A 57,671-nucleotide genomic window follows, 5' to 3' on the forward strand; every position below is an offset into this window, starting at 1 on the left:
CCGCGACGCCGTTGAGCGTCGCGGCCCTTTTTCGTTGAAGTCAGCACAGGCCTTGGCGAGTCGCCTCGTTCATCGCCTGCACACGGTTGTTGACTTCCAATTTGCCGTAGATGTTGCGCAAGTGAAATTTGACCGTGGCTTCGGAAGTGGCACGAATCTGACTGATTTCCCAGACGGTCTTGCCCTCCGAGGCCCAGCGCAAGATCTCCAGTTCCGCAGGGGTCAGCGGCTTGCCGGACAAACTCAGGCGTCTCCTGACGGCATTGGGCACGAAATACGACGACTGAGACGGCTCCTCTGGGCCATTCATTACATCTCTCCTATTTATTGGCTGATGCCCAATCACCTCTCGGATTCCTCCTATTGACAGGTGATACAGCTGGTGCCGCAAAGAGTTACATAACGAACGGTTACAGTGCGCATGGGTCGCGATAAACAGCCAAACCCTACAAGCAACTAAGCTTCTTCCCACAACAACTTCCAACTTGCCGGGGTTGAAGATTCCAGTTGCCTGGTTTCAATCGTCCAAACCAGGGAAACGGCTGGCAATATCGTCGCCGGTGAATGCCGGCACCGCCCCTTGCGCGCAGTTAAACAAGTGCAGTGTGACCAAGTGGGGGTTCTCGCCCATATCAAACCAGTGCGCCATACCGGCCGGGATCACCAGCAGGTCGTTTTTCTCACAGCGCACGGCGTAGACGTAGTCGCCGATGTGCAGGGTGAACAGGCCTTGGCCGGCGATGAAAAAACGTACTTCATCTTCACTGTAACGGCGCTCATGGAGGAACCGGGCACGCAATTCGTCCTTCTGCGGATGGTCGCTCGTGACACTGAACACCGCCACCGCACCGTAGCCCAGCGCATCGATCTGCAGCTTATAGGCCGCAATCATTTGCGCCTCGCTGGCACCCTTCTCGATCAGGGCGGGCTGCCAGCGCTCGAACCGCACGCCATGCTCGGCCAGCGTCGCGGCGATGTCGTCGGTGTGGGTCAGGACCTTGTTCGGGGTGTCCGGCGTAGCAACGTGGTAGACAGCGACATAACTCATTGAAGGGTTCCTTGGTTCTGCTCGTGCAATCGAAGGCCAATGATAACGGCCGCAGCCAGGGCGGCGACGCTGGCAATACTAAAGGTGAAGCTCGGCCCCAGCAGGTTCCAGCTATAGCCGGAGTACAGCGCGCCCAGCGCACCGCCGGTGCCCGCCAACGCGGCGTACAGCGCCTGGCCCTGGCCTTGTTGCTTGTCGCCAAAGCTGCGTTGCACAAAGACAATCGCCGCCGCGTGGAAGCTGCCGAAGGTTGCGGCGTGCATCACCTGTGCCAGCAGCAGTACCCAGAGGAATTCGGCAAACGAGCCCAACAGCAACCAGCGCAGCGCCGCCAACAGGAAACTGGCGAGCAGCACGCGGCGTACCGAGAAGCGCGTGAGGATGCGGCTCATGGCCAGGAACATCAGCACTTCTGCCACCACCCCGAGGGCCCACAGCATGCCGATCACGCCACGGCTGTAACCCAAGTGCTCCAGGTGCAAGGTGAGAAAGGTGTAATACGGCCCATGGCTCATCTGCATCAACGCGACGCACGCGTAAAATGCCAGTACGCCGGGGCTGCGCAACTGCTTGAGGAAACCATCACCGGCCAGGCGATTGCCCTGGGTGGCAGGCAGCGCATTCGGCACCCACAGGCTGGCGCCGATGATCCCGGCCATGATCACCACGACCACCACCGGGTAGATATCCAGGCTCAGCCAGTCGAATAGCCGGCCCATGATCACCACGGTGAGGATAAACCCGATGGAGCCCCACAACCGAACCTGGCTATAGCGCGACGTCTGTTTTTGCAGGTGCGCCAGGGTGATCACTTCAAACTGTGGCAGCACCGCGTGCCAGAAAAACGCGTGCAGCGCCATCACCAGAGCCAGCCAGGCGTAAGTCTTGCTGACGAAAATCAGCGAAAAGCTGATCAGGGTGCACACTGCGCCAAAGCGCACGATGGCCAGGCGGCGACCGGTATAGTCGCCCAGCCAGCCCCACAGGTTGGGGGCCACGCAGCGCATCAGCATGGGGATGGCCACCAGCTCGCCGATGCGCGCGCTGGAGAAGCCCAAGTGATCGAAGTACAACGCCAGGAAAGGTGCCGTCGCCCCCAGCAGGGCGAAGTAGAACAGGTAGAAGCTGGAGAGGCGCCAGTATGGAAGAGGAGTCATGCAGGGGGCTGCTTCGCAGCCCGGCGCGAGCAAGCTCGCTCACCACAACAAGCTCGCCCGCCACACATCGTCACAGTTGGCCCAGTACCGGGGTGTCCACCTGTACATCAGCATTTTGCCCGCGGTTGCGCAGCAAGTGGTCCATCAACACGATGGCCATCATTGCCTCGGCAATTGGCGTGGCACGGATGCCGACGCACGGATCGTGGCGGCCCTTGGTAATCACGTCCACCGAGTTGCCGTTGACGTCAATCGAGCGGCCTGGGGTAGTGATGCTCGACGTGGCCTTGAGCGCCAGGTGCGCAACGATGGGCTGCCCGGAGGAAATGCCGCCAAGGATGCCGCCGGCGTTATTGCTGAGGAAGCCTTGTGGGGTCATCTCGTCACGGTGCTCGGTGCCGCGCTGGGATACGCACGCGAAGCCTGCGCCGATTTCCACGCCTTTGACGGCGTTGATGCTCATCAGCGCATGAGCCAGTTCGGCGTCCAGGCGGTCGAAGATCGGCTCGCCCAGGCCTGGCTTGACGCCCTCGGCGACCACGGTGATCTTGGCTCCGACGGAATCCTGGTCACGGCGCAACTGATCCATGTAGGCCTCCAGCTCAGGCACTTTGTCCGGGTCAGGACTGAAGAAAGCGTTGTCATCCACGCTGTCCCAGGTCTTGAACGGGATTTCAATCGGGCCCAACTGGCTCATGTAGCCACGGACCACGATGCCCTGGGTGGCCAGGTACTTCTTGGCGATGGCACCGGCGGCCACGCGCATGGCGGTTTCGCGCGCCGAACTGCGGCCACCGCCACGGTAGTCGCGCTCGCCGTATTTATGGTGATAGGTGTAGTCGGCGTGGGCCGGGCGGAACAGGTCCTTGATCGCCGAGTAGTCCTTGGACTTCTGGTCGGTGTTGCGGATCAGCAGGCCGATGGCGCAACCGGTGGTGCGACCTTCGAAGACACCGGAGAGGATCTCGACTTCGTCGGGTTCCTGGCGTTGGGTGGTGTGGCGGCTGGTGCCAGGCTTGCGGCGGTCGAGGTCGCGCTGCAGGTCCTCCAGGGACAGTTCCAGGCCGGGCGGGCAGCCGTCGACAATGGCGACCAACGCCGGGCCATGGCTTTCGCCCGCGGTGGTGACAGTGAACAGCTTGCCGAAGGTATTGCCGGACATGCAGGGCGCTCCGTGAAATCAGTTGAATCAAGTCAACCGTAATAACTTAAGGCGGCCAGTATACGCAGGCTAACCGACTAGTTCATCCTCGAAACCTTACCGGTCGACATGGGTCCAACCGGCACTCCCCGGATAATGGCACGATAATGCTGCGAGCTTTGCTGTTCACCCTCACCCTGTTCACCGCCCTGGCTCATGCCGCGTCCCCTGTCGTACTGCAACGGCCCATCAGCCTGGACACCGGCAGCGGCGAACTGTTTGGTTCGCTGCTGCTGCCCCAGTCCGACAAACCCGTGCCCGTGGTGCTGATCATCGCGGGCTCCGGCCCCACCGACCGCAACGGCAACAGTGCCGACGGCGCGCGCAACGACAGCCTCAAGCGCCTGGCGTGGGTGCTGGCCCGGCACAACATCGCCAGCGTGCGCTACGACAAGCGCGGTGTGGCCGCGAGCCTCGCCGCTACACCGGACGAACGCAACCTGACCCTCGACGCCTATGTGGCCGACGCGGTGGCATGGGGCAACATGCTCAAGGCCGACAAACGCCTGGGCCCGCTGATTGTGCTGGGCCACAGCGAAGGTGCGCTGGTCGCCGCCCTCGCCGCCCCGCAACTCGACCCGGCGGGCGTGATTTCCCTGTCCGGCAGCGCCCGCCCGGTGGACCAGGTGATCCGCCAGCAACTGGCCGATCACCTGCCCCCTGCCCTGCTGCTGCGCAGCAATGAAATCCTCGATCACCTCAAGGCCGGCCAAGTGGATGCCGATGTACCTGGCCCGCTGGAGGCTATTTTCCGACCCAGTGTGCAGCCTTATCTGATCAGTCTGTTTCGCGCTGATCCGTCGGCAGCCTTTGCCAAACTGCGCATGCCCGCCTTGATCGTCCAGGGCACCAACGATATTCAGGTCGGTGTCGGCGACGCCCAGCAACTGAAGAGGGCCAAGCCCGATGCCGAGTTGACCGTGATCGAAGGCATGAACCACGTCATGCGCATCGTGCCCAACAACGTGAAGCAGCAACTGGCCTCCTACAATGACCCGCAATTACCCCTCGCCGCCGAGCTGGGCAACCGCGTGGTGCGCTTTATCGACGGACTTCAACCCCGTTAAGCGACAATTTGCCTCCAGTCCTGGGAAAACCGGCCGATAAGCCCAGTGTCGACAGCAAAAAAGACTGTCGGCTCGCTGGGCATGGACAGGATCGCGCCGCATGACAACCACTGAAGAAACACCCGAACAGACCGCCGACACCCCGGCTGAAAATACCGAGGCCGTCGACGCGGCGTCGTTGCCGTGGGCGGATGTCCAGGCCGAACACTTCAAGATGCTGCGCCTGGCGCCCCTGGCCATCGACCGCGCCACCGGCGTGCGGCCGTTGCGGTTTGTGCAGTTCGGCTATGCCGAGCGCAATGACAAACACCACAGTCTGTTGCGCATGGTCATTCAATTGCCCGGCCAGCGTGTACGGCGCGAGCAAAACCATCTGGATATCTGGGTCGACCACGACACCCATCGCGTGCATTTCGGTCCGGGCAACAGCCTGGAAATCGAACCGGCCAACCGGGGCATCGGCCGTTTCCTGGTGGCTCAAGGCGCGGCCTGGGCGAAAAAGAAGTGGTCACACTACCGCGTTGACGGCGTCGACCTGGCCAACAAGGACGCGCTCAACGAAGCCACGCGCCTGCGCCGCGATCACTTCCTGCGCGTGCAGGGCTTTGATGTGGCCTACGCCGACGTGCAGCACCTCAAAGGCAACGTACAGCCGGGCAAGGTCAGCGATGTGCTGGACAGTTGGAACACTGAGAAGGTGCAGTTCGTCGAGATCCTCGAAGCCGCACAGATGCTGCAACAGGCCGATCAAAACCTGTTGGAGCAGGAAGTGAAGCTGCGCAAGGAAGAGGAAAAGGTCACCAAATTCAAGCGGGAGGACAGCGGCTTGCGCTTTACCATCACGTGTCTGGTGGCGTTTACCGTGTTTCAGGCGGGGTTGTTGATCTGGATTGCCACGCACCGCTGATGGGTTGTAATGCAATAAAAATGTGGGAGGGGGCAAGCCCCTCCCACACTCACCGTGTTTCTTCAGTCAGATCCTGGCGGCGAAGACTGCCTGATGTTCCCGGCACTGCTCGGCCGTGAGCATGAATACACCATGCCCACCGCGCCGGAATTCCAGCCAGGCAAAGTCCACTTCCGGGTACAGCGCCTCGACGTGAACTTGGCTATTGCCCACTTCAACGATCAGCAAACCCTTTTCGGTCAGGTGATCCGCCGCTTCGGCGAGCATCCGGCGCACCAGGTTCAAGCCGTCGTCGCCACAGGCAAGGCCCAGTTCCGGTTCGTGTTGGTATTCGTCCGGCATGTCGGCGAAGTCTTCGGCGTCCACATACGGAGGATTTGACACGATCAGATCGAAACGCTGGCCCGGCAGGCCGTCGAAGCCATCACCCTGCACGGTGTAGACGCGCTCGTCGGCGCCATGGCGCTCGATGTTCTGGTTGGCCACTTCCAATGCTTCGAAGGACAAATCGCCCAGCACCACTTCGGCGTCCTGGAACTCGTAGGCACAGGCAATGCCGATGCAACCGGAACCGGTGCACAGGTCGAGAATGCGCGCCGGGGGTTGGGCCAGCCACGGTTCGAAGCGGTTTTCGATCAGTTCGCCAATGGGGGAGCGCGGGATCAACACGCGCTCGTCGACGATAAACGACATGCCGCAGAACCACGCCTCGCCCAACAGGTAGGCGGTCGGTACACGCTCATGGATACGGCGGTGAAGCAGGCGCTGCACATGGGAGATTTCCTCTTCTTCCAGGTTGCAGTCCAGGTAGCTATCAGCAATTTCCCATGGCAGGTTCACGGCGCCGAGCACCAATTGCCGGGCTTCGTCCCAGGCATTGTCGGTGCCATGGCCGAAAAACAGGTCTTCCCCATGGAAACGGCTGACAGCCCAACGGATGTGGTCGCGCAAGGTGCGCAGGCGGGAAGTGATCACGGGGGCAGACTCCTGGAAAAAACGACTGGCGATTCTAACAGCCTTCACCTGCACCGACGATCAACGAAAACCTGGCACCGCACGTCGGATTTTGTCCAAATCGCCATCATTCGGTTAAATACGCGGCCCTCTTGACAGAGCTGCACGCCAGCAACGGCGTACCTTACGATAGTAGCGATTCACAGAACCGCTCAGCCAGTGGACAATGTCGCAAAAGCCCCCCTCACAGGAGCCCCAGAATGTCCGTTCCAAAGACGATGTTTCAACTCAGCGGTCGCGGTTACGCAGCAGCCAACCTGAATCATGCGACCCTCGTGATCATCGACGCCCAGAAGGAATACCTCAGCGGTCCACTCGCCCTCTCTGGCATGGACGCGGCGGTTGACCATATCAAGCAGTTGGTTGATGCGGCCCGCAACGCTGGCCGTCCGATCGTGCATGTGCGCCACCTGGGTACCGTCGGTGGCCTGTTCGACCCGCAGGGCGAACGCGGTGAGTTCATTCCTGGCCTTGAGCCGGAAGGCGACGAAACCATTATCGGCAAGCTGCTGCCCAGCGCCTTCCACGGCACCGGCCTGGAAAAACACCTGCAAGACCTCGGCTCCCTGGACCTGATCGTCTGCGGTTTCATGAGCCATTCCAGCGTCAGCACCACGGTGCGCGCAGCCAAGAACCTGGGCTTTCGCTGCACCCTCGTGGAAGACGCCTGCGCCACACGCGATCTGCCTTACAAGGGCGGCGTCCTGAGTGCCGACCATGTACAGCAGACAGAAATGGCCATCATGGCTGACAACTTCGCCACCCTTGCGCTGACCAAAGATCTGATCTGATCTGATCGCCCTTCTGATGAGCGGCGCGGCACTGTTTATTGCCCCGCTCATCCGCTAAGCCCTCTCATTTGGCGCATTTACCTCGGGTACAGGAACAACCTGTGTATCTTCCGGTCGAAGGGCCGATACCCTGGAGGAAAGGTCGGAATGAAGATATCCGATGGTTTTGACGCTCGTCGCTTGCGCCCCAAGGGCCCGAGCAACTGGCGTCTGCGCCTGGTGGCGTGCATTGCCGCGCTGCTGGCGATGGTTGGTTTATTGTTGGCCGGTGCTGGTGGCGCCGGTTTGTTTGGCCATTCGCCGGCCCTTGGCGAACTGAATGCCAGCCCCGGTGGCTCTGCTCTTCTGCTGGGCATCGGCCTGCTGGTGTTGTGGTTGGGCGTGTGGTTGTGGCGTCGTAGCCGTCGCAAAATGCGTCAGCCGTTGTCACTGAATATTGCTGCGCACCTGATGAAAAAACACGACTGATGGCGCTTGGATAGCGTTTCCTGCGCCCGGCTGCCGCGAATTAGGTAAACTGCCCGCCCTTCGCGGAGGCCGACATGCAAGACGACGATTTTTCCCTGTTCAAAAACGAGCTGCGCGGCGTCAAGCCGATCAAGCACGACCGCGCCGACACCGGCAAACCCAAGGCTGACCGGGCGCAAATCGCCAAACTGCGCCAGGCCGCGACCGTGCGCACCGACGCCACCACGGTGGATGGCCTGTCGGACCAGTTCGTCATCGACGTAGGCCCCGAAGACGAACTGATGTGGGCCCGAGATGGCGTGCAGGAAAGCCAGATGCGCAAGCTCAAGGTCGGCCAGATCCCCTTCGAAGGCAGCCTCGACCTGCACGGCATGACCGTGGAGAAAGCCCGGGAAACCCTGTGGGCCTTTCTCGCCGAAGCGACCAAATTCGAAATCCGCTGCGTACGCGTCACCCACGGCAAGGCCGTGCGGCTGGACGGCAAGCGGCCGATGATCAAAAGTCACGTCAACACCTGGCTGCGCCAGCATGCCCAGGTGCTCGGTTTTACCTCCTGCCAGGCCCGCCACGGCGGCGCTGGGGCGGTGTATGTGATGCTCAAGCGCACCATGATGGAAGGGCGCGACGAGTAACAAGGCCATCGTCAGGCTTGCAGCGATGTGTCCGCCACCGTAACCTTGCGCTTTGCGAAAATCCCACAGGTAGTTTCATGTCCCTGGAACAGAATTATACGGCGATCCTCGGCCAACTCGGCGAGGACGTCTCCCGCGAGGGCCTGCTCGACACGCCAAAGCGTGCCGCCAAGGCGATGCAGTACCTCTGCCGCGGCTATGAGCAGACACTCGAAGAAGTCACCAACGGTGCCTTGTTCAGCTCCGACAACAGCGAAATGGTGCTGGTCAAGGACATCGAGTTGTACTCGCTGTGCGAACACCACCTGCTGCCGTTTATCGGCAAGGCCCACGTCGCGTATATCCCGAGCGGCAAAGTGCTGGGCCTGTCGAAGGTCGCGCGGATTGTCGACATGTATGCGCGCCGCCTGCAGATCCAGGAAAACCTCAGCCGCCAGATCGCCGATGCAGTGATGCAAGTGACCGGCGCCCTGGGCGTGGCCGTAGTGATCGAGGCCAAGCACATGTGCATGATGATGCGCGGTGTGGAGAAACAGAATTCGTCGATGATCACTTCGGTGATGCTCGGTGAGTTCCGCGAAAACGCGGCCACCCGCAGCGAATTCCTCAGTCTGATCAAGTAACCGGCTGAGCAGGAAAAAACCGGCGTTCATCGCCGGTTTTTTTTCGCCCGCAGAAATCAGGTAAGCTGCGCCCCCTCAGTTATGGGCAAGAGGTATCAGCCATGTTCGTCAAAGCACTTCGAGTGGGCCTCGGCCACGTCATCATCGCGGGCGACTTCCTGACCCGCCCACGTAAAAAGCAGCGCCCTGCCGAGCAACAGGCCAAGGTGAACGAGGCGGCCAAGGCGTTGACCCTGTATCAATTCCACGCCTGCCCGTTCTGCGTGAAGACCCGCCGCACCCTGCACCGTCTGAATGTGCCGGTGGCGTTGAAGGACGCGAAGAACAACGAGCAGGACCGCCAGACCCTGCTGGAGCAAGGTGGCAAGATCAAGGTGCCGTGCCTGCGTATCGAAGAGAATGGCCAGACCACGTGGATGTACGACTCCAAGGTCATCATCGATTACCTGGACAAGCGCTTCGCCGCGATCTGAATGTGGAAGGGGGCAAGCCCCCTCCCCCATTTTTTGACCGCGGTGATCAGTCGAGCATGGCCACATGCTTGGGATGGCTCGCCACGCGCTGCAACCAGGTTTGCACGGCCGGGTACGGCGCTAAATCAAAACCACCTTCGTGGGCCACATGGGTGTAGGCATACAGCGCGATGTCGGCAATCGAATACCGCTCGCCCACCAGGTACGGCGTGGTTTGCAACTGGCGCTCCATCACCTTCAATGCCTTGTAACCGCCCTTGTGGGTGGTCTTGTATTCCTCAAGGCGATCCTCGGGCATGTTCAGGTAAAACTGAATAAACCGCGCGACCGCGATATACGGCTCGTGGCTGTATTGCTCGAAGAACTGCCACTGCAACACTTGCGTGCGCAAACGCGGCTCGGTCGGCAGGAATTCGCTGCCATCGGCCAGGAAGTTGAGAATCGCGTTTGACTCCCACAGGCACGTGCCGTCTTCCAGTTCCAGCACCGGGATTTTGCCATTGGGGTTCTTGGCCAGGAACTCGGGAGTTTCGGTGCCGCCGTTGAGAATGTCGACATCCACCCACTGGTACTGGATATCCAGCAGGTTGAGCATCAATTTGATCTTGTAGCAGTTGCCCGACTTGTAATCGCCATAAACCTTGTACATGGGGCTCTCCTTATGCCGCTTGCGCGTGCTGTGCGTGACGGACCACCGCGGCCAGACGCTTGAGACCTTCGTCCAGACGGGCCGGGTCGATATGGCTGAAATTGAGGCGCAACGAGCCCAGATGTTGGTCCGGCTCGGCAAAGAACGGTTCACCGGGCATGAACGCGACGTTCTGCTCCAGCGCTTGGGCCAATAAGGTGCGGGTGTCCAGCGGCTGTTTCAAGGTCAGCCAGAAGAATAATCCGCCCTGGGGCACTTGCCAGTCGGCCAGCTCGCCGAAATGACGCTCAAGCGCGACCTGGAATGCATCGCGGCGCTGGCGGTAAAAACGGCGCAGTTCCACCAGGTGTTGCTGGTATTTTTCGCTGCCAATCCATTGCATCGCCTGCCATTGGCCGACACGGTTGGTGTGCAGGTCCGCCGATTGCTTGAGCTTGAGCAGGTGTGGGAACAGGTCCGGGCTGGCGATCAGGTAACCCACGCGCAGGCCAGGTAACAAGGTCTTGGACACGGTACCGGTGTAGATCCAGCTGGCCTTTTTCAAGCGACCGGCGATGGGTTTGGCGCTGCCGCCATCAAAAGTAAGCTCGCGGTAGGGTTCGTCTTCGATCAGCGTCACGCCGAACTCATCAAGCAAGGCTGCGACGGCCTCACGCTTGGCCTCGCTGTAGCGCACCGCCGACGGATTCTGGAACGTGGGAATCAGATAGATGAACGCCGGGCGATGGCGTTCGAGGTTGGCGCGCAGCGCGGCGAGGTTCGGTCCATCGGCTTCCAGCTGGACCGTGAGGCACTCGGCACCGAACAGTTGGAAGATCTGTAAGGCCGCCAGGTAGGTCGGGCCTTCCAGCAGGATCTGCGTGCCTTTGTCGATATACAACTTGGCCGCCAAATCCAGGGTCTGCTGGGAACCGCTGACCACCAACACCTGGCTGGCCCCGCACGGCAAGCCCAGTGCCCGCGCCTCGGCGGCAAGCAATTCACGCAATTGCGGCTCGCCTTCGCTCATGCCGTATTGGCCAATGTTCAGCGGCATGTCATCCCAGTACAGCGCAGGCAGCATGGCTTCGGCCGGCAGGCCTCCGGCGAAGGACATCATCTCGGGACGCTGGGCCGCCGCGAGGATTTCACGGATCAAGGAGCTTTTGAGGCGCGTAACACGTTCAGAGAAGGCCATGGAGGTCACCGCTAGCGAAGGCTGTGGGAAATACGTCAAACTGGTTGACCGAAATTACGACAGCTTGAGTGGATACGTCAACATGCTTGACCTTAAAAACCAAAGCAGCCAGCAACAGGCCATGGAAGCGTTCTTCTTCGGCTACCAGGCGTTTACCGCCAAGGCTGACGAGATGCTTGAACGCCGAGGCCTGAGTCGGGTGCACCAGCGCATCGTGTTTTTTATCGCGCGTTACCCGGCGCTGAGCGTTAAGGAGTTGCTGGAATTGCTCGGGGTCAGCAAGCAGGCGCTGAACATGCCGCTGCGCCAATTGCAGGAAATGCATCTGGTGGACAGCGTGGCGTCCGAAGCCGACAAGCGCAAACGCCTGCTGCAACTGACCGAAGAAGGCCTGCGTTTCGAGCAGTCGCTGCGCCGTGAACAAGTGAAACTGTTGCAGCGCGCGTTCAGTGAAGCCGGGGAAGAAGCAGTGATGGGCTGGCTGGCGGTCAACCAGGCACTGAGTGCCGGGAATTAGCCTTTCATCCCCTTTCGCACAGTTAATCGAAAACATTATTTGCTTTCTTTGTATACAAAAGCATAATTCGCTTCGTGCGAGTTTCTGACCTATTGGTCAACAAAACCCGCCTGTACCTCAAAGCGCTGTTGCCCACTCATGTGACCGGCGCTGGAAATAACAATAAAACTCTTGAGGAGTACTCGCTGTGGATAGCCGCAAATCCGAAGCACCAACGCTGGATCTCTCCCCCTCGCAGGGTGGCTGGCTGGAACGCCTGTTCAAACTGCGCCTGCATGGCACCACAGTGAAGACCGAGCTGATCGCCGGCCTCACCACCTTTATCACCATGGCCTACATCATCTTCGTCAATCCCAACATCATGGCCGACGCCGGCATCGATCACGGCGCGGCGTTCGTCGCCACCTGCATCGCCGCCGCGCTGGGTTGCCTATTGATGGGCCTGTACGCCAACTGGCCGGTGGGCCTGGCGCCGGGCATGGGGCTGAATGCGTTTTTCACCTACACCGTGGTCGGCACCATGGGCTACCACTGGGAAACCGCGCTGGGTGCGGTGTTCATTTCCGGAGTGCTGTTCATGGGCCTCACGCTGTCGCGGGTGCGTGAATGGTTGCTCAACAGCATTCCGGTAAGCCTGCGCCATGCCATGGGCGCGGGGGTCGGTTTATTCCTCGGGGTGATCGGCCTGAAAACCGCCGGCATCATCGTCGACAGCCCGGCCACGCTGATCAAACTCGGCTCACTGCATGAACCGGCACCCCTGCTGGCGGCCGTGTGCTTTTTGCTGATTGCGATCCTCAGCTACCACCGTGTGTTCGGCGCGATCCTCATCAGCATCATCGCTGTGACGCTGGCCGGTTGGGGCCTGGGCCTGGTGCACTACAACGGCATCCTCTCCACGCCGCCGAGCCTGGCGCCGACCTGGATGGCGATGGACGTAAAAGGTGTATTCAATATCAGCATGATCAGCGTGGTATTTGCGTTTCTTTTTGTGCACATGTTCGATACCGCCGGTACACTCATGGGCGTTGCACAGCGCGCCGGGTTGGTGAATGCCGATGGCAAGATCGATAACCTGTCCCGCGCGTTGAAGGCCGACAGTGCTTCCAGCGTGTTTGGCGCCATGGTCGGCGTGCCGCCGGTGACCAGCTACGTGGAAAGCGCCGCCGGTGTTGCTGCAGGTGGTCGCACCGGCCTTACCGCCGTGACCGTGGGCATTCTGTTTGTGGCGGCGATGTTTTTTGCCCCGCTGGCCGGCATGATTCCGGCCTACGCCACCGCCGGCGCCTTGATCTACGTGGCGATGCTGATGATGGCAAGCATGGCCCACATCAATTGGGATGAGGCCACCGACAGCATTCCGGCGATCGTCACGGCGATCATGATGCCGTTGACCTTCTCGGTCGCCGACGGCATCGCGCTGGGTTTTATCACCTACGTGGCGCTCAAGGCCGGCACCGGCAAGTACCGCGAGATTTCCGTGAGCCTGTGGGTGCTGTGCGTGATCTTTATCGCCAAGTTCGTCTTTCTATAACAAAAGGAGCAAGCAATGAGTCTGGAAACCTGGCTGCTGTTCAGCGGCGCTGCACTGGTGGTGATCCTGATCCCGGGGCCGCTGTCGTTGCTGATGATCAGCAACAGCCTGAACTACGGACTGCGCCGCTCGTACCCGGCGTTTCTCGGCGGGGTGATCGCCTCGATCTGCCTGCTGAGCGCGTCGGCCCTGGGCCTGGGCGCATTGCTGCTCGCTTCCGAACAACTGTTCAGCGCGCTGAAAATCGTCGGCGCGTTGTACCTGTTCTACCTCGCCTGGCAAAGCTGGCAACAGTCGCGGCAACCAGCCCAGGGTGCAACCGTGCCGCAGGCTGCGCCAGTGCCACGCTTTCGCGCACTGTTCGGCCGCGCCTTTGTGCTGGGCGCCAGCAACCCGAAAGACATCCTGTTTTTTGCCGCGTTCCTGCCGCAGTTTCTCAGCACTGAGCAGGCGTTCCTGCCGCAATTGCTGATCATGATCGCCACCTGGGCCGCCCTCGACCTGCTGTGCAAGTTGGCGTACGGCCTGGGTGCCCACGGCGCTGCACGGTATCTGCGCAGCGGTGCCGGCCAGAGCTGGTTCAACCGCGTCAGCGCCGCACTGTTTTCAGGCGCTGGCGTCTTGTCGCTGATCCACGTCAGGACCGGCTCACTTTGACGAAATAGACGCTCGCAGGGACCGTGCCCGTAGTAGGCCACTGAATGCCTGCCACAATCCGAACCAGGCGATTGTGTTCCATCGCCTGCTGGACCTGCGCAAGTGGTGCCAACGTTGGATGACTGCTGGGCCGTGAATTGGTTGACGTTGATCGACAACGAAGGCCACGTCATAAGCCGCAACGCGCGGTATCTTCTTCAAGGAAAACACCCGCCTATGCAGCGCAAACGCCCATGAGGCGCTAGATAGTTAAACGAAAAAAAGCCCGCAGTGTGCGCGGGCGAAACCAACGAAGAGCTTTGGGGGTGTGAAGCGAGGTGACGACTCAGCTACCGCGATAGGTGGAGTAGCTGTAAGGCGAAATCAGCAGGGGCACGTGGTAGTGATCCTGTTCGGCACTGATGCCGAAACGCAGTACGACGACATCAAGGAAGGCCGGTTCCGGCAATTGCACGCCACGGGCACGGTAGTAATCGCCGGCGCTGAATTGCAGCTGGTACACGCCACTGCGGTAGGCGTCGCCTTGCAGCAGCGGTGCGTCGCAACGGCCGTCGCTGTTGGTCAGGGCGCTGGCGACCAACTCCAGCTGTGCGCCCTCGACGCGGTACAGTTCAACCTGGATGGCGCTGCCGGGGCAGCCGTGGGCGGCGTCCAGTACGTGTGTGGTCAGTCGTCCCATGGAACGGGGCTCCCTTGAGTGGAGTGAAGATAGGCCGCACCTTTACAGGGCATGCAAAAGCCGGCGATGGGCTGATTAAGACACTTTTAATAAAAATTGTACACAATAAAAATCACAAAAATTTGCTGACGGTTGCGATGGAAGATTCTTGCGCTGGATTCTCAGTAAGCCTTGCTTTTAAACGACCTTTCATCCTTTTATTGACCCATCAGGCAAGTTTCTTGCAGTAGAAGCCCGTGGCAACCGTCTGGAAAAAATGCAGAAATACAGGCTTACAAAGTGACCACAAAGTTGTATACAATCAGCCCATCGCTGTGACGCCACCCAGTCTTTTCACTGCCCGGCCGCCACATGACTGACCACGAACAAGAAGGAAGACTGCAGTGAGCGCTGACTACCCACGCGACCTGATCGGTTACGGCAGTAACCCTCCTCACCCCCACTGGCCGGGCAAGGCACGCATCGCGCTGTCTTTCGTACTCAATTACGAAGAAGGCGGTGAGCGCAATATCTTGCACGGCGACAAAGAGTCCGAAGCCTTCCTCTCGGAAATGGTCTCGGCCCAACCGCTGCAAGGCGCGCGCAACATGAGCATGGAGTCGCTGTACGAATACGGCAGCCGTGCCGGCGTGTGGCGCATCCTCAAGCTGTTCAAAGAATTTGATATCCCGCTGACCATCTTCGCCGTGGCCATGGCCGCCCAGCGCCACCCGGACGTGATCCGCGCCATGGTCGAGGCCGGCCATGAGATCTGCAGTCACGGCTACCGCTGGATCGACTACCAGTACATGGACGAGGCCCAGGAGCGCGAGCACATGCTCGAAGCCATCCGCATCCTCACTGAACTGACCGGCGAACGCCCACTGGGCTGGTACACCGGTCGCACCGGCCCCAATACGCGCCGACTGGTGATGGAAGAAGGCGGTTTCCTGTACGACTGCGACACCTACGACGACGACCTGCCCTACTGGGAACCGAACAACCCCACCGGCAAGCCGCACCTGGTCATCCCCTACACCCTGGACACCAACGACATGCGCTTCACCCAGGTGCAGGGTTTCAACAAGGGCGATGACTTTTTCGAGTACTTGAAGGATGCGTTCGACGTGCTGTACGCCGAGGGTGCCGAGGCACCGAAGATGTTGTCCATCGGCCTGCATTGCCGCTTGATCGGCCGCCCGGCGCGCCTGGCTGCGTTGAAGCGCTTTATCGAATACGCCAAGGGCCATGAACACGTGTGGTTCACCCGCCGCGTCGATATTGCCCGCCACTGGCATGAAAACCACCCGTACACGGGAGCGGCCAAATGACTGCGTTCCAGACCCTGAAGCCATCGGCCCTGAGCCGCGATGAGTTTGTCGCCGCCTTCGCCGATATCTACGAACACTCGCCATGGGTGGCCGAAAGGGCCTACGACCTGGGCCAGGACCCGTCGATCGACCAGATCGAAGCCCTGCACCAGCGCATGAGCGACATCCTGTTGAGCGCTGATCACGCCTCGCAACTGGCGCTGATCAATGCTCACCCGGACCTGGCCGGCAAAGCTGCCGTCCAGGGCCAACTGACCCAAGCCAGCACCGATGAGCAAGCTGGCGCGGGGATTCACCAATGCACGGCCGAAGAGTTCTCGCGCTTCACCGAGCTGAACGATGCCTATAAGGCCAAGTTCAAGTTTCCCTTCATCATGGCGGTAAAAGGCAGCAACCGGCATCAGATCCTGGCCGCGTTCGAGACGCGCATTCACAACTCGGCAGACGCCGAATTCAAATGCGCCCTGGCCGAGATCAACAAGATCGCGTTGTTCCGTTTATTGACCCTCTAAACGACCATCCCCAGCCACTCTATCCAAGGCAGACAAGAAGAATGAAAGCTTACGCCGTACCTTTCGAAAAGTTCGTCAACCTGGCCGACGCCCGCCTGGGCACCAAGATCATCTCGGTCACCGATGACTGGTTCGCTGACGCCAACCGCCTGTTCCAGCCGACCCCGGCCGTGTGGAAGGAGGGCGTTTTCGATGACAACGGCAAGTGGATGGACGGCTGGGAGTCTCGCCGCAAGCGCTTCGAAGGCTACGACAGCGCCGTGATCCGCCTGGGTGTGCCCGGTTCGATCAAGGGCGTGGACATCGACACTTCATTCTTCACCGGCAACTTCCCGCCGTCGGCCTCCCTGGAAGCCTGCTTCCTGGCCTCGGGCGAGCCGGATGACAACACCCAGTGGACCGAAGTGCTGTCGGCCGTAGAGCTGCAAGGCAACAGCCACCACTATCACGAAATCAGCAACGACCAGGCGTTCAGCCACCTGCGTTTCAACATCTACCCGGATGGCGGCGTCGCCCGTCTGCGTGTGTACGGGGTGCCGTTCCGCGACTGGTCTTCGGTGGGCGACAACGAACAGGTCGACCTGGCTGCCGCACTGAACGGCGGTCGTGCCCTGGCGTGCTCCGACGAACACTTCGGCCGCATGAGCAACATCCTCAACCCAGGCCGTGGCATCAACATGGGCGACGGATGGGAAACCGCCCGTCGTCGTACACCGGGCAATGACTGGGTGATCGTCGCGTTGGGCCACCCAGGCGAGATCGAGAAGATCGTCGTCGACACCCTGCACTTCAAGGGCAACTACCCGGACACCTGCTCGATCCAGGGCGCTTTCGTCAAAGGCGGCACCGACAGCCAGATCGAAACCCAATCGCTGTTCTGGCGCGAACTGCTGCCGGCGCAGAAGCTGGAAATGCACGCTGAACACAGCTTCGCCGAGCAGATCAAGGCGCTGGGGCCGATTACCCACATCCGCCTGAACGTGTTCCCGGATGGTGGTGTGAGTCGCCTGCGTGTTCTGGGCAAAGTGTCGAAATAAGCGGTGATGCCATCGCAGGCAAGCCAGCTCCCACATTTGAATGTATTTGCAAATCAAAATGTGGGAGCGGGCTTGCCCGCGATAGCAATAGACCAAACAACACAGCATTTGGATAAGAAGACAGCCATGCGCACACTGATGATCGAACCCCTGACCAAAGAAGCCTTCGCCCCCTTCGGAGACGTTATCGAAACCGACGGCAGCGACCACTTCATGATCAACAACGGGTCGACCATGCGCTTTCACAAACTGGCCACGGTCGAAACCGCGAAGCCGGAAGACCACGCCATCATCAGCATCTTCCGCGCCGATGCGCAGGACATGCCGCTGACCGTGTGCATGCTGGAGAGACACCCGCTGGGCAGCCAGGCTTTCATACCGCTGCTCGGCAACCCCTTTCTGATCGTGGTCGCGCCACTTGGCGATGAACCTGTATCGGGCTTGGTCCGCGCCTTCGTTACCAACGGCAGGCAGGGCATTAATTACCATCGCGGCGTCTGGCACCACCCGGTGCTGACGATCGAAAAGCGGGATGACTTCCTGGTGGTTGATCGCAGTGGCACAGGCAATAACTGCGATGAGCATTTTTTCAAAGAGGATGAGCGGTTGATCCTCGCCCCCCACCAATAAGAGAAGGCCGGATCACCCGACAACAAGGGTGACAGGCGAGAGGTAAAGACTGTGGAAGCACATCTGTTGGAATGGCTGAACCTTAGCGTGCGCTGGGTTCACATGATCACTGGCGTCGCGTGGATCGGCGCTTCTTTCTACTTTGTCTGGCTGGAAAACAACCTCAATCGCGTCAACCCCAAGAGCGGCCTGGCCGGTGACTTGTGGGCGATCCACGGTGGCGGTATCTACCACCTGGAAAAATACAAACTGGCCCCGCCAACCATGCCGGACAACCTGCACTGGTTCAAATGGGAAGCCTATTTCACCTGGATGTCGGGCGTCGCGCTGCTGTGCGTGGTGTTCTACCTCAACCCGACGCTGTACCTGCTCGCCCCCGGCAGCAGCCTCAGCGGCACCGAAGGCGTGTTGCTGGGCATCGGCTCACTGTTCGCCGGCTGGTTCATCTACTCCTTCCTCTGCGACTCGGCCTTGGGCAAACGCCCTGCCCTGCTCGGGTTCATTCTGTTTGTGCTGTTGATTGCGGCAGCCTACGGCTTCAGCAAAGTGTTCAGCGGCCGTGGCGCCTACCTGCACGTCGGTGCGGTGATCGGCACCATCATGGTGGGCAACGTGTTCCGCATTATCATGCCGGCGCAGCGCGCCCTGGTGGCGGCCATCGCCGAGAACCGCACGCCGGACCCAGCCCTGCCGGCCAAGGGCTTGCTGCGTTCACGCCACAACAACTACTTCACCTTGCCGGTGCTGTTCATCATGATCAGCAACCACTTCCCGAGCACCTACGGCAGCCAATACAACTGGCTGATCCTGGCCGGTATCGCCGTGGCGGCAGTGTTGGTACGGCACTACTTCAATACTCGGCATAACAGCCAGAAGTACGCATGGACCTTGCCGGTGGGCGCGTTGGCGATGATCAGCCTGGCGTACGTCACCGGGCCAAAACCGGCCGAACCGATTGCCAAGGCTCCGGCGGCCATCGAGTACCAGCCATTGCCTGAAACGGCGTTGGGCGGTGGTTTGAAACCCGCCGCACCCGCAGCTCCCGCCGCCGAACCTGCACCGGCACAAGCCTCTACGGACTTCGGCCAGGTGCATAGCGTGATCGAGCAACGCTGCACCGTGTGCCACTCGGCCAAGCCGACCAGCCCACTGTTCAGCACCGCGCCGGCCGGCGTGATGTTTGATACGCCAGCGCAGATCCAGCAGCAAGCGGCACGCATTCAAGCGCAGGCCGTAGCGAGCCAGATCATGCCGCTGGGCAACATCACCCAGATGACCCAGCAGGAGCGCGATTTGATCGGCACCTGGATCAACCAGGGGGCCCGCACCAACTAATAGCCTGTGAAAATCCAATGTGGGAGGGGGCTTGCCCCCGATGGCGGCGTGTCATTCAAAACATCAGTGACTGAACAACTGCAATCGGGGGCAAGCCCCCTCCCACATTTGGCCCTACCGCGTTTTGAAGATTGCGTTCCACACAACACAACAATAAAAAGATCCGAGGTGTTGCATGACCGAGTTAGTCGAACCGCAGATTCCTGCCGCGCCTGCCATGGAGCGGCTGCCCCTCTTGCAACTGATTCTGGTAGGCCTGCAACACGTCTTGCTGATGTACGGCGGCGCGGTCGCCGTGCCCCTCATCATTGGCCAGGCCGCCGGCCTGAGCCGTGAAGAAATCGCGTTCCTGATCAATGCCGACCTGCTCGTCGCCGGCATCGCCACCATGGTCCAGTCGTTCGGCATCGGCCCGGTGGGCATCCGCATGCCGGTGATGATGGGCGCCAGTTTCGCCGCCGTCGGCAGCATGGTTGCCATGGCCGGCATGCCGGGTGTCGGCCTGCAGGGGATCTTCGGCGCAACCATCGCCGCCGGGTTCTTCGGCATGATCATCGCGCCGTTCATGTCCAAGGTGGTGCGCTTCTTTCCGCCGTTGGTCACCGGCACCGTGATTACCGCCATCGGCCTGTCGCTGTTCCCCGTGGCCGTGAACTGGGCAGGCGGCGGCAGCGCGGCAGCCACCTTCGGCTCGCCGATTTACCTGGCGATTGCGGCGCTGGTACTGGGCACCATCTTGTTGATCAACCGCTTCATGCGCGGTTTCTGGGTGAACATTTCGGTGTTGATCGGCATGGGCCTGGGCTACGGTCTGTGCGGCGTCATCGGCATGGTCGACCTCAGCGGCCTGGCCCAGGCACCATGGGTGCAGGTGGTGACGCCGCTGCACTTCGGCATGCCCAAGTTCGAGTTGGCGCCAATCCTGTCGATGTGCCTGGTGGTGGTGATTATCTTCGTGGAATCCACCGGGATGTTCCTCGCCCTGGGCAAGATCACCGGCCAGGAAGTGTCGCCCAGGATGCTGCGTCGCGGTTTGCTGTGTGATGCCGGTGCGTCGTTCTTCGCCGGCTTTTTCAACACCTTCACCCACTCCTCGTTTGCACAGAACATCGGCCTGGTGCAGATGACCGGCGTGCGCTGCCGCTCGGTGACGATCATGGCGGGCGCGTTCCTGATTGTGCTCAGCCTGCTGCCCAAGGCCGCGTACCTGGTGGCGTCGATTCCACCGGCAGTACTCGGCGGGGCGGCGATTGCGATGTTCGGCATGGTCGCGGCCACCGGCATCAAGATCCTCCAGGAGGCGGATATCGCCGACCGTCGCAACCAGTTGCTGGTGGCCGTCAGCATCGGCATGGGCCTGATCCCCGTGGTGCGCCCGGAGTTCTTCGCGCAACTGCCGTTGTGGATGAGCCCGATAACCCACAGTGGCATCGCCATGGCCACCCTCAGCGCCTTGTCGCTGAATATCCTGTTCAACATCCTCGGCGGTTCAGAACGCCCCGCCGTCGACCCCGCCCACACCTGACAAGTGCTCCATTGTTGTCCTGTGCGCGCTGTAACGGCGCACTTGAGCCAAGACGTGAGAGCCAGTATTCTCCGCGCCCGCTTGAATTGACGGTTGTTTAGCGCCTTGGCGCGGCTCTTGCTATGACCATAAAGCTGACCATTCAGACCACTTTCAGCGATCCAAAAGGCGCCGCACTAGAGCGCCTGCGTAGAAGAAAAACCACAAAATCTTAACTCGGGAGCAACCGAATGAAACCTATGTTCAAAGGCCTGATGCTGGCAGGATCCCTGCTGGCGGGTGGCCAGGCCGTGGCCGGTGACTTGTTGCAGTGGCAGAACAACAGCCTGACGTACCTGTGGGGCAAGAGCTTTACCGTCAACCCGCAGATCCAGCAAACCGTCACGTTCGAACACGCCGATGCGTGGAAGTACGGCGACAACTTTGTATTCGTCGACCGCATCTTCTACAACGGCAAGGAAGACGGCAACGTCGGCCCAAGCACCTACTACGGCGAGATCAGCCCACGGTTGTCATTCGGCAAGATCCTCGACAAAGACCTGTCCTTCGGCCCGATCAAGGATGTGCTGCTGGCCTTCACTTACGAGTTCGGCGAAGGCGATAACGAATCGTACCTGCTCGGCCCGGCGTTCGATTTGAACATCCCTGGTTTCGACTACTTCCAGCTGAACTTCTACCAGCGCCAGACCGAAGGCAATCGCCCGGGTGATGGCGTTTGGCAGATCACCCCAGTGTGGTCGTACACCCTGCCGGTGGGCAACTCCGACATCCTGATCGATGGCTTTATGGATTGGGTGGTGGACAACGACAAGAACGCCCGTGGCACCTACCACGCCAACCTGCACTTCAACCCACAGGTTAAATACGACCTGGGCAAGGCGCTGCATTGGGGCGACAAGCAATTGTATGTAGGTTTTGAATACGACTACTGGAAGAACAAGTACGGGATCGAAGATTCTGGGGCGTTCAAGACGACTCAGGACACAGCGAGCTTCCTGGTCAAGTATCACTTCTAACCGACACTAAAAAATTAGTGGGGGGGGCTTGCTCCCTCCCACATTTAGATTGATTCAAGTCCCAGGAACCGGCTGATTTCTTCGCGCTTGGCCAGCGCATCTTTCCTACCCAACTCAATCAACTCGCTGCAATACCCCGCCTCGAACAGCAGGTAACTCAACACCCCTGCCCCGCTCGTCTTGGTCGCCCCCGGCCCCCTCAGAAACAGACGCAACGCCGCCGGCAATTCCTGGCGATGCCGCGCCGCAATTTCATCGATCGGCTGGCTCGGCGCAATCACCAGCACCTCTACCGCCGCCAACCCAGGCGCGGCATGACTGAACTGATTCAAGCGCTCCAGCAACTCGATGTCGCTTTCCAGGCTGTCAATGAACGTACTGTTGAGCATATGCCCGCCGATCTGCGCCAGGGTAGGTTCCTGGCCGGTGAAGCTGCGCTGCACCGCCGGTTCATTGCCCCGTGGGTTGCCGCTGACGCCCACCACCAGCACGCGGCTGGCGCCCAGATGCAGGGCCGGGCTGATCGGTGCTGATTGGCGCACTGCGCCGTCGCCGAAATACTCCTGGTCGAGTTTCACCGGGGCAAACAATAACGGGATCGCCGAACTGGCCAGCAAGTGCTCTACCGTGAGCGCGGTGGGTACGCCAATGCGGCGGTGACGCAGCCAGGCATTGATGGTGCCGCCGCCCTGATAGAAGGTCACCGCTTGCCCGGACTCATAGCCGAACGCCGTGACCGCAACCGCATGCAGATGTTTGTTCCGGATCGCCTCGTCGATACCTGCCAGATGCAGCTTGTCCTGCAGCAGATCACGCAGTGGCGAACTGTTGAGCAGCGCTACCGGAAATTGCCGCCCCAGACCCAGCAGGCTGTGGATCAGGAAGCGACTCGCCTGACGGATCACACCGGGCCAATCGCTGCGCAATACCAGATGGCTGCGAAAGCCCTGCCAGAATGCTGTAAGGCGCTGGACGGCTGCCGTGAAATCCATCGCCCCACTGGCCAGGCTCACCGCATTGATCGCCCCCGCCGACGTGCCGACGATCACCGGAAACGGGTTGGGTGCCCCCGGTGGCAGCAATTCGGCAATCGCCGCCAACACCCCCACCTGATACGCCGCTCGCGCCCCGCCGCCGGAAAGAATCAAGCCTGTTACCGGTTCAGCTGGGCGCATCGCATCACTCCGTGTCGGGGAAAAATCTGTCTTATCGGCGGCGTTTTTCGTACAGCTTGGGTTCGCCCGGCGGCCGGCTCTTGAAGCGGCGATGGGTCCACAGGTATTGCTCGGGGCATTCGCGTACAGAGGCTTCGACCCACTGGTTGATGCGCAGACAGTCCACCTCATCGCTTTCGCCAGGGAAGTCGGTCAACGGCGGGTGGATCACTAGGCGGTAACCGCTGCCATCCGCTAGGCGTTCCTGGGTGAACGGCACCACCAGCGCCTTGCCCAGACGGGCGAACTTGCTGGTGGCGGTGACGGTGGCGGCCTGGATGCCGAACAGCGGCACGAAGATGCTTTGCTTGGCGCCGTAGTCCTGGTCCGGTGCGTACCAGATGGCGCGGCCGGCGCGCAGCAGCTTGAGCATGCCGCGCACGTCTTCGCGCTCAATGGCCAGGGAATCGAGGTTGTGGCGCTCGCGGCCACGGCGCTGGATAAAGTCGAACAGCGGGTTGCCGTGCTCGCGGTACATCCCATCGATGGTGTGCTTCTGGCCCAACAGTGCCGCGCCGATTTCCAGGGTGGTGAAGTGCAGGGCCATGAGGATCACGCCCTTGCCATCCAACTGGGCCTGCTTGAGGTGTTCAAGGCCTTCGACGTGGGCCAGGCGCGACAGGCGCTGGCGCGACCACCACCAGCTCATGGCCATCTCAAAGAAGGCGATGCCGGTGGAGGCAAAGTTTTCCTTGAGCAACTGCTTACGCTCTTCGGCGGTTTTTTCCGGGAAGCACAGTTCCAGGTTTCGTGCGGCGATGCGGCGACGTTCGCCAGCCACACGGTACATGCCCGCACCCAACAACCGACCAATGGCCAGCAGGGCGCGGTAAGGCAATTGGGTGACCAGCCACAGCAGGCCGAGCCCAAGCCATAACAGCCAGAAACGCGGGTGAAAAAATGCAGCTCGAAAACGCGGGCGATCCATTACAGATTCCGGTAAAGACAGGGCCGCGCATTCTACAACGGTTCGACCCGGCTTGCGGCCAGTGGATGTTCTCGTTATAAGTCTCGACACTTTTCGTGACAAGCCGCTTTATGCCGACCATGAGCCAAACCGAACCGCTAGACCAAGATCCCGTGTTCCAGCTGAAAGGCAGCATGCTCGCCATCACCGTGCTGGAACTCGCCCGCAACGACCTCGACGCCCTGGACCGCCAGCTCGCCGCCAAGGTCGCCCTGGCGCCCAATTTCTTCAACAACGCCCCGCTGGTGCTGGCCCTGGACAAACTGCCTGCCGGCCAGGGCGCGGTCGATCTGCCCGGCCTGATGCGCGTGTGCCGCTCCCACGGCCTGCGTACGCTGGCCATTCGTGCCAGCCGTATCGAAGACATTGCCGCAGCCATCGCCATTGAACTGCCAGTACTGCCACCGTCCGGCGCACGCGAGCGTCCGCTCGAACCATTGGTCGGTGAAGAGAAGAAAAAACCGGAAAAACCACCGGAGCCGACGATCAAGCCTACAAAGATCATCACCTCGCCCGTACGCGGCGGGCAGCAAATTTACGCAGAGGGAAGCGACCTGGTAGTGATCTCCTCGGTCAGTCCCGGCGCGGAACTTCTGGCTGATGGCAATATCCATGTATACGGCCCGATGCGCGGACGTGCCCTCGCCGGCATCAAGGGCGATACCAAGGCCCGTATTTTTTGCCAGCAATTGACCGCTGAGCTAGTGTCCATCGCGGGTCGGTACAAGGTTTCCGAAGATTTGCGCCGTGATCCGCTGTGGGGGGCCGGGGTGCAGGTCAGCCTTTCGGGCGACGTGTTGAACATCATCCGTCTTTAACGGATACTGCCGCATTTTCCAAGCATCTCTAGACTCTGATAGCACAGCGAAACCGGCAAGACTTGCGTAGGAATAATTGGAAGTTGGCGTTTCCCCATGGAAACCACATCTTTTTCCTACAATGGCTGTCCGCCTGCGGCGAGTTCCAAGAGATGTTTTTCAGGGACTGAAAAGTCCTTTTTCCTTAGGGGTGAAACACCTTGGCCAAGATTCTCGTGGTTACATCCGGCAAGGGTGGTGTGGGTAAGACCACCACCAGCGCCGCTATCGGTACCGGTCTCGCTCTGCGCGGCCACAAGACAGTCATCGTCGACTTCGACGTCGGTTTGCGTAACCTCGACCTGATCATGGGCTGCGAACGCCGCGTGGTGTATGACTTCGTCAACGTGGTGAACGGCGAAGCCAACCTGCAACAGGCCCTGATCAAGGACAAGCGCCTTGAGAACCTGTACGTGCTGGCCGCCAGCCAGACCCGTGACAAAGATGCGTTGACCAAGGAAGGCGTAGGCAAAGTCCTCGCTGAACTGAAGGAAACCTTCGAATACGTGGTGTGCGACTCCCCGGCCGGTATCGAAACCGGTGCTCACCTGGCGATGTACTTCGCCGATGAAGCGATCGTGGTGACCAACCCGGAAGTGTCCTCCGTACGTGACTCGGACCGCATGCTCGGCCTGCTGGCCAGCAAGTCCCAACGCGCCGAAAAAGGCGAAGACCCGATCAAGGAGCACCTGCTGCTCACCCGTTACAACCCTGAGCGCGTCAGCAATGGCGAAATGCTTGGCGTTGAAGACGTCAAGGACATCCTCGCGGTCACCCTGCTGGGCGTGATCCCGGAATCCCAAGCAGTCCTGAAGGCTTCCAACCAGGGCGTGCCGGTGATTCTTGACGACCAGAGCGACGCCGGCCAGGCGTACAGCGATGCGGTTGATCGCTTGCTGGGCAAGTCCGTGGAACATCGCTTCCTCGATGTAAAGAAGAAGGGATTCTTCGAGCGTATCTTTGGAGGCAACTAAACAATGAAATTTCTCGACTTCTTTCGCGCCAACAAAAAGCCAAGCACCGCGTCGGTCGCGAAAGAGCGTCTACAGATCATCGTGGCGCACGAACGCGGCCAACGCAGCACCCCGGACTACCTGCCCGCCTTGCAGAAGGAACTGGTCGAGGTGATCCGCAAGTACGTCAATATCGGCAACGATGACGTGCATGTCGCTCTGGAAAATGACGGCAGCTGCTCGATTCTGGAACTCAATATCACCCTGCCTGATCGTTGATCGAACAGGCGGCCGCCACGGCGGCTCGATCACCTTGATCCCCTTGCGGGAACCGGGTGGTCGAGCCGCCGTTGGCGTTTGTTGCGAGGCTGTTTAATGCCGCTGTCCAATATCCATATCCTGCATCAGGACGACGCTGTCCTGGTGGTGAACAAGCCGACCCTGCTGCTCTCGGTGCCTGGCCGCGCCGACGACAACAAGGATTGCCTGATCACCCGCCTGCAGGAAAACGGCTACCCCGAAGCCCGCATCGTCCATCGACTGGACTGGGAAACCTCGGGGATCATCCTGCTGGCCCGGGACGCCGATAGCCATCGCGAACTGTCCCGTCAGTTTCACGACCGCGAAACCGAAAAAGCCTACACCGCGTTGGCCTGGGGCCAGCCGGAACTGGACAGCGGCAGCATCGACCTGCCCCTGCGCTACGACCCACCGACCAAGCCCCGCCATGTGGTGGACCATGAGTTCGGCAAGCATGCGCTGACCTTCTGGAAAGTGCTGGAGCGCTGTGGGGACTGGTGCCGCGTGGAGCTGACGCCGATCACCGGGCGCTCGCATCAGCTGCGTGTGCATATGCTGTCCATTGGGCACCCGTTGCTCGGTGATGGCTTGTACGCACATGAACAGGCACTGGCTGCCTGGCCGCGCTTGTGTCTGCACGCGAGCATGTTGAGCTTCACCCACCCGCAAAGCGGCGAGCGCTTGCGCTTTGAGTGCCCTGCCCCCTTTTAAGCTGTGAACACAGTCAAATGTGGGAGGGGACTTGCCCCCGATTGCGGTGTAGCAGCTGCCGAGCGCAAGCGAGGCTGCGTTGGGAGCCCCGCAGATCGTGGGGTGTCAATACGTCCGCTACGCAGCCTCGCTTGCGCTCGGCAGCTGCTACGGATTACCGCTATCGGGGGCAAGCCCCCTCCCACATTTGTTCTGTGCACTTCTGGCCATCGGACGGTAAACTCCGCGCACTGCTGTCTGGAGCTATTTATGCGCGAAGCGTTGAATCAAGGCCTGATCGACTTCCTCAAGGCCTCCCCTACTCCTTTTCATGCCACTGCCGCCCTGGCCCAGCGCCTGGAAGCGGCCGGTTACCAGCGTCTCGACGAGCGCGAAACCTGGACCACCGAAGCCAACGGTCGCTATTACGTGACCCGCAATGACTCCTCGATCATCGCCTTCAAGCTCGGCCGCCACTCGCCGCTGCAGGGCGGTATTCGCCTGGTCGGCGCCCATACCGACAGCCCGTGCCTGCGGGTCAAGCCCCAGCCCGAGCTGCAACGCCAGGGTTTCTGGCAATTAGGTGTGGAAGTCTACGGTGGCGCCTTGCTGGCCCCGTGGTTCGACCGTGACCTGTCCCTGGCCGGCCGCGTGACGTTCCGCCGCGACGGCAAGGTCGAAAGCCAGCTGATCGACTTCAAACTGCCCATCGCCATCATCCCCAACCTGGCCATTCACCTGAACCGTGAAGCCAACCAGGGCTGGGCGATCAATGCCCAGACCGAACTGCCGCCGATCCTCGCGCAATTTGCCGGTGACGAGCGCGTGGACTTCCGCGCCGTGCTCACCGAGCAACTGGCACGCGAGCATGGGTTGAACGCAGACGTGGTGCTCGACTACGAGCTGAGCTTCTACGATACCCAGAGTGCGGCCGTGATTGGCCTTAATGGCGACTTTATCGCCGGCGCGCGCCTGGACAACCTGCTGTCCTGCTACGCCGGCCTGCAAGCCTTGCTCACCAGCGAAAGCGACGAAACCTGCGTGCTGGTGTGCAACGACCACGAAGAAGTCGGTTCCTGCTCGGCCTGCGGCGCCGATGGCCCGATGCTGGAACAGACCCTGCGCCGCCTGCTGCCCGAAGGTGATGAGTTCGTACGCACCATTCAGAAATCTCTGTTGGTGTCTGCGGACAACGCCCACGGCGTGCACCCGAACTACGCCGACAAGCACGACGCCAACCACGGTCCCAAGCTCAACGCCGGCCCGGTGATCAAGGTCAACAGCAACCAGCGCTACGCCACCAACAGCGAAACCGCCGGGTTCTTCCGCCATCTGTGCATGGCCGAGGAAGTGCCGGTACAGAGCTTTGTCGTGCGCAGCGACATGGGTTGCGGCTCGACCATCGGCCCGATCACCGCCAGCCACCTGGGCGTGCGCACCGTGGACATCGGCCTGCCGACGTTTGCCATGCATTCCATTCGTGAACTGTGCGGCAGCCATGACCTGGCGCATCTGGTGAAGGTGTTGGGCGCGTTCTACGCCAGCCACGACTTGCCCTGATCCAAAGGCTGAATACAGTCAAAAATGTGGGAGGGGGCAAGCCCCCTCCCACATTTGGTTTTGCGTACACCTGATCTATATCACCTGCACTTCCCGCAATCCGACCTAGACTTGTCAGTATTCCCACTCCGACAAGGCCGTCGCCCCATGATCTCCATGTCTTCCTTCCACGCCATGCTTATCCCTATCCTGATCGGCATGATCATGCTCGCGGTCGGCTTCAATTTTCGCGACAAACCCCTCGGCGTGTTCGGCATGTGGATCGGTATGCTGCTGATCCTGGGCACTGTGGTGTACAAGATCCTCGCCAAACTGGCCGAATGACCCGTGCACTCGTACACTCGCTCAACCCGTCGTTTCCAAGGTTGAACGCCTCGTGTTTTCCCGTCTGTTTGCTCTGCCCTGCTACCTGCTGATCGCCCTGCTCACCCTGCTGCCCCTGGCGTCTGCCCAGGCGGTCGGCCTGCCCGGCCTGCTGGGCAGCACCAACAAGTCACAGCCCCAGGCAGAAGTGCCCCTCGGCCAATCGCTGGACGAGGTGATCAAGACCCTGGAAAACGACCAGCAACGCACCCAACTGCTCAGCGACCTGAAAAAGCTGCGTGCCGCCACGCAAAAAGCCCAGCCGGCCGCCGAGCAAGGTGTGCTTGGGCTGATCGGCAACACGCTGTCGACCCTTGAGCAACAGTTTTCCGGTAACGACAGCCCGCTGGGGCGCTGGTCCAATGAAATCGACCTGGCCAAGGACGAGCTCGATGCGCTGATGCTGCCGGCCAGCGAATGGCTGCCGATCATCTTTGGTTTCGCGCTGATTTTGGCGGTGTGGAGCCTGCTGGCCTATGCGTTGATATGGCTCAGCCACCGCATCCGCGAACGGTTCGGCCTGCCTGAAGAGTTGCCGCAGCACCCACGTACCTGGGACATGGTGCGCTTTGCCCTGCGCAAACTCGGGCCGTGGCTGATCGCGCTGGTGATCACCGTGTACATGAGCTACGCGCTGCCCTCGTCCCTGGGCAAGTCCCTGGCGATGGTACTGGCTTATGCGTTGGTGGTCGGCACCTGTTTCTCGGCCATCTGCGTGATCGCCTTCTCGCTACTCGACGGCCCGCACCGCCATCGCGCGCTGTACATCCTGCGGCACCAGGCCTTTCGTCCGCTGTGGTGGATCGGCAGCTTCGCCGCCTTTGGCGAAGCCCTGAGCGACCCGCGCCTGGTAACGGCCCTCGGCCAACACCTGTCGCACACCGCCGCAACCGTCGCCAATGTGATGGCGGCGCTGTCCACCGGCGTGTTTATCCTGCGTTTTCGCCGGCCGATCGCCCACCTGATCCGCAACCAGCCGCTGTCACGCCGCCTCACACGGCGCGCGCTCAGTGACACCATCGAGATCATCGGCTCGTTCTGGTATATCCCGGCCCTGCTGCTGGTGGGTATTTCCCTGTTTGCCACGTTCGTCTCTGCCGGCGACACCAGCACCGCCCTGCGTCAATCGCTGCTGTGCACGGTATTGCTGGTGTTGTGCATGGTGATCAACGGCCTGGTGCGTCGCCATGCCCTCAAGCCGCAACGCGGGCACAAGCGCCATGCGCTGTACTCCGAGCGCCTGAAAAGCTTCATCTACACCCTGGCTCACCTGGTGGTGTGGCTGGTGTTTATCGAACTGGGCCTGCGGGTCTGGGGCCTGTCGCTGATTGGCTTTACCGAAGGCGACGGCCATGAAATCGCGGTCAAACTGTTCGGCCTGGCAGGCACGCTGCTGTTTGCCTGGTTGATCTGGATCCTCAGCGACACGGCAATTCACCACGCCCTCACCCGCTCGCGCAAAGGCCTGGCCAATGCGCGGGCGCAGACCATGATGCCGTTGATCCGCAACGTGCTGTTCGTGACGATTTTCATCATCGCCGCCATCGTCGCCCTGGCGAACATGGGCATGAACGTCACGCCGCTGCTGGCCGGTGCCGGTGTAATCGGCCTGGCCATCGGTTTTGGTGCGCAGTCGCTGGTGGCGGATTTGATCACCGGCCTGTTCATCATCATCGAAGACTCCCTGGCAATCGATGACTACGTGGACGTGGGCGGCCACCTCGGCACCGTCGAGGGCCTGACTATCCGCACCGTGCGCCTGCGCGACATCGACGGGATTGTGCACACGATTCCGTTCAGCGAGATCAAGAGCATCAAGAACTACTCGCGGGAGTTCGGCTACGCGATCTTCCGCGTGGCGATCCCGTACAACATGGACATTGATAACGCGATCAAGCTGATCCGCGATGTCGGCCAGAAAATGCGCAACGACCCGCTGCAGCGCCGCAACATCTGGTCGCCGCTGGAGATTCAGGGCGTGGAAAGTTTTGAGTCAGGCAGCGCGATCCTGCGGGCACGGTTCAAAACGGCGCCGATCAAACAGTGGGAAGTGTCGCGGGCGTTCAACCTGTCGCTGAAACGGCATCTGGACGAAGCGGGGTTGGACCTGGCCACACCGCGCTTGAGTGTGCAGGTGGTCACGGGGGCGTCGGGTGGGCTGGAGAAAGAGAAGGAAGCTTGAAGGCATCGCACCCACCGTTGCCAAGCGGGCTTGTTGTGGTGAGTGGGCCTGCCCCGCTCACCACAACAAGCCCGCTCGCCACATAAAGCCTGATTACCTCAGGCCAGTGCCGCGCCATCCATCTTCTGGCGCAGGCTCAACGGGCGCATATCGGTCCAGGTTTCTTCGATGTAGGCCAGGCACTCTTTCTTCAGGCCGCTCTTGCCTACGGTGCGCCAGCCTTCCGGCACGGCCTTGTAGTCGGGCCAGATGGAATACTGTTCTTCATGGTTGACCACTACCTGAAACAGGATGTCGTCGCGGTCAAATACTGAGGTCATTGCTGTTCTCCATCGCAAAAAAAGCTGGCTGCGCACCACGCGCAGCACTGATATCTGTAGAAACGTACCAAACCGTCGAAAAATTAGAGGCTGGCCACAGCGGCGGCCAGGGCGCGCCCGAAGATCTCGGCCACACGGTCGACTTCTGCGGCGGTGATCACCAGCGGCGGCAGGAAGCGCACTACGCTGCCATGACGGCCGCCCAGTTCCAGGATCAGTCCGCGCTTGAGGCACTCGCGCTGTACCAGCGGCGCCAATTGGCGGTGCACCGGTGGGTGGCCCTGGATGTCGAGGGTACCGTCCGGGTCCACCAACTCCACCCCGAGCATCAGCCCGCGGCCGCGAATATCGCCCAACTGCGGGAAGTCCCGTTGCAGGATGCGCAGATGTTCGCCGAGGCGCTCGCCCATCGCTGCCGCATGGCCGGGCAGGTCGTGTTCCTTGAGGTAGCGCATCACCGCCGAACCCGCCGCCATCGCCATCTGATTGCCACGGAACGTACCGGCATGGGCGCCCGGCAGCCAAGTGTCGAGCCAATCGCGGTACACCACCACCGCCAGCGGCAAGCTGCCGCCGATGGCCTTGGACATCACCACCACGTCCGGAATGATGCCGGCGTGTTCAAAGGCGAACATCTTGCCGGTGCGCCCAAAACCGCTCTGGATTTCATCGACGATCAACGCCACGCCCGCCTGCTCGGTGATCCGCCGCAGGCCGCGCAGCCAGTCGAGGTCGGCCGGGATGACGCCGCCCTCACCCTGCACCACTTCAACAATCACCGCTGCGGGCAGCAATACCCCGGCTTCCGGGTCGTTGAGCAGGTTTTCCAGGTAATGCAGGTTGACCTGCACACCTTGCGCACCGCCCAGGCCGAACGGGCAGCGGTAGTCATAGGGGAATGGCAGAAACTGCACGCCATTGCCCAGCAACGCACCCAAGGGTTTCTTCGGACCCAGGCTGCCCATCAGGCTCAAGGCGCCTTGGCTCATGCCGTGATAGCCACCCTGGAACGACAGCACGGTGCTGCGCCCGGTGGCGGTACGTACCAGTTTCAGCGCAGCTTCCACCGCGTCGGTGCCGGTAGGGCCACAGAACTGAATCTTGGCTTCCCGCGCCAGCTCGGCCGGTAACAGGCCAAACAGATCCTGTACGAATTGATCCTTGACCGGTGTCGTCAGGTCGAGGGTGTGCAACGGCAGTTCGTCACTCAGCACTTGCTGGATGGCTTCGATCACTACCGGGTGGTTATGCCCCAGCGCCAGCGTGCCGGCGCCGGCCAGGCAGTCGATGAACTGGCGGCCTTCCACGTCTTCCACATAAATACCCTTGGCACGCTTGAGCGCCAGGGGAATGCGCCGCGGGTAACTGCGGGCGTTGGACTCCTGCTGGCGTTGACGGGCCAACAGCGGTGTTTCATCGAACTGGTAGAGCGTTTCCGCAGGCGCCGGGCTGCCATGCACCGGGGCGCTTTCGATACGGCTGGTAGCGACTGACATCTCTCTGTCCCTCAATACGCTGATGATGGTGACCAAACTGCCAATCCGTTGGCGTCTGGCCCAAGGGCATGCGCACGGATTTCCTGTTCTGGAAACGCATCAGCGGCTGAGGGATTTAGGGCTATTGATCGTTAGCGGATGCAGTTGAACGGTACTCGGCGTCAAAGTCCTCGGTATTTTTCGTTCAGGGCATACAGGATCGCGCACGTCTCGGCATCCAACACACCCCGGTGATCTCGCGGCCTGAAGTGCATCTGGAACGCCCGCGTGCGCTGTGCAAACGCCTGTCGGTTCTGCGCAGGCTTATACCCATACCGCTCAAACGCCCGCTCGACCTCTACCTCCGGTGGCAGCCCCACACCAAACCGACGCTGGTACATCGCCCGCGTCGCCTCATCAAACCAGGCGCCAACCCCGGCGTCGTACAAGCATCGCCAAGGCAACCGGGGCCCTGGATCACTCTTGCGCCAATACGCCACGTCCGAATGCCCGAGAATATCCGCCGGGCCGATCTGCGGGTAACGCCCGAGGATGTCGCGCACCAGTGCAATCAACACCGAAACCTGCTCCTGGGCGTACGCAGGAAAGGTAAACACCCCCGCGTCATCCCGCGCCAGGTTGACGATCTCGATACCAATCGAACGGCTATTGAGGTTATCCCGCCCAGCCCATTGGCTCGCCCCGGCATGCCACGCACGCTTGGTTTCATCCACCAGACGAAACGCGCGCAGTTCGTCATACCCGGCAGCGCGGTAGCCGGGCTCATCGGGATCAGGCAGAAGATAGTGGGCGCTGACCCCGTCCTGGGTCAGGGTTCGCAGGGAGGACGCGAACGGCGCGGCGGTGTAATGCAGGATCAGTTGCCCCACAGGCTCGCCGTTGCGGTCGTTGAAGTGCCTGGCTGGGAAACTGGTGTCGATGACCAACATAAGAACCATCCTTTTCAATACAGGCCGAGTCATTCGGCCCGTTCAAGCGCAAAAAAATTAGCGCCATCCTGAAGACTTGAACGTCAGCAGGGTGGTAATTATTTGGCACTTGAAAGGACGGCGTTCAGCGTCGCAGCGGCATGCCCAACTCGACACGCAGGCCATCGGCCTGGCTGTCGAATGTCAGTGAACAGGAGCAGCGCTGCACAATCGCTTGCACGATCGCCAGGCCCAGGCCGCAGCCTTCGCTGTTGCCATTGCGCCAGAAGCGCTGGGTCAGGTATTGCAGGTCTTCACTGGAAATCTGCTTGCCATGGTCGCGCACGCGGAACACCACTTGATCTGGGGCGGTGAACACACTCAGCTCTACCCGCGTGTCCGCCGGCGTATGGCGCAAGGCGTTGTCCAGCAGGTTGCGCAGGGCGGCAACCGCCAGGCCCACGGGCATTTCCACCGGGGCAGCGGACAGGTTGTGCGGCAGGATCAGATCGATACGCGAATTATCGCCAGCAGTGGCATCCTGGATCGCCAGCCGTGCGACTTCTTCGGCGCTGGACTGCAGGCCATCGTCAAACGACAGGCTGCCTTCCACCCGGGCCAACAGCAGCAACTGCTCCAGGGTACGGTGCAAGCGGTCGGCGCCCTCCTCGGCGTGGGCCAGGGACTGGTCGCGGGCCGCGCCTTCGGTCATGCGCGCCACTTGCAGGTGGGTCTTGATCGCCGTCAGCGGGCTGCGCAGTTCGTGGGCGGCATCGCCGGTGAGGCGGCGTTCACGCTCGATGGTCTTGGCGATGCGTTGCAACAGTTGGTTCTGGGTGTCCAGCAGCGGTTTGAGTTCGCTGGGCAGCGGGTGGATCTGCAGCGGTTCGAGGGAATCGGCACTGCGCCGCATCAGCGCGTCGCGCATGCGGTTGAGCGGCAGCAGGCTCTGGCCGATGCCCAGCCACAGCAGGCACAGGCAACCGAGCATGGCCACGCCCACCGGCACCGACGCCGCCAGCAGGATCGACAGGTTCAGGGCCTCGCGCTCAACCTGGCGGTCGGCGGTGGTAATGAGCAGGTCGCCACGGGACAGGGTAAAGCTGCGCCAGCCCACGCCGTCGATCATCTGGTCGCGAAAACCGCTGCGTTGCGACTCCAGGCCCTGATCCGGCGTGGTGTGGCTGCGCGCCAGGATTTCCCCGCGCAAGGAACTGACCTGGCAGGCCATGCCGCCCGGCACGTGCAGTTGCTCGGCACTGAAATGCGCGCCGCCGCTGACACTGGCCAGGCCCGGCATCTGCTCGGTGAGCCCCGCCACCATGCGTGCCGACGCCACCAGGCGCTGGTCGAGGGAGAACATCATCTGGTTGCGCAAGTCGTTGAGCATCCAGGCCGCTGCCAGGGCCCAGATCAGCACGAAGGCGGCGCCGAGCTTGAAAGTCAGGCGCAGGCGCAGGCTTTTCACGAAGCGTTCTCGCCGTCATCCGCCGGGCCCAGGCGATAGCCCAGGCCGCGCACGGTCTCGACAATGCCATTGCCCAATTTGCGCCGCAGGTGGTGGATATGCACGTTGAGGGCGTTGCTCTCCAGCTCATCGTTGAAGCCGTAGACGCTGTCCTTGAGCTGCTCGCTGGACAGCACGCGGCCCTTGTTGTGCAGCAGCGCCTGCAGCAGCGCTTGTTCACGCCGGGACAGATCCACCGGCTGGCCGCCCAACAGGGTTTCGCGGCTGCTGGGGTCATAGGTCAACCGGCCATGTTCGATCAGGTTGACGCTGCGCCCCGCCATCCGGCGCAGCAGGGTTTGCAGGCGGGCAGCCAGTTCGCGCAGGTCGAAGGGTTTGAGCAGGTAGTCATCGGCGCCGGCTTGCAGGCCGTCGACGCGGTTGGTCACCGAATCCCGCGCAGTGAGGATCAGCACCGGAATCTCCAGGCCCTGGCTGCGCAGTTGCTGCAACAGCTTGAGGCCGTCTTCGTCGGGCAGGCCGAGGTCGAGCACCATGATGTCGAAGGTCGCCGCCTTGAGCATCGCCCGCGCAGCCGCCGCCGTGGCCACGCGCTCAACCGTAAAGCCCTGGGCGGTGAGGCCGGCCACGATGCCGCTGGCAATCAGTTCGTCGTCTTCACAGACCAGTACGTGCATGGTGAACCCTTCATGAAAGATGGGGGGATTAAAGGTGCAGCGGATTAAGCGCAGATTATGCCGTGAAAAGAGTCACGCTCAGATATTCCCTACACTTTAGAATAGCCCCCGGTTAATCATCGGTTAATCAACGCCACACATTGTGTGCCTCACTTGTATCGGACTAAGGCTTGACCATGCGGCATCTGTTTACCTTTCTGCTGGTGTTGTTCGCCGGGTTGGCCCAGGCCGCGCCGGGCAACCCGTTTGAGACCAAACCCGATTTCCTCCCGGTGGGCAAGGCCTTTACCTTTACTTCCGAACGCCTTGAAAGTGGCGAGACCCAGTTGTATTGGCAAATTGCCGACGGTTATTACCTGTACAAGCAGCGCATGAAGTTCGAAGGCCTGGCCGCCCAGCCGGCACTGCCGCAAGGCGAGGCCCATAGCGACGAGTTCTTTGGCGAGCAGGAAGTGTATCGCCAGGGCCTGGAAGTGAAGCTACCCGCCGGGGCCACCGGCCAGGTCAAACTGGGCTGGCAGGGCTGCGCCGATGCAGGCCTGTGCTACCCGCCGCAGTCGATCACTGTAGACCTGGGCGGCAACCCCGCCGTCGCCGCCACCGCGCAAGCCCAGGACCAGAGCCTGGCCAGCGGCCTGCAACAGCGCAGCCTGGGCTGGAGCCTGCTGGTGTTCTTCGGCCTGGGCCTACTGCTGGCATTTACGCCGTGTTCACTGCCGATGCTGCCAATCCTCGCCGGCCTGGTGGCGGGCAGTGGCGCCAGTCCTCGCCGTGGTTTTGCCCTGGCCAGCAGCTACGTGGTGTGCATGGCGCTGGTGTATGCGGCGCTCGGCGTATTGGCGGCATTGCTCGGCGCCAATCTCGCCGCGCTGCTGCAAACTCCCTGGATTCTCGGCAGTTTCGCCGCGTTGTTCGTGATCCTCGCCCTGCCGATGTTCGGCTTCTTTGAACTGCAACTGCCCGCCTTCCTGCGCGATCGCCTGGACAACGTCAGCCGCAAGCAAAGCGGTGGCAGCCTGATCGGCGCCGGGGTGCTCGGCGCGCTGTCCGGCCTGTTGGTCGGGCCTTGCATGACCGCGCCACTGGCGGGCGTCCTGCTGTATATCGCGCAAAGCGGCAATGCGCTGCACGGTGGTTTGATCCTGTTCTACATGGGCATCGGCATGGGTGTTCCACTGTTGCTGCTGGTGACCGTGGGCAACCGCTTCCTGCCCAAGCCGGGCAACTGGATGAACGTGCTCAAGGGCATCTTCGGCTTCCTGTTCCTGGGTACCGCCGTGCTGATGATTCGCCCGGTGGTCGGCGAAAGCCTGTGGATCGGCCTGTGGGGCGCATTGGCGCTGGTGATGGCCTACTGCGGCTGGACCCTGGCCCGCGAGTACGGCCTGGCGGCCAAGGTATTCGGCGCCGGTTCCCTGGTGCTGGGCCTGTGGGGCGCAGTGCTGGTGGTGGGCGCGGCCGGTGGCGGCGACGATCTGTGGCAACCGCTGAAGGTGTACCGCGGCGCGCAGGTCGCCGGTGCGCCCACCGCCCATGACGCCTTCATGACCATCAACGACCCCGCCGTCCTGCAAAATCAACTCGACAGCGCCAAGGCCCAGGGCCAATGGGTGCTGGTGGACTACTACGCCGACTGGTGCGTGTCGTGCAAGATCATGGAAAAACAGGTGTTCGGCCAACCCAAAGTCCTCGATGCCCTCAAAGACGTACGCCTGCTGCGCCTGGACGTCACCGCCGACAATGCCGCCAGCCGCGAACTGCTGGGCCGCTACAAAGTACCGGGGCCACCGAGCTTCGTCTGGATCGGCCCCGACGGTGAAGAGCGCCGCGCCCAGCGCATCACCGGCGAAGTGAATGCCGACGCCTTCCTGCAACGCTGGACCCAAGCCCGGGACGCCCTCTGATGCTGACCCTGACCATCGGCACCTTCGCCATCGCGCTGAATCATATCCTGCTGATCAGCGCGTTGATTCTCGCCACCCTGGTGGGCTGGCGCGTGGCCAAGCGTGGCGGTGAGAACCCGGAATCGGTGCTGTTCAGCCTGTTCCTGCTAGGCATGCTCGCGGCACGCGTCAGCTTTGTGCTGATGTACTGGAGCTACTACAGCAGCGACTGGCTGCAGATGGTCGACCTGCGCGACGGCGGCTTCCTCGCCTGGCCCGGCATCATCACCCTGATCCTCGGTGCGCTGGCCTACGGCTGGCGCCGCCCGGCGCTGCGTAAGCCACTGAGCGCCGGGGTCATCACCGGCCTGCTGTTCTGGGGCATGACCAGCCTGTCCTTGAGCGTGTATGAAAAAGGCACGCGCCTGCCGGACATCACCCTGCGCAACGCCAATGGCGAAGTGGTGCAACTGGCGGATTACCAGGGCGGCCCGCTGGTGATCAATCTGTGGGCCACCTGGTGCCCGCCCTGCCGCCGCGAAATGCCGGTGCTGGAAAGCGCCCAGCGCATGCGCCCTGACGTGACCTTCCTGTTCGTCAACCAGGCCGAAAGCATGCAAAGCGTCAGCACCTACCTGGCCACCCAGGGCCTGAACCTGGACAACGTCCTGTTTGACGCCAACGGCCGCCTCGGCCAGGCCGTGGGTTCCATGGCCCTGCCGACCACCTTGTTCTACCAAGCCGACGGACGCCTGATCAACAGCCACTTGGGCGAGTTGTCCCAGGCCAGCCTGGCCCGTGCCATGGAACCCTTCGACACCGCCCCTGCTGCCACAAGGAAACCGACATGCCAAGCCTCCGCCACCTGCTGACCCTACTGCCGCTGACGCTGGCGGCCACCCTGGCCCAGGCCGAAGACTGGCCGGCGCCGATCAAACAGATCGAAGCCAAGGGCGCCAGGATCATCGGCAAATTCGACGCCCCCAGCGGCCTTACCGGCTACGCCGCGCAATACCAGAACCGCGGCATGGCGCTGTATCTGACCGCCGACGGCAAAAGCGTGATCGCCGGCAACCTGTACGACGCCCAGGGCAATGACCTGAGCACCGCGCCCCTGGAAAAACTGGTGTACGCGCCGATGGCCAAGGAAGTCTGGGCCAAGATGGAAAAAAGCAGTTGGATCCAGGACGGCGACGTTAAAGCGCCACGCATCGTCTACCTGTTCAGCGACCCTAACTGCCCGTACTGCAACATGTTCTGGGAACAGGCGCGGCCATGGGTCAAGGCCGGCAAGGTGCAGTTGCGCCACATCATGGTCGGCATCATCCGCGAAGACAGCGCGGCCAAGTCCGCAGCCCTGTTCGCCGCCAAAGACCCGCAAAAAGCCCTGGAAGAACACGAAGCCGCCGGCAAGGGCAGTAAATTGCAGGCAATGGCGAAGATCCCGGCGGATATCGAAGCCAAGCTCGATGCCAATATGAAGTTGATGGATGAGCTGGAGTTGTCGGCGACGCCGGCGATTTTCTACCTGGATGACAAGGGTGGGTTGCAGCAACAGCAGGGGGCGCCGTCGCCGGATAAGTTGGTGAAGATTCTTGGGCCGAGATAGGCGTTGCCTGGGATGACGCCATCGGGGGCAAGCCCCCTCCCACATGTTGATGTGTGAATACATTCAAGTGTGGGTGGGGGGCTGCGACGCTTAAAGCCCCTCCAACTCCGCCATCAAATCACTCAGCCGATCCACCTTCTCCGCGCTGATCTCATTGGCCGCCAACCCGTCGATGTACTCCGCCAATTGCGCCACTGTGCTGCACTCGAACATCGCCCGCAGCGGCACATCCCGCTGCAAGGTCTTCTGCACCCGCGAGGCAATCTGTGTGGCCAGCAATGAATGCCCGCCGAGTTCGAAGAAGTTGTCTTCGACGCCCACCCGCTCGACCTTGAGCACTTCGGCCCAGATTGCAGCCAAGGAGGTTTCCAGTTCGTTGCGCGGCGCCAGGTAGTCCTGGCTGTGCAACTGGCCGATTTCCAGTGCCGGCAGGGCTTTGCGGTCGAGTTTGCCGTTGGCGTTGAGCGGCAGGCGGTCAAGCCATAGCCAGTGCAACGGCACCATGTATTCCGGCAGCTCGGCGCGCAGGCGTTGCTTGATGCGGTCCAGGCGTTCGCTTGGGTTCAGCGCTTCATCGGCCGCCACCAGGTAACCCACCAGGTGCTTGCCGTTGACGCCCTCTTGCACGCCCACTGCGGCATCGCGCACTTCGGGTTGTTCGTGCAGGCGCGCTTCGATTTCACCCAGTTCGATGCGGTAGCCGCGAATCTTCACTTGATGGTCGATACGCCCAACATATTCCAGCACGCCATCGCTGCGCCGACGCGCCAAGTCGCCGGTGCGGTACAGGCGCTCGCCCGGCGCACCGAACGGGTTCGGCACAAACACGCCGGCCGTGCGCAACGGGTCGCTGACATAACCGCGACCCACACCCGTGCCAGCCACACACAACTCACCCACAGCACCTTGGGGCACCAACTCCAGCGCGCCATCCAGCAGGTACAGGCGGTTGTTGTCGGTCGGTGTGCCGATCGGCAGATAGGTGCCACGGGTCGACGCCAAATCGACGCGGAAGAACGCCACATCATCCGAGCATTCGGCCGGGCCATAAGCATTCACCAAACCGATCTGCGGGTAGCGCAGCAACCATTGGTGCGCCAGTTCCGGTGGCATGGCTTCACCGGTCGGCAGCATCCAGCGCAGGCCATCCAGGCTGATGCGGTCCTGGGCCAGCATGCCCTGGATCAGCGACGGCACGCTCTCCAGCACGGTGATGCCCTGCGCCTCAACGTGGGCCAGCAAGCCTTGGGGATCATGGGCGATGCTGTTCGGCACGATGTCCACCCGCGCGCCGAACAGCGGCGCGGCAAGAAATTGCCACACGGAAATATCGAAGCTCTGCGACGCAGTTTGCGCGATCACATCCGCCGGGCTCAGGTCCAGGTACGGCAGTTTGCTCAATTGGTTGTTGAGCATGCCGCGCTGTTCGACCATCACGCCTTTGGGCAGGCCGGTCGAGCCCGAGGTGTAGATCACGTAGGCGAGGTTGTCCGGGCCGCTGTAGATGCCTGGGTTTTCACCACGCGCCGGCACGTCTTCCCATACCAGCAATTGGCAGTCGACACCGTCAAGCAACTCGATGGCCTGCTCACGGCACGCCTCGGTGCACACCAGCAACGGCGTACGGCTCATGTCGATGATGCGGCTCAAGCGCTGGCTTGGCAAGCCTGGGTCCAGCGGCAGGTAACCGGCACCGGCCTTGAAGCTGCCGATGATCATGCCCAGCAGGTCGAGGTTACGCTCGGCCAACAGTGCCACCGGTTGATCCAGGCCGACGCCCGCCGCGATCAGCGCATGGCCGAGGCCATTACTGCGACGGTTGAGTTCATCGAACGTCCATTGCTGGTCCAGGCAACTGCCGGCGATCCGCTGCGGATGCTCGCCGACTTGCGCTTCGAACAGCTCGATATAGCTGCGGTCCAGCGGGTAGGCGTGCTCACTCTGGTTGCAGCCTTCTACCAGGAACTCGCGCTCCTGCTCGCCAATCAACGGCAGGTCGGCCATGTCGCCATGGAAGCCCTGCACCAGCGCCAACAGCAGGCGCTTGAACTCGCCGAGCATGCCTTGCACGGTGGTTTCGTCGAAGTAACGCTGGTCGTAAGACAGGTGCAAGCCCAGGTCATCACCGGGGTAGCACACCGCGGTCAGCGGAAAGTTTGTGTGGGTGCGACCGGAATCCGAAGTGGCATTCAGGCTTTGCGCACGGTCCAGCACAGAGGTTTCCACCGGGGCGTTTTCGAACACGAACAGGCTGTCGAACAGCGGCTGGCCCTTGGGCAGTTCGCTGTGTTCCTGGATCGTCACCAGCGGCAAATATTCGTACTCGCGCAGCTGCATATTGCTGTCGAGCAGGCCGCTCAACCATTGGCGCACGCTGCACGGTTGATCGTCTTGCGGCAGCTTCACCCGCAGCGCAATGCTGTTGATAAACAGGCCGACGGTGCGTTGCATCTCCGGCATTTGCACCGGGCGCCCGGCCACCGTAACGCCGAACAGCACGTCGCGGTCGCCGCTCAAGCGGCGCAGCACCAGGGCCCATGCCGCCTGGGCAAAGGTGTTGATAGTGAGCTGATGGGCCTGGGCCAGTTCCCGCAGTTGCGCGCCATCACGGGCATCCAGGCGGGTGTAGCAGTCGCCCACCACCATGCCGCCGCTGTGGCCGGCGTGTTCGCGCAGGAACGGCCGGTCGCTCGGGATCGGCGTGGTGCGCTCAAAGCCTTGCAAGTTCTGCTGCCACCACTGGCGTGCTTCATTCAGGTTCTGGCGTTGCAGCCAGGCGATGTAGTCGCGATAACGCGGCGGTGTGGCCAATTGCGCCTCAACGCCTTCGCCCAGGGCCATGTAGATCTCGAAGAAGTCATTCATCAGCAGCGAACGGCACCAGGCATCGATGAGGATGTGGTGGTTGCTCATCATGAACCAGTAGCGCGCTTCGCCGACGCGGATCAGGCGCAGGTGGAACGGCGCCTGGTTGAGCAGATCGAAGCCGGCTTCACGTTCGGCCTTGAGCAGCGCTTGCAGGCGCGGCTCTTGCTCAGCCTCGGGGTCCTGGCTCCAGTCGAGGTACTCAATCGGCGTGCTGCCGGGTTTGTGGATCACTTGCAGCATGTCTTCGCCGACGTTCCAGCAGAACGAGGCGCGCAAGGCTTCATGACGGGCGATCACCGCTTGCCAGGCCTGGGCAAAGCGCTCCGGGTCGAGGGCGCTGTTGATGCGGTAGCGGTCCTGCATGTAGTACAGGCCGGTGCCTGGTTCGAGCAAGGTGTGCAGCAACAGGCCCTCTTGCATCGGGGTCAGCGGGTACACGTCTTCGATGACGCTGGCCGGAACCGGCAAGCTGTCGAGTTGCGGCTGGGTCAGGTGCGCCAGGGGGAAATCGGACGGCGTAAGGCCGCCGGCATCGTCCCTGAGGCAATGCGCGATCACGCTGTGCAGCTCGGCCAGGTAGGCTTCGGCCAACTCGCGGACGGTATGTGCATCGTGGCGTTCGCGGCTGAAGGTCCAGCGCAGCACCAGTTCACCGCCATACACCTGGCTGTCGACGCTCAGGACGTTGGGCAGCGGCGCATCCGGGTCGTGGGCCAGGCCCGCCGACTCATCCAGCGGATGGAACAGCGCCTCGCTGCCGAAACTCTGGTCGAACTGCCCCAGGTAGTTGAAGGTGATGTCGGCGGTCGGCAGCGCGGCCATGGTCTGCTTGCACAGGTCGTCCGCCAGGTAGCGCAGCACGCCATAACCGAGGCCCTTGTGCGGCACGCCGCGCAGTTGTTCCTTGATGGCCTTGATCGAGTCGCCCTGTTCAGCCTGCGGCGTCAGGCGCAATGGGTAGGCACTGGTGAACCAGCCGACGCTGCGGGTCAGGTCGATCTCGTCGAACAGGGTTTCGCGGCCATGGCCCTCCAGTTGGATCAGCGCCGAGTCGTGCCCGCTCCAGCGGCACAACACGCGGGCCAAGGCGGTCAACAACAGGTCGTTGACCTGGGTGCGATATGCGCTTGGGGCTTGTTGCAGCAACTGACGGGTGTGTTCGGCATCCAGGCGCACGCTGACGGTTTCGGCATCGCGATTGCGTAACGAGCCCTGCGCACGGTCCACCGGCAACGCCACGGCCGGGCCCGCCAATTGGTCCTGCCACACATTCAATTCTTCGCGCAGGGATTCGCTGCTGGCATAGGCCTGCAAGCGTGCGGCCCAGTCACGTAGCGCGCTGGTCTTGGCCGGCAGGCTGACGGATCGGCCTTCGCTGAGTTGGCGATAGACGTTCTGCAGGTCTTCGAGCAACACCCGCCACGACACGCCATCCACCACCAAGTGATGGATCGCGATCAGCAAGCGTTGCTGGCCTTCGGGGCCATCCACCAGCAAGGCGCGCAGCAGCGGGCCGTGTTCCAGATCGAGGCTGCGCTGGGTATCGGTGAACAGCGCCGTGCACTGCGCCATATCGCGCACTTGCGCCTGCATCAGCACGCCGCCCTGGGGCACGGCCATATGCTCGGCATGCCATTGCGCATGGCGCCGGGTGAAGCTCAGGCGCAGCGCGTCGTGGTGCTCCAGCACCGCCAGCAGCGCTTGCTCCAGGCGATGAGGCTCCAGCAGTTGCAGCGGTTTGAGCACCAGCGCCTGGTTCCAGTGCTGACGCGCCGGGACGTCGGTGTCAAAGAACCAATGCTGGATCGGCGTGAGGCCCGAGCTGCCGGTGAGTACGCCCTGCTCCGCCGTGACCTGCTCGGAGCGCGTGGCGACGGCGGCCAGGGTTTGCACGGTCTGATGCTGGAACAGGTCGCGGGGGCTGAAATGAATCCCCGCCTGGCGCGCCCGGCTGACCACCTGGATCGACAGGATCGAGTCGCCACCCAGTTCAAAGAAATTATCGTCCAGACCGACTTGCTGCACGTTCAACACCGCGCACCAGATCGCGGCCAAGGTGCTCTCCAGTTCGTTGCGCGGGGCCACGTACTGTTGGCGATTGGCCTCGGGGTCCGGTTGCGGCAAGGCGCGGCGGTCGAGCTTGCCGTTGGCGGTCAGCGGCATGCTGTCGAGCACGATCAGGTGCGCCGGCACCATGTAGTCCGGCAATTGCGCCTTGAGGTGGGTCTTCAATGCCTCGCGCAATGGGCCGTGCTCTGCGTCGCTGACCAGGTACGCCACCAGCTGTTTGCCACTCGGCGAATCCAGCGCCAGCACCACTGCCTCGCGCACGGCTTCGTGTTCCAGCAGGCGGGTTTCGATCTCGCCCAGCTCGATGCGGAAACCACGGATTTTCACCTGATGGTCGATACGCCCCAGGTACTCCACCAGGCCATCGGCGCGTTGGCGCACCAGGTCGCCGGTGCGGTACAGGCGGCCGCCATTGGCGGCAAACGGATCGGCGACAAAACGCTCCGCCGTCATGCCCGGACGCTCGTGGTAACCCTGGGCCAGGCCCGCGCCGCCGACGAACAACTCACCGGTCGCACCTTGGGGCACCAACGCCAGATCGGCGTCGAGAATGTACGCCACGCGGTCGCCGATAATGCTGCCGATCGGCACGCTGCCGGCGCCCTCCTCCAACTGCTGCGGCGCCAGGCTGGCCAGCGGCATCACCACGGTTTCGGTCGGGCCATAGGCGTTGAAAAACACCTCGGGCTGGAAGGCTGCGCGAATGCGCTGCAAGTGTTCGCCGGTCAGGGCTTCGCCGCCAGTGATGCACATGCGTACCGGCAGGGTCTGGTGTTGAGTCGCCAGCCACTGCGCCAATTGGCTGCCGTAGCTCGGGGTAAAACCGAGAATATTGATGCCATGGGTGCGGATCAGCCCGCAGATTTCCTCCGCATCCCACTGGCCCTGAGCCCGCAAGACCACTTGCGCGCCGCTGAGCAACGGCACCAGCAAACGCTCGGTGGCGGCGTCGAAGTTGATCGAATAGAAATGCAGCTCGCAGTCATCCGGGCGCATGCCGAAACGCTCGATCACGGCCTGGCAATGCATGGCGATTTCGCCGTGGGACACCACCACGCCTTTCGGTTTGCCGGTGGAGCCGGAGGTGTAGATCAGGTACGCCTGGTGTTGCGCCAGGCTGATAAACGGCAGCTCATCGGCCGGGTAGTTCGCCAGCACGGGCGAGTCATCCTCCAGGCACCAGCACGCCACTGTGGCCGGCAGTTCACCGAGGGCTTCGAACATCGCCGCGTCGCTGAGCAGCAGGCCGATGCCGCTGTCTTCGATCATGTAGTGCAGGCGATCCAGCGGGTATTCCGGGTCCAACGGCACATAGGCGCCGCCGGCCTTGAGGATCGCCAGCAGGCCGACGACCATTTCCAGGGAGCGCGGCAGCGCCAGGCCGACCCGCACCTGCGGGCCGACGCCGCGTTCGCGCAGCATCCAGGCCAGGCGATTGGCACGGGCATTGAGTTCTGCGTAAGTGAGGGTCACGCCGGCAAAGGTCAGGGCCGGCGCATCCGCACGCTTGAGTGCCTGCTGGCTGAACAACTGGTGGATACACTGATCAAGACGGTGCTCACCGGCCTCGACGCCCAGGCTGTCCTGCAATGCGCGTTGTTCGGTGGCGGTCAGCAGCGGCAGTTCACTGAGGCGTTGTTGCGGGTCGCCAATCAACGCTTCCAGCAGGTTGCGCCAATGTTCAGCCATGCGCGCAATGCGCGGTTCGTCGAACAGATCCGTGCTGTACGTCAGGCAGCAACCCAGGCGATGGTCGAGGTCGGTGACTTCCAGGTTGAGGTCGAACTTGGTCGCACGGGCATCGTTGGCCAGGTATTCGACGGTCATGCCGGCCAGTTGGCGGCTCTGCTGAAATTCCCAGCGCTGCACGTTGCACATCACCTGGAACAGCGGGTTGTAGGCGGCACTGCGCGGTGGTTGCAGGGCTTCCACCAGATGGTCGAACGGCAGGTCCTGGTGGGACTGGCCCTCGATCACGGTGTGACGCACCTGCTCGAACAATTGGCCGACATTCATCTGCCCATTGAGCTGGCAGCGCAGCACCTGGGTGTTGAGGAACGCGCCGATCAGCCCTTCGCTTTCCGGGCGGATGCGGTTGGCCACGGGGGCGCCGATGCGCAGGTCGGTCTGGCCGCTGTAGCGGTAGAGCAACACGGCCAGGGTCGCGGTCATGGTCATGAACAGCGTGAGACCGCGTTCGGCATTGAAGGCGCGCACGCGGGCGGCCAGTTCGTCGCTCAGATCGAAGCGGTACAGCTCGCCCTGGTGGCTTTGCACTGGTGGCCGTGGACGGTCGCTCGGCAGCTCCAGCAGCGGATGTTCAGTGCCCAGTTGCGCGGTCCAGTAATCCAGTTGGCGTTGGCGCTCGCCGGATTCCAGCCACTGACGCTGCCACACGCTGTAGTCGAGGTATTGCACCGGCAACGGCGCCAGCGGCGACAGGCGCTCGTCGATAAAGGCTTCGTACAGCGCGCTGAGTTCACGGGCAAAGATGTCCATGGCCCAGCCTTCGGTGACGATGTGGTGCAAGGTCAGCACCAGGTAGTGTTCCTGCTCGCCGGCCTTGACCACACAGGCGCGCAGCAACGGCCCGGTTTCCAGGTTGAAGGGCGTGTGGGCCTCATGATCGGCCAGTTGCTGCAAGCGCTGCTGGCGCTCGGTTTCGTTCAGCGTGGAAATATCCTGCCAGTCCATGCGCAGGCCAGTCTGCGGCGCGACCTTCTGACAGGCCACACCGTCGACGCTCGGGAACGTGGTGCGCAGGGTTTCGTGGCGCATGATCAAGGCCTGCAACGCGGCTTCGAAACGCCCCACGTCCAGCACACCCCGCAGGCGCGCCATGCCGCCGACGTTGTAGGCCGGGCTGTCCGGTTCCATCTGCCAGAGGAACCACATGCGCTGCTGGGAATAGGACAACGGCACGGGCTGGCTGCGGTCGACCTGGGCAATCGCAGTTTGCTGGTTGCGCTGGCCCGATGCCTGGATCTGCTCGACTTGCTCGGCAAACGCGCCCAGTTCGCTGGCTTCAAACAAGGTGCGCAGCGGCAGTTCGACGTCACAGGCCTGGCGGGTACGGGAAATGATTTGCGTGGCCAGCAGCGAGTGGCCGCCAAGGGCGAAGAAGTCGTCGCGCAGGCCGATTGTTGGCAGGCCGAGCACTTCGCGCCAGATCGAGGCGATCTGCTGCTGCAGCACTGTTTCGGGTTCAATATGTTCGCGGGTTTGCCACACCGGCTCCGGCAATGCGCGGCGGTCCAGCTTGCCGCTGGGGCTCAGGGGCATGGCGTCCAGGCGCATCAGTTGCGCGGGCACCATGTACTCAGGCAGCTCGGCGGCCAGGGCGGCTTTCACGTCCTGTTCATCCAGTGCGGTGCTGGCGGTGTAGTAACCGATCAGCGTGGCGTTGCGCACCAGCACCACGGCCTGGGCGATACCGTCCAGGGCCAGCAGGCGTGCTTCGATTTCTTCCGGTTCCACACGGAAGCCGCGCAACTTGACCTGTTGATCGAGACGGCCGAGGTATTCGAGCACGCCGTCAGCGTTCCAGCGCACGCGGTCACCAGTGCGATACAGGCGTGCGCCGGCCTCGCCCAGCGGGTCGGCAATAAAACGTTCGGCGGTCAAACCGGCGCGCCCGAGGTAACCCCGCGCCAGGCCGATGCCACCGATGCACAGTTCGCCCGGCACACCGGCTGGCAACAGGTTGAGGTGATCGTCCAATACGCGGCAGATCACATTGCCCAGCGGTCGGCCAATGGGCGAGCGCTCGCCATCTTCTGCGCTGCAGTGCCAGTGGGTGACGTTGATCGCGGTTTCGGTCGGGCCATAGCGGTTGTGCAACTGCACCGCCGGCAACTGCGCCAATACGCGGTTGCGCAGTTCGGCGGGCAACGCCTCACCGCCAGAGAACAGGCGACGCAGGCTGGTGCATTCGGCCACCAACGGCTCGTCGATAAACAACTGCAAAAGCGGCGGCACAAAGTGCAGGGTGGTCACGCCGTGTTCCTGCACCAACTGCGCAATGCGGTGCGGGTCGCGATGCTCACCAGGACCGGCCAGCACCAGGCGGCAGCCGGTGATCAACGGCCAGAAGCATTCCCACACCGACACGTCAAAACTGATCGGTGCCTTTTGCATCAGCACGTCGGTGTCGTTGAGTTGGTAAGTGGCCTGCATCCACTGCAAGCGCTCGGCCAGCGCGCCATGGGTATTGCCCACGCCTTTGGGCTGGCCGGTGGAGCCGGAGGTGTAGATCACGTAGGCAAGGTTGTCGCCGTGCAGGTGCAGGCCCGGTGCCTGGGTCGGCCAGCGGTCCAGGTGCAGGCTGTCCATGGCGATGACGCACACGCCGTCGGCGCTCGGCAGTTGCTCCAGCAATGCGGTTTGGGTCAGCAGCAGTTGCACGCCGCTGTCCTTGAGCATGTAGGCCAGGCGCTCGGTAGGGTAATCCGGGTCCAGCGGCACGTAGGCGCCACCGGCCTTGATGATCGCCAACAGGCCAATCAGCAGTTGCGGCGAACGCTCGGCGGCGATGGCCACGCACACGTCCGGGCCGACGCCTTTGTCGCGCAGGTAATGGGCCAGGCGGTTGGCCTGGGTGTGCAGTTGGGCGAAGGTCAGGCTGCCGCCCTGCCAGACCAGCGCGGTGGTGTCCGAAGTCTGCTGGTTGAGCAGCTCGGGCAACCATTGCTCAGCGGGCGCGCACGGCGCCTGGCTCCACGGTTGCTGCTCGTCCGCCAGCAGCAACTGCAGGTCGCCGAGGGCTTGCTGGGGTTGCTCGCAGATGGCGTGCAACAGGTTGATGAAGTGTTCGGCAAGGCGCTGGATGGTGGCGCCTTCGAACAGCTCATCGGCGTAGTCGAACGCCAGGCTCAGGCGGCCGTTGCGGTCTTCTTCGGTATGCAGTTGCAGGTCGAACTTGGCTTCGCGGCTGTGCCACGGCAACTCATCGGCGAGCATGCCCGGCAGGCGGCGCAAAGCGCTGAGGTCGCGTTGCTGGTGGTTGAACATGACCTGGAACAGGCCCTGCTCGCGGGCCTGGGGGAAGGCTTCCAACAGCTGTTCGAAGGGCAGGTCCTGATGGGCCTGGGCGCCCAGGGCGGTTTCGCGGGTGGCGGCCAATAGCTGGGTGAACGGCAGGCGCCCGTCCAGCTCGGCACGCAGCACCAGGGTGTTGATAAAAAAGCCGATCAGGCCTTGGGTTTCCTGGCGCGGGCGGTTGGCGTTGGGCACGCCGATGCGGATATCGCGCTGGCCGCTGTAGCGATAGAGCAGGGTCTGGAACGCCGCCAGCAACAGCATGAAGGGCGTGGATTCATTGGCCTGGGCGGTCTGGCGAATCGCTTCGCTGAGGCCGGCGCTCAGGCGCACGCTATGGCGCGCAGCACTGTGCAGGTGGTGGGCGGAGCGTGGGTGGTCGGTGGCCAGGTTCAGGGTCGGATGCTCGTCCCCCAGTTGGTTTTTCCAATACGCCAGTTGACGCTGGCCTTCACCTTCGGCCAGCCATTGGCGCTGCCAGCTGCCGTAGTCAGCGTATTGCAGGGCGAGCGGCGGCAGCGCCAGGGATTGTCCCTGGGAAGCGGCGGCGTACAGGCGCGAGAACTCATCGATCAGGATGTTGAGCGACCAACCATCGGCAATGATGTGGTGCAGCGTCACCAGCAATTGGTGGTCTTCATCGTCCAGGCGCACCAGGGTCACCCACAGCAGCGGGCCTTTTTCCAGATCGAATTGCGTGCGCGCTTCGTCTTCGCGGATCTGCTGCGCACGGGCTTCGCGCTCGGCGGCGGGCAGGTCGCTGAGGTCGATGACTTGCAGGTCGAACGCTGCGTTGGCGTCAACGCGCTGGAAGGCTTGGCCATCACGTTCGTAGAAGCGGGTGCGCAGGGCTTCGTGGCGCTGGATCAGGTGCTGGAAACTCAGGCGCACCGCGTCTTCGTCCAGCTCGCCACGCAGGCGCAGGCCGCCAGGAATGGTGTAGGCGCTGCTCTGCGGGTCCAGTTGCCAGGTGATCCACAGGCGATTCTGGGCCAGGGACTGGGGCAATTCGTCCTGGCGTGACAAGGCATGAATGGCGCCTTGGGCGACGCCGCCGTCCTGTTGCAATTGCGCAACATGGGCAGCAAATGTCGACAGGGTCGGTGCCTCGAACAGCATGCGCAGGTTCAGCTCCAGGCCAAGGGTTTCACGCAGGCGTGCGACCACTTGGGTGGCGGTGATGGAGTTGCCGCCGAGCAGGAAAAAGTGATCGTCGGCAGCGACACTCGCGACCTGCAACTGCTCGCACCAGATCGCCGCGATCTGCTGTTGCAAACCGCCGTCCAGCGCCACATCCCCAGCCTGCCCTTGCAGATCGGGGAATTGCGCGTAGCTGTCGAGGCTGCCATCGGCGTGGCGCAGCGCACAGGCCGCACGTTGCACCTTGCCGCTGGAGGTCTTGGGCAACGCGCCGGGGTTGAGCAGCACCACCACGCTCGGCGCCTCTTGGTACGCCTCGGCCACGGCCTGGCGGATGGCTTTGATCAGCGCTTCGGGCGGCAGGATTTTCTGCACGCTGCGGCTGATTTCGGCGGCGATGCCGATGCCTTCCAGGCCCTGGTCATTCACCGCAAACGCCGCAACCCGGCCTTTGCGCACCACTTCCACTTCGCGCTCGATGGTTTGCTCGATGTCTTGCGGATAGAGGTTGTGACCGCGCACGATCAACAGGTCTTTGAGGCGGCCGGTGATGTACACCTCGCCAAAGCGGATAAAGCCCAGGTCGCCGGTACGCAGCCAGGTCCGCCCGGCGTGCTGGACGAAGGTCTTGGCGGTGGCTTCAGGATTGCGCCAGTAGCCGTGGGCGATGCTCGGACCGGTGGCCCAGAGTTCGCCGACGCTGCTGTCGGGCAATTCATCCAACGTGTGGGGATCAACGATCAGCACCGCGTGTTCCGGCTGGCTGGTGCCGCAACTCATGACCGCACTGCCCTGCCCCGGCTCTACGCGGTTGGCGGCCAGCGCCGTCTCGTCGACGCGCAGCGCCGGGATGCCATGACCCCGGGTGCCGCCAGCGACAAACAGCGTCGCCTCGGCCAGGCCGTAGGATGCAAAGAAATGGTCTGAGCTGAAACCACAGGCGGCGAATTTTTCGGCGAAGCGCTCCAGGGTGTCGAGACGGATCGGCTCGGAACCGGAATAGGCCACACGCCACTTGCTCAGGTCCAAGCGCTCCAGGGCGGACTCGCTGACGCGCTCACTGCACAGGCGGTAGGCGAAATCCGGACCGCCGCTGATGGTGCCGCCGTATTCGCTGATCGCTTCGAGCCAGCGCAATGGCCGGCCAAGGAAGTACGCCGGCGACATCAGCACGCACGGCACGCCGCTGAAGATCGGTTGCAGCAGGCCGCCGATCAGGCCCATGTCGTGGTACAGCGGCAGCCAGCTGACAATCACGTCGTCGGGGTTGAGGTCGATGCCAAAACCACGGCGGATCAGCACTTCGTTGGCCACCAGGTTGCCGTGGCTGACTTGCACGCCCTTGGGCAGCGCCGTGGAGCCGGAGGTGTATTGCAGGAAGGCGACGTCGTCGGGATGCAGCTCGGGGGCGACCCAATTGTCAGTGCCGTCCAAGGTGTCGACACTCAACACCGGCGGCGCATGTTCGATCTGCGCCAGGCCCTCGGCGAGGCTGGCGACGGTCAGCAGCAGGCACGGTTCGGCGTCGCTGATGATCGACAGCAAACGCTCCTGATGATGACGGCGGGTGGACTCCGGCGGGTAGGCCGGCACCGCGATCACCCCGGCGTACAGGCAGCCAAAGAACGCCGCGACGTAGTCCGGGCCGCTGGGAAACAACAGCACGGCGCGGTCGCCCAATTCAGCATTGGCCTGCAGGGCGCTGGCGATGGTGCGGGCGCGCTGATCGAGGTCGCGGTAACTGAGCACAACGCTGTGCTCGGCGGACTCGGCCAGGAAGCGCAGAGCCACCTGGTCCGGGGTCTGCGCGGCGCGACGTTGAAGGGACTGGACCAGGGTGCGGGGAAGTTCGAAGGCGTCCATCTTGGGGTTCCTGCCTGAAATCGGCTTACGGGAAATTCGGGAATTGAGTAGCTGTCAGCCGGCGACCAGTTGCCGCGTCACGCCATTGCGCCAGCGGGCCAGGTGTTCGTCGGCGTAGCGCCGCAGGCAGCGCAATACCGCGCTTTCGTGCTGCACGAGAAAGAAGTGGTGGCCGTCGAACATGTCGAGGGAAAAGCCGCTGGCGGCATCGAGTTGCCAGTCGAGCAATTGGTCGGCGCGCACGCTGTCCTGCTTGCCGCCGAACACATGGATCGGCATGGCCAGCGGCGTGCGTTCGCCATAGTTGAAGCTGCCGCACAGCAGGAAATCGGCACGCAGGATAGGCAGCATCAGTTGCATCAATTCGGGGTTGGCCAGGGCTGCTTCGGCGGTGCCCTGCAGTTCACGCAGGCGGGCGATCAGTTGCTCATCGGTCTTTTCGATGGCGTATTCGCTGACATCGCGGCGCGCCGGGCCGGCAGTGCCGGAGGCGAACAGCGCCAGCGGCGCAGGGACGTTGCGGGCGTTCAATGCGTGGGCCAGCTCAAAGGCGAGCAGGCCGCCAAGGCTGTGGCCGAACAACGCGTAGGGGCCACTCAAATCGTGGCTGATTTCATCCGCCAGTTGCGCAGCCAAGGCCTTGATATCGCGCTGCAAGGGCTCGTCCATGCGCATGCCGCGACCGGGCAATTCCAGCGGGCAAACCTGCAGCCACTCGGGCAACGCTCGGCGCCACCGTGCGTAGACCATGGCGCTGGCGCCTGAATAGGGCAGGCAGAACAGGCGCAGTCGGGTCGGCGTGCTCATCGCTCGAAGACTCCAAACTGAAACACGCTGTGTGCACGGTAAAAACCCATTTCGTCCTCCTGCGGGTGCTGATCCTTGGCCGCTTTGCTAACGGACCTGTCACCCAGAAGAACGGACGGCAACCGCAAATAATTAGTCGCCGGGGATGAGCGAGACGTGGTTCACACCGAACAAGAAAGCATAAGATTAGTTCGCCTTCTCATTTGACAATCATTATCATTCAGCCTAATTTGTTGCCCGATGTGTAGGAGGCCTCAGCAAGGACGCCCTCCCCCAACCTATTTATCAAGGTGATTTCCATGACGGAACAAGTATCCACAGGCAGGTGCGACTCACCACTTCTCCAGGCGTTCGTCGACAATCGATTGATTCTGGTGAAGATCGCAGCACGTATTACCGGCTGCCGCTCCCGCGCCGAAGATGTCGTGCAGGACGCCTACTTTCGCCTGCAATCGGCGCCGACGATCACCTCATCGTTCAAGGCCCAGCTGAGTTACCTGTTCCAGATCGTGCGCAACCTGGCCATCGATCACTACCGCAAGCAGGCCCTGGAACTCAAATACTCCGGGCCGGAAGAGGAAGGCTTGAATGTGGTTATTCACGGCGCTTCACCGGAAACCTCCCACATCAATTTCAACACCTTGGAAAACATCGCCGACGCGCTGACCGAGCTGCCCCAGCGCACCCGCTACGCGTTCGAGATGTACCGCTTGCACGGTGTGCCGCAAAAGGACATCGCCAAGGAACTGGGGGTGTCGCCAACGCTGGTCAACTTCATGATCCGCGATGCGCTGGTGCACTGCCGCAAGGTGTCGGGCAGCCATAGCGATACCTTCGCACGCCGGGTCTGAGGCAAAAAATGGGGAGCGGCCTGCCCGCTCCCGCCTGTGAACCTCGCCTCAGATCAACCCGCACCGCTCAAAAAACCGCTCCCGCCCCAGAATCATCAGCGCCGCGCGCTTGTGCGGGAAGTCGAACTCCTTCTCGCAGTGGAAACACTGGTTGTGCATATGGCCGATCATCTTCGCGTTATCGGCACGCGGTTCCGCCACCACGCGCTGGGTGCGCGGGTCATCCAGGAACAGGTAGTGCACCAGCGCCGACAGCCAGCTGGCGACCTTGTGCGGACCGCGATGATATTCCTCCCCCACCAGCATGTGGATGCCACGGTCGTAGTCGGCCGCATCGTAGAACGGTGCGATACGGTCTTCCTTGGCCCAGTAGGCTTCGAAATAGGCAAAGGGTTCATCGTCGAAACAGCCGATCAGCGTGAGGGTGTGCGGATCGGCGGCGAGCTTGTCGAGGTATTCCCGATGCTGCTCCAGGCTGCCGCTTTCCTGCCAGAAACTCGCCACGCGCGCGCTGTTCTGCCAGCGATTGAAGCGCGCCAGGTCCACATCGATTTCAACGGTGCGCAGGGAAATCCAGGCGCCGAGGCGTGCGTCGTAACGTCGGTAGACTTCACCTCGGGGTTTCGGTGCGCGGACCGGGTGGCGCTTGCCCGCACTGACAATCATCTGTTGCGGGTAGCTGCCACTGGACGATTGCCCCAACCACGGCTGGGGCAGTTGCCAGAACAGGGTGCGCTCGCAGCCGTATTGCCCGGCGGTCTCGGCGACCACCAGCAAACCAGTGCTCAAGGCCTCTTGCGGTGCATGTGCGAGGTGCCAGGTCAGGCGCTGCCGAGCGGGTTCCCTGGCAAACAACCAGTAGCAGGCGGCCCACAAGGCACGGGCGGAAGGCACATCGCCGGGGTTCTGCAAATGCACCTGCAATTCATCGCCACGCTCCAGGCGCAAACGCGCCAGCGGCTGGCCTTCCAGGGTCAGGCTCAGGTGGCTTTCGGTTTCATCAGCATTCAAGGCAGGCCCGGCCGGCAATGGCAGGACCGACAGGTCATTGAGATTGGACATGGGAGGGGCTCACGTAATCGTCGACAGATAAGGAAGTGACGTGAGCCGGAGGAAGAAATTTAGCCGATCAAGGTACCGCCATCACGTCGATGCGGTACGGCTCGAAAATCTTCAGCATCTGGCCGTTATCACGCAGGCGTTTGAGCATTTCGGCAAACGCGGGCCCCGTGATCGGCGCCTTCGGCCGTAGCAAGGCGTAATGGTGATAGACCTGATCGATACGCTCCGACACCAGGAACTGCGCGGCCATATCCGCATTGCGCACCATAAAGTCACTCAGGTACGAACGGGTGACCAAGGCAATGTCCGCTCGCCCACGCGCAACCATCAGCAGGTTGCTGTCATGGGAATAGGTCAAGGTGGCGTTGAAATGCTCGGCCATGTTCCTGGGGTCGGGATTGAAGCTGGCGAAGGCGTAGTGGTATCCGCTGAACACCGCCAGGCGTTTGCCCGCGAGGTCGGCGAAATAGTCCTGGCCGCGACCGGGCTCACGCTGGGCGATGAAAATCTCTGCGTCTTCCAGCCCCATGTCGATGCTGGTGTGGGGGATTTTCTGCCAGCCCCAGGCGGGGTTTTCGAAGATGGCCATGTCGATCCGGCCCTGCTCTAAATCGCGGAAACGCCTGGGAATCGAGGTGGGCACCAGCACAAACTGGTAGTCGGTTTGCAAGGCGTTCAAGGCCTCGACCAATTGCGGCAGCAACCCGGTGTCGGCGCCCTGCTCCGGGCGCACGGTGTAAGGCGGGAAATGCGCCGCGCCGACGCGCACCAATTGCGCAGCCGAGGCCGGCATCCACCACACGGCGCCCAGTGCCCATATTGTTAGTCCTGCAGCCAGCCGCCATGGCGAAAACATCAAGGCACACACCGTTCAACCGATTGATGGCGATAAGCTAGGCGTTTTTGTCTGGCGAGACAACTTTCCACCACCAAATTAATAGCTTGCGCCTCAGTCAGCTTTCAGAACCATCAGCAGGGCTTCTTCGGCCAACTGCTCCAGCGTCAGGTTGCCCTCGGCGCGAAACCAGGTGGTGGTCCAGGACAAGGCGCCGGTGAGAAAGCGCCGCGCGATAAACACATCACCCTTGATATAGCCTGCGGCCTTGGCCTCGCCCAGCACGTGCAGCCAGAGGTCTTCATACACGTCACGCAGCGCCAGGACCTGGGCCTGGCCGTCCTGCGACAACGAGCGCCATTCATACACCAGTACCGCCATGGCTTCGCCGCTGCCGCCCATGATCGACTGCAACTCGCAGCGAATCAGCGCCAGCACACGCTCGCGCACGTTCGTCGCGTGCTCCAGCGACGCCCGCATCATCGCCGTGTTGTAGTGGATGGTTTCTTCCATCACGGCCCGCAGGATCTCGTCCTTGCTCTTGAAGTGATGAAAGATGCTGCCGGACTGAATGCCCACCGCACTGGCCAGGTCACGCACGGTGGTGCGCTCGAAACCCTTGTTGCGAAACAGGTGCGCCGCGGTTTGCAGCAATTTGCCCCGGGCGCTGTCGGGATCGGTCAATTGGCCGCCTTCGACCATGGTGCGCATCACCCGCATGGCTTGGTGCTCATCCATGCTGCTCTCCTCTACTTCCACTGACGTCTTGGCCGGCAATTTAGGCCGTGTCCGCCAACCAAGCAAGCGCTTGGCCAAATCTTGCTCGAAGCGATGAACAGGGAACATTCACTCACGGTGGGCATTGACGAGATTGCAAAGGCTGGACAGGTGATTGACGGCAATCTCGGTGCGCAATCGCCAGGTTTTGCTGGAGATCGAATAGGCCCTGGGCGGAACTACAGGGCCGGGCTACGCTCTATCCCCATCAAGAAGGGACGAGTACGGGAACCTGCACAATGCCTCATTGGCTGATTATTGACCTTGAAGCCACAACGGATGAAGGCGGCTGGCCCGTGACGGAGATGGAAGTCATCGAGATCGGCGCGAGCCTGGTCAACCGCCAGGGCCGCGAACTGGACCACTTCCAGCGCTTTGTGCGGCCGTTGCGCCGCCCATTGCTGACGCCTTTTTGCCGTCAGTTGACCCACATCACCCAGGCAAATATCGACGCCGCCGCGCCCATCACCGAGGTGTGGCCGCTGTTCGAACGCTGGCTGGGCCAGCATCAATCGCGCCTGGAAGGCTGGGCCAGTTGGGGCGACTATGACCGTGCGCAGCTTGAACTTGAATGGCAGCGCAATAGCCTGGTCAGTGCACTCGCCAAGACGCCTCATGTGAACCTCAAGCAGCGCTTCGCCAAGGCCCGGCGCCTGGACAAGCCCCTGGGGCTCAACGGCGCGCTGCAATTGGCGGGCATGCAGTTCCATGGCCAGCAACATCGGGCACTGGAAGATGCACGCAATACCGCTCGCCTGCTGCCGTTGATTTTACCGGTCTAGGCAGCTCCCCCGCCCTTGGGCATACTGGCCGACCTTTCCAGACCCTTTTTCCGAGGATTCGCCCATGTTCAAAGTCAACGAGTACTTCGACGGCACCGTCAAGTCGATCGCTTTCGGCACTGCAGAAGGTCCGGCGACCATCGGCGTGATGGCTCCGGGTGAATATGAATTCG

General features: G+C 62.1%; 50 protein-coding genes (1 of these 50 running past the window's edge). 30 read left to right on the top strand and 20 right to left on the bottom strand.

Features of this window, described 5'->3' with window-relative positions; translation table 11 throughout:
- Positions 1 to 40 precede the first annotated feature (40 nt).
- From EJD88_RS03420 to aroC, 4 genes are all read right to left on the bottom strand, one after another.
- Complete coding sequence (locus tag EJD88_RS03420) at positions 41 to 310, bottom strand: response regulator transcription factor (protein ID WP_099586354.1); 270 nt, start codon at positions 308 to 310, stop codon at positions 41 to 43.
- Between the two features lie 207 nt (positions 311 to 517).
- A complete protein-coding gene (locus tag EJD88_RS03425) occupies positions 518 to 1,048 on the bottom strand; it encodes an acireductone dioxygenase (protein ID WP_158876831.1) in 531 nt (176 codons plus the stop codon).
- Entirely contained in the window at positions 1,045 to 2,205 is a 1,161-nt protein-coding gene (locus tag EJD88_RS03430; protein ID WP_158876833.1) for an MFS transporter, read from the bottom strand. The genes EJD88_RS03425 and EJD88_RS03430 overlap by 4 nt, the downstream gene beginning before the upstream one ends.
- Positions 2,206 to 2,275: 70 nt before the next feature.
- Complete coding sequence (aroC, locus tag EJD88_RS03435) at positions 2,276 to 3,367, bottom strand: chorismate synthase (protein WP_099586357.1); 1,092 nt, start codon at positions 3,365 to 3,367, stop codon at positions 2,276 to 2,278.
- A 143-nt stretch (positions 3,368 to 3,510) separates the two neighbouring features.
- Here aroC and EJD88_RS03440 point away from each other — a divergent pair, with 143 nt between their 5' ends.
- Entirely contained in the window at positions 3,511 to 4,473 is a 963-nt protein-coding gene (locus EJD88_RS03440; RefSeq protein ID WP_099586358.1) for an alpha/beta hydrolase, read from the top strand.
- A 100-nt stretch (positions 4,474 to 4,573) separates the two neighbouring features.
- Complete coding sequence (locus EJD88_RS03445) at positions 4,574 to 5,380, top strand: hypothetical protein (RefSeq protein WP_099586359.1); 807 nt, start codon at positions 4,574 to 4,576, stop codon at positions 5,378 to 5,380.
- Between the two features lie 66 nt (positions 5,381 to 5,446).
- Here the strand turns inward: EJD88_RS03445 and prmB are convergent, their stop codons facing one another.
- On the bottom strand, positions 5,447 to 6,355 hold the full coding sequence (gene prmB, locus EJD88_RS03450; protein WP_158876835.1) for a 50S ribosomal protein L3 N(5)-glutamine methyltransferase: 909 nt from the start codon (positions 6,353 to 6,355) through the stop codon (positions 5,447 to 5,449).
- A 239-nt stretch (positions 6,356 to 6,594) separates the two neighbouring features.
- Here prmB and EJD88_RS03455 point away from each other — a divergent pair, with 239 nt between their 5' ends.
- The 5 genes from EJD88_RS03455 to EJD88_RS03475 all read left to right on the top strand — a co-directional run bounded on the left by EJD88_RS03455 (position 6,595) and on the right by EJD88_RS03475 (position 9,381).
- Positions 6,595 to 7,185: a cysteine hydrolase family protein gene (locus EJD88_RS03455; RefSeq protein WP_158876837.1), complete on the top strand. Its 591-nt coding sequence runs from the start codon at positions 6,595 to 6,597 to the stop codon at positions 7,183 to 7,185.
- Between the two features lie 147 nt (positions 7,186 to 7,332).
- Entirely contained in the window at positions 7,333 to 7,653 is a 321-nt protein-coding gene (locus tag EJD88_RS03460) for a hypothetical protein (protein WP_099586362.1), read from the top strand.
- Between the two features lie 74 nt (positions 7,654 to 7,727).
- Positions 7,728 to 8,285: a Smr/MutS family protein gene (locus EJD88_RS03465; protein ID WP_032888029.1), complete on the top strand. Its 558-nt coding sequence runs from the start codon at positions 7,728 to 7,730 to the stop codon at positions 8,283 to 8,285.
- 77 nt (positions 8,286 to 8,362) lie between these two features.
- Entirely contained in the window at positions 8,363 to 8,908 is a 546-nt protein-coding gene (gene folE / locus EJD88_RS03470; protein ID WP_003442011.1) for a GTP cyclohydrolase I FolE, read from the top strand.
- Positions 8,909 to 9,009: 101 nt separating this feature from the next.
- Positions 9,010 to 9,381 (top strand): glutathione S-transferase N-terminal domain-containing protein, encoded by a 372-nt coding sequence (locus EJD88_RS03475; RefSeq protein ID WP_099586363.1) that lies wholly within the window; start codon positions 9,010 to 9,012, stop codon positions 9,379 to 9,381.
- 46 nt (positions 9,382 to 9,427) lie between these two features.
- On the opposite strand, the gene EJD88_RS03480 is transcribed toward EJD88_RS03475, so the two are convergent.
- Positions 9,428 to 10,030: a glutathione S-transferase family protein gene (locus EJD88_RS03480; protein WP_158876839.1), complete on the bottom strand. Its 603-nt coding sequence runs from the start codon at positions 10,028 to 10,030 to the stop codon at positions 9,428 to 9,430.
- A 10-nt stretch (positions 10,031 to 10,040) separates the two neighbouring features.
- The gene (locus EJD88_RS03485; protein ID WP_158876841.1) at positions 10,041 to 11,207 is read right to left on the bottom strand and encodes a PLP-dependent aminotransferase family protein; all 1,167 of its coding nucleotides are present in this window, start codon (positions 11,205 to 11,207) and stop codon (positions 10,041 to 10,043) included.
- 82 nt (positions 11,208 to 11,289) lie between these two features.
- On the opposite strand from EJD88_RS03485, the gene EJD88_RS03490 reads away from it, so the two are divergent.
- From EJD88_RS03490 to EJD88_RS03500, 3 genes are all read left to right on the top strand, one after another.
- On the top strand, positions 11,290 to 11,724 hold the full coding sequence (locus EJD88_RS03490) for a MarR family winged helix-turn-helix transcriptional regulator (protein ID WP_099586399.1): 435 nt from the start codon (positions 11,290 to 11,292) through the stop codon (positions 11,722 to 11,724).
- 187 nt (positions 11,725 to 11,911) lie between these two features.
- Positions 11,912 to 13,258 carry an NCS2 family permease gene (locus EJD88_RS03495; RefSeq protein ID WP_158876843.1) on the top strand — a complete coding sequence of 449 codons (1,347 nt, stop codon included), beginning with the start codon at positions 11,912 to 11,914 and terminating at the stop codon, positions 13,256 to 13,258.
- A gap of 15 nt (positions 13,259 to 13,273) precedes the next feature.
- A complete protein-coding gene (locus tag EJD88_RS03500; protein ID WP_112196342.1) occupies positions 13,274 to 13,915 on the top strand; it encodes a LysE family translocator in 642 nt (213 codons plus the stop codon).
- A 325-nt stretch (positions 13,916 to 14,240) separates the two neighbouring features.
- Here EJD88_RS03500 and uraH read toward each other — a convergent pair whose 3' ends face one another.
- Positions 14,241 to 14,594: a hydroxyisourate hydrolase gene (gene uraH, locus EJD88_RS03505; RefSeq protein WP_158876845.1), complete on the bottom strand. Its 354-nt coding sequence runs from the start codon at positions 14,592 to 14,594 to the stop codon at positions 14,241 to 14,243.
- Between the two features lie 383 nt (positions 14,595 to 14,977).
- Between uraH and puuE the strand changes: the two genes are divergently transcribed.
- The 7 genes from puuE (at position 14,978) to EJD88_RS03540 (ending at position 21,959) form a co-directional block, all read left to right on the top strand.
- Positions 14,978 to 15,904 carry an allantoinase PuuE gene (gene puuE, locus EJD88_RS03510; RefSeq protein ID WP_158876847.1) on the top strand — a complete coding sequence of 309 codons (927 nt, stop codon included), beginning with the start codon at positions 14,978 to 14,980 and terminating at the stop codon, positions 15,902 to 15,904.
- On the top strand, positions 15,901 to 16,416 hold the full coding sequence (gene uraD, locus EJD88_RS03515; protein WP_099586370.1) for a 2-oxo-4-hydroxy-4-carboxy-5-ureidoimidazoline decarboxylase: 516 nt from the start codon (positions 15,901 to 15,903) through the stop codon (positions 16,414 to 16,416). Before puuE ends, uraD begins: the two co-directional genes overlap by 4 nt.
- 41 nt (positions 16,417 to 16,457) lie before the next feature.
- Positions 16,458 to 17,453, top strand: coding sequence for an allantoicase (alc, locus tag EJD88_RS03520; RefSeq protein ID WP_099586371.1), 996 nt, complete (start codon positions 16,458 to 16,460; stop codon positions 17,451 to 17,453).
- 126 nt (positions 17,454 to 17,579) lie between these two features.
- Positions 17,580 to 18,083, top strand: a complete 504-nt coding sequence (locus tag EJD88_RS03525) for an ureidoglycolate lyase (protein ID WP_003192823.1) — start codon at positions 17,580 to 17,582, stop codon at positions 18,081 to 18,083.
- Positions 18,084 to 18,134: 51 nt separating this feature from the next.
- On the top strand, positions 18,135 to 19,418 hold the full coding sequence (locus tag EJD88_RS03530) for a urate hydroxylase PuuD (RefSeq protein ID WP_099586373.1): 1,284 nt from the start codon (positions 18,135 to 18,137) through the stop codon (positions 19,416 to 19,418).
- Between the two features lie 175 nt (positions 19,419 to 19,593).
- Complete coding sequence (locus tag EJD88_RS03535; RefSeq protein ID WP_158876849.1) at positions 19,594 to 20,943, top strand: nucleobase:cation symporter-2 family protein; 1,350 nt, start codon at positions 19,594 to 19,596, stop codon at positions 20,941 to 20,943.
- Positions 20,944 to 21,173: 230 nt separating this feature from the next.
- Positions 21,174 to 21,959: an outer membrane protein OmpK gene (locus EJD88_RS03540; RefSeq protein WP_099586375.1), complete on the top strand. Its 786-nt coding sequence runs from the start codon at positions 21,174 to 21,176 to the stop codon at positions 21,957 to 21,959.
- Between the two features lie 44 nt (positions 21,960 to 22,003).
- Here the strand turns inward: EJD88_RS03540 and EJD88_RS03545 are convergent, their stop codons facing one another.
- Together EJD88_RS03545 and EJD88_RS03550 are read right to left on the bottom strand one after the other, a co-directional pair.
- Positions 22,004 to 23,134, bottom strand: coding sequence for a patatin-like phospholipase family protein (locus EJD88_RS03545; protein ID WP_099586376.1), 1,131 nt, complete (start codon positions 23,132 to 23,134; stop codon positions 22,004 to 22,006).
- Positions 23,135 to 23,165: 31 nt separating this feature from the next.
- Positions 23,166 to 24,101, bottom strand: coding sequence for a lipid A biosynthesis lauroyl acyltransferase (locus tag EJD88_RS03550; protein WP_112196346.1), 936 nt, complete (start codon positions 24,099 to 24,101; stop codon positions 23,166 to 23,168).
- A gap of 119 nt (positions 24,102 to 24,220) precedes the next feature.
- Between EJD88_RS03550 and minC the strand changes: the two genes are divergently transcribed.
- The 7 genes from minC (at position 24,221) to EJD88_RS03580 (ending at position 31,045) form a co-directional block, all read left to right on the top strand.
- Positions 24,221 to 24,958 (top strand): septum site-determining protein MinC, encoded by a 738-nt coding sequence (minC, locus tag EJD88_RS03555; RefSeq protein ID WP_099586400.1) that lies wholly within the window; start codon positions 24,221 to 24,223, stop codon positions 24,956 to 24,958.
- 200 nt (positions 24,959 to 25,158) lie between these two features.
- On the top strand, positions 25,159 to 25,971 hold the full coding sequence (gene minD / locus EJD88_RS03560) for a septum site-determining protein MinD (protein ID WP_092486440.1): 813 nt from the start codon (positions 25,159 to 25,161) through the stop codon (positions 25,969 to 25,971).
- A 3-nt stretch (positions 25,972 to 25,974) separates the two neighbouring features.
- A complete protein-coding gene (gene minE, locus EJD88_RS03565; RefSeq protein WP_003175252.1) occupies positions 25,975 to 26,229 on the top strand; it encodes a cell division topological specificity factor MinE in 255 nt (84 codons plus the stop codon).
- 96 nt (positions 26,230 to 26,325) lie between these two features.
- Positions 26,326 to 26,961, top strand: coding sequence for an RluA family pseudouridine synthase (locus tag EJD88_RS03570; protein ID WP_057721392.1), 636 nt, complete (start codon positions 26,326 to 26,328; stop codon positions 26,959 to 26,961).
- A gap of 249 nt (positions 26,962 to 27,210) precedes the next feature.
- Positions 27,211 to 28,500, top strand: coding sequence for a M18 family aminopeptidase (locus EJD88_RS03575; protein ID WP_099586379.1), 1,290 nt, complete (start codon positions 27,211 to 27,213; stop codon positions 28,498 to 28,500).
- A 147-nt stretch (positions 28,501 to 28,647) separates the two neighbouring features.
- Entirely contained in the window at positions 28,648 to 28,824 is a 177-nt protein-coding gene (locus EJD88_RS26970; RefSeq protein WP_010208820.1) for a hypothetical protein, read from the top strand.
- Positions 28,825 to 28,876: 52 nt separating this feature from the next.
- Entirely contained in the window at positions 28,877 to 31,045 is a 2,169-nt protein-coding gene (locus EJD88_RS03580) for a mechanosensitive ion channel family protein (RefSeq protein WP_099586380.1), read from the top strand.
- Between the two features lie 98 nt (positions 31,046 to 31,143).
- Here the strand turns inward: EJD88_RS03580 and EJD88_RS03585 are convergent, their stop codons facing one another.
- The 5 genes from EJD88_RS03585 to EJD88_RS03605 all read right to left on the bottom strand — a co-directional run bounded on the left by EJD88_RS03585 (position 31,144) and on the right by EJD88_RS03605 (position 35,914).
- The gene (locus EJD88_RS03585; protein ID WP_017527671.1) at positions 31,144 to 31,365 is read right to left on the bottom strand and encodes an MbtH family protein; all 222 of its coding nucleotides are present in this window, start codon (positions 31,363 to 31,365) and stop codon (positions 31,144 to 31,146) included.
- 83 nt (positions 31,366 to 31,448) lie between these two features.
- Positions 31,449 to 32,861: an aspartate aminotransferase family protein gene (locus EJD88_RS03590; protein WP_112196347.1), complete on the bottom strand. Its 1,413-nt coding sequence runs from the start codon at positions 32,859 to 32,861 to the stop codon at positions 31,449 to 31,451.
- A gap of 161 nt (positions 32,862 to 33,022) precedes the next feature.
- Entirely contained in the window at positions 33,023 to 33,790 is a 768-nt protein-coding gene (locus EJD88_RS03595) for an N-acetylmuramoyl-L-alanine amidase (protein WP_158876851.1), read from the bottom strand.
- A 124-nt stretch (positions 33,791 to 33,914) separates the two neighbouring features.
- Entirely contained in the window at positions 33,915 to 35,237 is a 1,323-nt protein-coding gene (locus EJD88_RS03600) for an ATP-binding protein (RefSeq protein WP_158876853.1), read from the bottom strand.
- Positions 35,234 to 35,914 (bottom strand): response regulator, encoded by a 681-nt coding sequence (locus EJD88_RS03605; protein ID WP_099586384.1) that lies wholly within the window; start codon positions 35,912 to 35,914, stop codon positions 35,234 to 35,236. Before EJD88_RS03605 ends, EJD88_RS03600 begins: the two co-directional genes overlap by 4 nt.
- 176 nt (positions 35,915 to 36,090) lie before the next feature.
- On the opposite strand from EJD88_RS03605, the gene dsbD reads away from it, so the two are divergent.
- The 3 genes from dsbD to dsbG are packed head-to-tail and all read left to right on the top strand — an operon-like array spanning position 36,091 to position 39,406.
- Entirely contained in the window at positions 36,091 to 37,818 is a 1,728-nt protein-coding gene (gene dsbD / locus EJD88_RS03610; protein WP_158876854.1) for a protein-disulfide reductase DsbD, read from the top strand.
- Complete coding sequence (locus EJD88_RS03615) at positions 37,818 to 38,669, top strand: TlpA disulfide reductase family protein (protein ID WP_158876856.1); 852 nt, start codon at positions 37,818 to 37,820, stop codon at positions 38,667 to 38,669. Before dsbD ends, EJD88_RS03615 begins: the two co-directional genes overlap by 1 nt.
- Positions 38,645 to 39,406: a thiol:disulfide interchange protein DsbG gene (gene dsbG, locus EJD88_RS03620; protein WP_158876858.1), complete on the top strand. Its 762-nt coding sequence runs from the start codon at positions 38,645 to 38,647 to the stop codon at positions 39,404 to 39,406. Before EJD88_RS03615 ends, dsbG begins: the two co-directional genes overlap by 25 nt.
- Before the next feature lie 90 nt (positions 39,407 to 39,496).
- Here dsbG and EJD88_RS03625 read toward each other — a convergent pair whose 3' ends face one another.
- A complete protein-coding gene (locus tag EJD88_RS03625; protein WP_158876860.1) occupies positions 39,497 to 52,384 on the bottom strand; it encodes a non-ribosomal peptide synthetase in 12,888 nt (4,295 codons plus the stop codon).
- Positions 52,385 to 52,438: 54 nt separating this feature from the next.
- Positions 52,439 to 53,191 (bottom strand): thioesterase II family protein, encoded by a 753-nt coding sequence (locus tag EJD88_RS03630; RefSeq protein ID WP_099584160.1) that lies wholly within the window; start codon positions 53,189 to 53,191, stop codon positions 52,439 to 52,441.
- A 299-nt stretch (positions 53,192 to 53,490) separates the two neighbouring features.
- Between EJD88_RS03630 and EJD88_RS03635 the strand changes: the two genes are divergently transcribed.
- Positions 53,491 to 54,042 (top strand): RNA polymerase factor sigma-70, encoded by a 552-nt coding sequence (locus EJD88_RS03635; RefSeq protein WP_034117025.1) that lies wholly within the window; start codon positions 53,491 to 53,493, stop codon positions 54,040 to 54,042.
- A 48-nt stretch (positions 54,043 to 54,090) separates the two neighbouring features.
- Here the strand turns inward: EJD88_RS03635 and EJD88_RS03640 are convergent, their stop codons facing one another.
- From EJD88_RS03640 to EJD88_RS03650, 3 genes are all read right to left on the bottom strand, one after another.
- Positions 54,091 to 55,104, bottom strand: a complete 1,014-nt coding sequence (locus EJD88_RS03640) for a GNAT family N-acetyltransferase (protein WP_158876862.1) — start codon at positions 55,102 to 55,104, stop codon at positions 54,091 to 54,093.
- Positions 55,105 to 55,171: 67 nt separating this feature from the next.
- Positions 55,172 to 55,960, bottom strand: a complete 789-nt coding sequence (locus EJD88_RS03645; protein WP_099584158.1) for an ABC transporter substrate-binding protein — start codon at positions 55,958 to 55,960, stop codon at positions 55,172 to 55,174.
- A 93-nt stretch (positions 55,961 to 56,053) separates the two neighbouring features.
- Positions 56,054 to 56,677 carry a TetR/AcrR family transcriptional regulator gene (locus tag EJD88_RS03650; protein WP_158876864.1) on the bottom strand — a complete coding sequence of 208 codons (624 nt, stop codon included), beginning with the start codon at positions 56,675 to 56,677 and terminating at the stop codon, positions 56,054 to 56,056.
- A 278-nt stretch (positions 56,678 to 56,955) separates the two neighbouring features.
- Here EJD88_RS03650 and EJD88_RS03655 point away from each other — a divergent pair, with 278 nt between their 5' ends.
- Positions 56,956 to 57,498, top strand: a complete 543-nt coding sequence (locus EJD88_RS03655; protein ID WP_099584156.1) for an exonuclease domain-containing protein — start codon at positions 56,956 to 56,958, stop codon at positions 57,496 to 57,498.
- 64 nt (positions 57,499 to 57,562) lie between these two features.
- Positions 57,563 to 57,671 carry the start of a pyrimidine/purine nucleoside phosphorylase gene (locus tag EJD88_RS03660; RefSeq protein ID WP_010208796.1) on the top strand. It continues 176 nt past the right edge of the window, so only the first 109 of its 285 coding nucleotides appear in the window; the start codon lies at positions 57,563 to 57,565; its stop codon lies off the right edge, out of view.

The sequence above is a fragment of the Pseudomonas sp. PB105 genome, from assembly GCF_009764655.1.
GTDB lineage: Bacteria > Pseudomonadota > Gammaproteobacteria > Pseudomonadales > Pseudomonadaceae > Aquipseudomonas > Aquipseudomonas cyclaminis.

Bases quoted from the DNA above. Each gene is read 5' to 3' on its own strand.
- EJD88_RS03420 (WP_099586354.1), bottom strand. From the start codon at position 310: ATGAATGGCCCAGAGGAGCCGTCTCAGTCGTCGTATTTCGTGCCCAAT.
- EJD88_RS03425 (WP_158876831.1), bottom strand. From the start codon at position 1,048: ATGAGTTATGTCGCTGTCTACCACGTTGCTACGCCGGACACCCCGAAC.
- EJD88_RS03430 (WP_158876833.1), bottom strand. From the start codon at position 2,205: ATGACTCCTCTTCCATACTGGCGCCTCTCCAGCTTCTACCTGTTCTAC.
- aroC (WP_099586357.1), bottom strand. From the start codon at position 3,367: ATGTCCGGCAATACCTTCGGCAAGCTGTTCACTGTCACCACCGCGGGC.
- EJD88_RS03445 (WP_099586359.1), top strand. From the start codon at position 4,574: ATGACAACCACTGAAGAAACACCCGAACAGACCGCCGACACCCCGGCT.
- EJD88_RS03455 (WP_158876837.1), top strand. From the start codon at position 6,595: ATGTCCGTTCCAAAGACGATGTTTCAACTCAGCGGTCGCGGTTACGCA.
- EJD88_RS03460 (WP_099586362.1), top strand. From the start codon at position 7,333: ATGAAGATATCCGATGGTTTTGACGCTCGTCGCTTGCGCCCCAAGGGC.
- EJD88_RS03465 (WP_032888029.1), top strand. From the start codon at position 7,728: ATGCAAGACGACGATTTTTCCCTGTTCAAAAACGAGCTGCGCGGCGTC.
- folE (WP_003442011.1), top strand. From the start codon at position 8,363: ATGTCCCTGGAACAGAATTATACGGCGATCCTCGGCCAACTCGGCGAG.
- EJD88_RS03475 (WP_099586363.1), top strand. From the start codon at position 9,010: ATGTTCGTCAAAGCACTTCGAGTGGGCCTCGGCCACGTCATCATCGCG.
- EJD88_RS03480 (WP_158876839.1), bottom strand. From the start codon at position 10,030: ATGTACAAGGTTTATGGCGATTACAAGTCGGGCAACTGCTACAAGATC.
- EJD88_RS03485 (WP_158876841.1), bottom strand. From the start codon at position 11,207: ATGGCCTTCTCTGAACGTGTTACGCGCCTCAAAAGCTCCTTGATCCGT.
- EJD88_RS03490 (WP_099586399.1), top strand. From the start codon at position 11,290: ATGCTTGACCTTAAAAACCAAAGCAGCCAGCAACAGGCCATGGAAGCG.
- EJD88_RS03500 (WP_112196342.1), top strand. From the start codon at position 13,274: ATGAGTCTGGAAACCTGGCTGCTGTTCAGCGGCGCTGCACTGGTGGTG.
- uraH (WP_158876845.1), bottom strand. From the start codon at position 14,594: ATGGGACGACTGACCACACACGTACTGGACGCCGCCCACGGCTGCCCC.
- uraD (WP_099586370.1), top strand. From the start codon at position 15,901: ATGACTGCGTTCCAGACCCTGAAGCCATCGGCCCTGAGCCGCGATGAG.
- alc (WP_099586371.1), top strand. From the start codon at position 16,458: ATGAAAGCTTACGCCGTACCTTTCGAAAAGTTCGTCAACCTGGCCGAC.
- EJD88_RS03525 (WP_003192823.1), top strand. From the start codon at position 17,580: ATGCGCACACTGATGATCGAACCCCTGACCAAAGAAGCCTTCGCCCCC.
- EJD88_RS03535 (WP_158876849.1), top strand. From the start codon at position 19,594: ATGACCGAGTTAGTCGAACCGCAGATTCCTGCCGCGCCTGCCATGGAG.
- EJD88_RS03540 (WP_099586375.1), top strand. From the start codon at position 21,174: ATGAAACCTATGTTCAAAGGCCTGATGCTGGCAGGATCCCTGCTGGCG.
- EJD88_RS03545 (WP_099586376.1), bottom strand. From the start codon at position 23,134: ATGCGCCCAGCTGAACCGGTAACAGGCTTGATTCTTTCCGGCGGCGGG.
- EJD88_RS03550 (WP_112196346.1), bottom strand. From the start codon at position 24,101: ATGGATCGCCCGCGTTTTCGAGCTGCATTTTTTCACCCGCGTTTCTGG.
- minC (WP_099586400.1), top strand. From the start codon at position 24,221: ATGAGCCAAACCGAACCGCTAGACCAAGATCCCGTGTTCCAGCTGAAA.
- minE (WP_003175252.1), top strand. From the start codon at position 25,975: ATGAAATTTCTCGACTTCTTTCGCGCCAACAAAAAGCCAAGCACCGCG.
- EJD88_RS03570 (WP_057721392.1), top strand. From the start codon at position 26,326: ATGCCGCTGTCCAATATCCATATCCTGCATCAGGACGACGCTGTCCTG.
- EJD88_RS03575 (WP_099586379.1), top strand. From the start codon at position 27,211: ATGCGCGAAGCGTTGAATCAAGGCCTGATCGACTTCCTCAAGGCCTCC.
- EJD88_RS26970 (WP_010208820.1), top strand. From the start codon at position 28,648: ATGATCTCCATGTCTTCCTTCCACGCCATGCTTATCCCTATCCTGATC.
- EJD88_RS03585 (WP_017527671.1), bottom strand. From the start codon at position 31,365: ATGACCTCAGTATTTGACCGCGACGACATCCTGTTTCAGGTAGTGGTC.
- EJD88_RS03590 (WP_112196347.1), bottom strand. From the start codon at position 32,861: ATGTCAGTCGCTACCAGCCGTATCGAAAGCGCCCCGGTGCATGGCAGC.
- EJD88_RS03595 (WP_158876851.1), bottom strand. From the start codon at position 33,790: ATGTTGGTCATCGACACCAGTTTCCCAGCCAGGCACTTCAACGACCGC.
- EJD88_RS03605 (WP_099586384.1), bottom strand. From the start codon at position 35,914: ATGCACGTACTGGTCTGTGAAGACGACGAACTGATTGCCAGCGGCATC.
- dsbD (WP_158876854.1), top strand. From the start codon at position 36,091: ATGCGGCATCTGTTTACCTTTCTGCTGGTGTTGTTCGCCGGGTTGGCC.
- EJD88_RS03615 (WP_158876856.1), top strand. From the start codon at position 37,818: ATGCTGACCCTGACCATCGGCACCTTCGCCATCGCGCTGAATCATATC.
- dsbG (WP_158876858.1), top strand. From the start codon at position 38,645: ATGCCAAGCCTCCGCCACCTGCTGACCCTACTGCCGCTGACGCTGGCG.
- EJD88_RS03625 (WP_158876860.1), bottom strand. From the start codon at position 52,384: ATGGACGCCTTCGAACTTCCCCGCACCCTGGTCCAGTCCCTTCAACGT.
- EJD88_RS03630 (WP_099584160.1), bottom strand. From the start codon at position 53,191: ATGAGCACGCCGACCCGACTGCGCCTGTTCTGCCTGCCCTATTCAGGC.
- EJD88_RS03635 (WP_034117025.1), top strand. From the start codon at position 53,491: ATGACGGAACAAGTATCCACAGGCAGGTGCGACTCACCACTTCTCCAG.
- EJD88_RS03640 (WP_158876862.1), bottom strand. From the start codon at position 55,104: ATGTCCAATCTCAATGACCTGTCGGTCCTGCCATTGCCGGCCGGGCCT.
- EJD88_RS03645 (WP_099584158.1), bottom strand. From the start codon at position 55,960: ATGTTTTCGCCATGGCGGCTGGCTGCAGGACTAACAATATGGGCACTG.
- EJD88_RS03650 (WP_158876864.1), bottom strand. From the start codon at position 56,677: ATGGATGAGCACCAAGCCATGCGGGTGATGCGCACCATGGTCGAAGGC.
- EJD88_RS03655 (WP_099584156.1), top strand. From the start codon at position 56,956: ATGCCTCATTGGCTGATTATTGACCTTGAAGCCACAACGGATGAAGGC.